This is a genomic window from Stappia sp. P2PMeth1 (genome assembly GCF_900185735.1).
Lineage (GTDB): Bacteria > Pseudomonadota > Alphaproteobacteria > Rhizobiales > Stappiaceae > Stappia.
On the sequence record NZ_FYAW01000050.1, the window covers coordinates 113,000 to 168,687 of the forward strand.

55 protein-coding genes (2 of these 55 running past the window's edge) are annotated in these 55,688 nt (G+C 68.2%); 27 read left to right on the forward strand and 28 right to left on the reverse strand.

What is annotated here, in order from left to right; genetic code table 11:
- Window positions 1-250 carry the 5' end (the start) of a glycosyltransferase family 2 protein gene (locus P2PM1_RS23200; protein WP_186387122.1) on the reverse strand. 902 nt of this gene lie to the left of the window's left edge, so the window shows 250 of its 1,152 coding nt (coding positions 1-250); its start codon is at window positions 248-250; its stop codon lies beyond the left edge, outside the window.
- Window positions 251-519: 269 nt separating this feature from the next.
- Between P2PM1_RS23200 and P2PM1_RS23205 the strand changes: the two genes are divergently transcribed.
- Genes P2PM1_RS23205 through hisG form a run of 3 tightly spaced genes read left to right on the forward strand, consistent with a single transcriptional unit; the run spans window position 520 to window position 4,339 of the window.
- Window positions 520-2,205 (forward strand): HisS family protein, encoded by a 1,686-nt coding sequence (locus P2PM1_RS23205; RefSeq protein WP_186400722.1) that lies wholly within the window; start codon window positions 520-522, stop codon window positions 2,203-2,205.
- The gene (locus P2PM1_RS23210; RefSeq protein WP_186400723.1) at window positions 2,202-3,329 is read left to right on the forward strand and encodes an ATP phosphoribosyltransferase regulatory subunit; all 1,128 of its coding nucleotides are present in this window, start codon (window positions 2,202-2,204) and stop codon (window positions 3,327-3,329) included. Before P2PM1_RS23205 ends, P2PM1_RS23210 begins: the two co-directional genes overlap by 4 nt.
- Before the next feature lie 11 nt (window positions 3,330-3,340).
- On the forward strand, window positions 3,341-4,339 hold the full coding sequence (hisG, locus tag P2PM1_RS23215) for an ATP phosphoribosyltransferase (RefSeq protein ID WP_186387010.1): 999 nt from the start codon (window positions 3,341-3,343) through the stop codon (window positions 4,337-4,339).
- Between the two features lie 26 nt (window positions 4,340-4,365).
- Here the strand turns inward: hisG and P2PM1_RS23220 are convergent, their stop codons facing one another.
- From P2PM1_RS23220 to groES, 3 genes are all read right to left on the reverse strand, one after another.
- Window positions 4,366-4,578 (reverse strand): SlyX family protein, encoded by a 213-nt coding sequence (locus P2PM1_RS23220; RefSeq protein WP_186400724.1) that lies wholly within the window; start codon window positions 4,576-4,578, stop codon window positions 4,366-4,368.
- Window positions 4,579-4,953: 375 nt separating this feature from the next.
- Window positions 4,954-6,591, reverse strand: a complete 1,638-nt coding sequence (groL, locus tag P2PM1_RS23225; protein WP_186387008.1) for a chaperonin GroEL — start codon at window positions 6,589-6,591, stop codon at window positions 4,954-4,956.
- Between the two features lie 104 nt (window positions 6,592-6,695).
- Window positions 6,696-6,983, reverse strand: a complete 288-nt coding sequence (gene groES / locus P2PM1_RS23230) for a co-chaperone GroES (RefSeq protein ID WP_186387007.1) — start codon at window positions 6,981-6,983, stop codon at window positions 6,696-6,698.
- Between the two features lie 301 nt (window positions 6,984-7,284).
- Between groES and P2PM1_RS23235 the strand changes: the two genes are divergently transcribed.
- Complete coding sequence (locus P2PM1_RS23235) at window positions 7,285-8,913, forward strand: VWA domain-containing protein (RefSeq protein WP_186400725.1); 1,629 nt, start codon at window positions 7,285-7,287, stop codon at window positions 8,911-8,913.
- A gap of 6 nt (window positions 8,914-8,919) precedes the next feature.
- Here the strand turns inward: P2PM1_RS23235 and P2PM1_RS23240 are convergent, their stop codons facing one another.
- Together P2PM1_RS23240 and P2PM1_RS23245 are read right to left on the reverse strand one after the other, a co-directional pair.
- Window positions 8,920-9,549, reverse strand: coding sequence for a hypothetical protein (locus tag P2PM1_RS23240; protein ID WP_186400726.1), 630 nt, complete (start codon window positions 9,547-9,549; stop codon window positions 8,920-8,922).
- Window positions 9,550-9,628: 79 nt separating this feature from the next.
- A complete protein-coding gene (locus tag P2PM1_RS23245; protein ID WP_208984901.1) occupies window positions 9,629-11,086 on the reverse strand; it encodes a sigma-54 dependent transcriptional regulator in 1,458 nt (485 codons plus the stop codon).
- Window positions 11,087-11,394: 308 nt separating this feature from the next.
- On the opposite strand from P2PM1_RS23245, the gene P2PM1_RS23250 reads away from it, so the two are divergent.
- The 3 genes from P2PM1_RS23250 to P2PM1_RS23260 are packed head-to-tail and all read left to right on the forward strand — an operon-like array spanning window position 11,395 to window position 14,376.
- Complete coding sequence (locus P2PM1_RS23250) at window positions 11,395-12,408, forward strand: efflux RND transporter periplasmic adaptor subunit (protein ID WP_186400727.1); 1,014 nt, start codon at window positions 11,395-11,397, stop codon at window positions 12,406-12,408.
- 4 nt (window positions 12,409-12,412) lie between these two features.
- Complete coding sequence (locus tag P2PM1_RS23255; protein WP_186400728.1) at window positions 12,413-13,651, forward strand: ABC transporter permease; 1,239 nt, start codon at window positions 12,413-12,415, stop codon at window positions 13,649-13,651.
- Window positions 13,648-14,376 carry an ABC transporter ATP-binding protein gene (locus tag P2PM1_RS23260; protein ID WP_186387001.1) on the forward strand — a complete coding sequence of 243 codons (729 nt, stop codon included), beginning with the start codon at window positions 13,648-13,650 and terminating at the stop codon, window positions 14,374-14,376. Before P2PM1_RS23255 ends, P2PM1_RS23260 begins: the two co-directional genes overlap by 4 nt.
- Before the next feature lie 24 nt (window positions 14,377-14,400).
- On the opposite strand, the gene P2PM1_RS23265 is transcribed toward P2PM1_RS23260, so the two are convergent.
- The gene (locus P2PM1_RS23265) at window positions 14,401-14,598 is read right to left on the reverse strand and encodes a heavy-metal-associated domain-containing protein (protein WP_186387000.1); all 198 of its coding nucleotides are present in this window, start codon (window positions 14,596-14,598) and stop codon (window positions 14,401-14,403) included.
- A gap of 265 nt (window positions 14,599-14,863) precedes the next feature.
- Between P2PM1_RS23265 and P2PM1_RS23270 the strand changes: the two genes are divergently transcribed.
- Window positions 14,864-16,333 carry an EAL domain-containing protein gene (locus P2PM1_RS23270; RefSeq protein ID WP_186400729.1) on the forward strand — a complete coding sequence of 490 codons (1,470 nt, stop codon included), beginning with the start codon at window positions 14,864-14,866 and terminating at the stop codon, window positions 16,331-16,333.
- Window positions 16,334-16,463: 130 nt separating this feature from the next.
- Here P2PM1_RS23270 and P2PM1_RS23275 read toward each other — a convergent pair whose 3' ends face one another.
- From P2PM1_RS23275 to P2PM1_RS23305, 7 genes are all read right to left on the reverse strand, one after another.
- Window positions 16,464-17,837 carry a pitrilysin family protein gene (locus tag P2PM1_RS23275; protein WP_244301609.1) on the reverse strand — a complete coding sequence of 458 codons (1,374 nt, stop codon included), beginning with the start codon at window positions 17,835-17,837 and terminating at the stop codon, window positions 16,464-16,466.
- A complete protein-coding gene (locus P2PM1_RS23280) occupies window positions 17,834-19,330 on the reverse strand; it encodes a pitrilysin family protein (protein WP_244301610.1) in 1,497 nt (498 codons plus the stop codon). The genes P2PM1_RS23275 and P2PM1_RS23280 overlap by 4 nt, the downstream gene beginning before the upstream one ends.
- Before the next feature lie 177 nt (window positions 19,331-19,507).
- Window positions 19,508-20,218 (reverse strand): hypothetical protein, encoded by a 711-nt coding sequence (locus P2PM1_RS23285; RefSeq protein ID WP_186386997.1) that lies wholly within the window; start codon window positions 20,216-20,218, stop codon window positions 19,508-19,510.
- A 112-nt stretch (window positions 20,219-20,330) separates the two neighbouring features.
- Window positions 20,331-20,846: a signal peptidase II gene (lspA, locus tag P2PM1_RS23290; RefSeq protein WP_186386996.1), complete on the reverse strand. Its 516-nt coding sequence runs from the start codon at window positions 20,844-20,846 to the stop codon at window positions 20,331-20,333.
- A 15-nt stretch (window positions 20,847-20,861) separates the two neighbouring features.
- Window positions 20,862-21,806: a DMT family transporter gene (locus P2PM1_RS23295; RefSeq protein WP_186386995.1), complete on the reverse strand. Its 945-nt coding sequence runs from the start codon at window positions 21,804-21,806 to the stop codon at window positions 20,862-20,864.
- A complete protein-coding gene (locus P2PM1_RS23300) occupies window positions 21,803-22,804 on the reverse strand; it encodes a bifunctional riboflavin kinase/FAD synthetase (RefSeq protein ID WP_186400778.1) in 1,002 nt (333 codons plus the stop codon). Before P2PM1_RS23300 ends, P2PM1_RS23295 begins: the two co-directional genes overlap by 4 nt.
- Window positions 22,805-22,953: 149 nt before the next feature.
- Entirely contained in the window at window positions 22,954-23,409 is a 456-nt protein-coding gene (locus tag P2PM1_RS23305) for a MaoC family dehydratase (protein WP_186386994.1), read from the reverse strand.
- A gap of 239 nt (window positions 23,410-23,648) precedes the next feature.
- Between P2PM1_RS23305 and P2PM1_RS23310 the strand changes: the two genes are divergently transcribed.
- Both P2PM1_RS23310 and P2PM1_RS23315 read left to right on the forward strand, forming a co-directional pair.
- Complete coding sequence (locus P2PM1_RS23310) at window positions 23,649-24,032, forward strand: response regulator (protein ID WP_067220588.1); 384 nt, start codon at window positions 23,649-23,651, stop codon at window positions 24,030-24,032.
- 139 nt (window positions 24,033-24,171) lie between these two features.
- Window positions 24,172-24,846, forward strand: coding sequence for a protein phosphatase CheZ (locus tag P2PM1_RS23315; RefSeq protein ID WP_186386993.1), 675 nt, complete (start codon window positions 24,172-24,174; stop codon window positions 24,844-24,846).
- A gap of 227 nt (window positions 24,847-25,073) precedes the next feature.
- Here P2PM1_RS23315 and P2PM1_RS23320 read toward each other — a convergent pair whose 3' ends face one another.
- Window positions 25,074-25,946: a TIGR01459 family HAD-type hydrolase gene (locus tag P2PM1_RS23320; RefSeq protein ID WP_186386992.1), complete on the reverse strand. Its 873-nt coding sequence runs from the start codon at window positions 25,944-25,946 to the stop codon at window positions 25,074-25,076.
- Between the two features lie 291 nt (window positions 25,947-26,237).
- Between P2PM1_RS23320 and P2PM1_RS23325 the strand changes: the two genes are divergently transcribed.
- From P2PM1_RS23325 to P2PM1_RS23335, 3 genes are all read left to right on the forward strand, one after another.
- Window positions 26,238-28,184 carry a methyl-accepting chemotaxis protein gene (locus tag P2PM1_RS23325; RefSeq protein WP_186400730.1) on the forward strand — a complete coding sequence of 649 codons (1,947 nt, stop codon included), beginning with the start codon at window positions 26,238-26,240 and terminating at the stop codon, window positions 28,182-28,184.
- A 159-nt stretch (window positions 28,185-28,343) separates the two neighbouring features.
- The gene (mutL, locus tag P2PM1_RS23330) at window positions 28,344-30,239 is read left to right on the forward strand and encodes a DNA mismatch repair endonuclease MutL (protein WP_186400731.1); all 1,896 of its coding nucleotides are present in this window, start codon (window positions 28,344-28,346) and stop codon (window positions 30,237-30,239) included.
- Between the two features lie 143 nt (window positions 30,240-30,382).
- Window positions 30,383-30,664: a hypothetical protein gene (locus P2PM1_RS23335; protein ID WP_186397219.1), complete on the forward strand. Its 282-nt coding sequence runs from the start codon at window positions 30,383-30,385 to the stop codon at window positions 30,662-30,664.
- A gap of 5 nt (window positions 30,665-30,669) precedes the next feature.
- Here the strand turns inward: P2PM1_RS23335 and rsmD are convergent, their stop codons facing one another.
- Both rsmD and P2PM1_RS23345 read right to left on the reverse strand, forming a co-directional pair.
- Window positions 30,670-31,224 carry a 16S rRNA (guanine(966)-N(2))-methyltransferase RsmD gene (rsmD, locus tag P2PM1_RS23340; RefSeq protein ID WP_186386988.1) on the reverse strand — a complete coding sequence of 185 codons (555 nt, stop codon included), beginning with the start codon at window positions 31,222-31,224 and terminating at the stop codon, window positions 30,670-30,672.
- A complete protein-coding gene (locus P2PM1_RS23345; RefSeq protein ID WP_186400732.1) occupies window positions 31,221-33,251 on the reverse strand; it encodes a pseudouridine synthase in 2,031 nt (676 codons plus the stop codon). The genes rsmD and P2PM1_RS23345 overlap by 4 nt, the downstream gene beginning before the upstream one ends.
- Before the next feature lie 138 nt (window positions 33,252-33,389).
- Between P2PM1_RS23345 and P2PM1_RS23350 the strand changes: the two genes are divergently transcribed.
- Window positions 33,390-33,860 (forward strand): nucleoside deaminase, encoded by a 471-nt coding sequence (locus P2PM1_RS23350; protein ID WP_186386986.1) that lies wholly within the window; start codon window positions 33,390-33,392, stop codon window positions 33,858-33,860.
- A 72-nt stretch (window positions 33,861-33,932) separates the two neighbouring features.
- Window positions 33,933-34,277 carry an antibiotic biosynthesis monooxygenase gene (locus P2PM1_RS23355; RefSeq protein WP_186400733.1) on the forward strand — a complete coding sequence of 115 codons (345 nt, stop codon included), beginning with the start codon at window positions 33,933-33,935 and terminating at the stop codon, window positions 34,275-34,277.
- A gap of 13 nt (window positions 34,278-34,290) precedes the next feature.
- Here P2PM1_RS23355 and P2PM1_RS23360 read toward each other — a convergent pair whose 3' ends face one another.
- Both P2PM1_RS23360 and P2PM1_RS23365 read right to left on the reverse strand, forming a co-directional pair.
- On the reverse strand, window positions 34,291-35,136 hold the full coding sequence (locus P2PM1_RS23360; RefSeq protein ID WP_208985397.1) for an MBL fold metallo-hydrolase: 846 nt from the start codon (window positions 35,134-35,136) through the stop codon (window positions 34,291-34,293).
- A 56-nt stretch (window positions 35,137-35,192) separates the two neighbouring features.
- Window positions 35,193-36,044 carry a patatin-like phospholipase family protein gene (locus P2PM1_RS23365; RefSeq protein WP_186400734.1) on the reverse strand — a complete coding sequence of 284 codons (852 nt, stop codon included), beginning with the start codon at window positions 36,042-36,044 and terminating at the stop codon, window positions 35,193-35,195.
- Window positions 36,045-36,338: 294 nt separating this feature from the next.
- Between P2PM1_RS23365 and P2PM1_RS23370 the strand changes: the two genes are divergently transcribed.
- Entirely contained in the window at window positions 36,339-36,560 is a 222-nt protein-coding gene (locus P2PM1_RS23370; protein ID WP_186386983.1) for a DUF2093 domain-containing protein, read from the forward strand.
- Here P2PM1_RS23370 and lpxK read toward each other — a convergent pair.
- Genes lpxK through P2PM1_RS23400 form a run of 6 tightly spaced genes read right to left on the reverse strand, consistent with a single transcriptional unit; the run spans window position 36,536 to window position 42,098 of the window.
- Complete coding sequence (gene lpxK, locus P2PM1_RS23375) at window positions 36,536-37,573, reverse strand: tetraacyldisaccharide 4'-kinase (RefSeq protein WP_186400735.1); 1,038 nt, start codon at window positions 37,571-37,573, stop codon at window positions 36,536-36,538. The genes P2PM1_RS23370 and lpxK overlap by 25 nt on opposite strands.
- Window positions 37,570-38,925: a 3-deoxy-D-manno-octulosonic acid transferase gene (locus P2PM1_RS23380; RefSeq protein ID WP_186400736.1), complete on the reverse strand. Its 1,356-nt coding sequence runs from the start codon at window positions 38,923-38,925 to the stop codon at window positions 37,570-37,572. The genes lpxK and P2PM1_RS23380 overlap by 4 nt, the downstream gene beginning before the upstream one ends.
- Window positions 38,922-39,611, reverse strand: coding sequence for a lysophospholipid acyltransferase family protein (locus tag P2PM1_RS23385; protein ID WP_186400737.1), 690 nt, complete (start codon window positions 39,609-39,611; stop codon window positions 38,922-38,924). Before P2PM1_RS23385 ends, P2PM1_RS23380 begins: the two co-directional genes overlap by 4 nt.
- A gap of 51 nt (window positions 39,612-39,662) precedes the next feature.
- Window positions 39,663-39,905 (reverse strand): DUF4170 domain-containing protein, encoded by a 243-nt coding sequence (locus P2PM1_RS23390; RefSeq protein WP_186386979.1) that lies wholly within the window; start codon window positions 39,903-39,905, stop codon window positions 39,663-39,665.
- A 56-nt stretch (window positions 39,906-39,961) separates the two neighbouring features.
- A complete protein-coding gene (locus P2PM1_RS23395; protein WP_244301611.1) occupies window positions 39,962-40,768 on the reverse strand; it encodes a 3'(2'),5'-bisphosphate nucleotidase CysQ in 807 nt (268 codons plus the stop codon).
- Complete coding sequence (locus P2PM1_RS23400; protein WP_186400738.1) at window positions 40,755-42,098, reverse strand: TldD/PmbA family protein; 1,344 nt, start codon at window positions 42,096-42,098, stop codon at window positions 40,755-40,757. Before P2PM1_RS23400 ends, P2PM1_RS23395 begins: the two co-directional genes overlap by 14 nt.
- 245 nt (window positions 42,099-42,343) lie before the next feature.
- Between P2PM1_RS23400 and P2PM1_RS23405 the strand changes: the two genes are divergently transcribed.
- Window positions 42,344-42,928, forward strand: a complete 585-nt coding sequence (locus P2PM1_RS23405; protein WP_208985398.1) for a DUF6101 family protein — start codon at window positions 42,344-42,346, stop codon at window positions 42,926-42,928.
- Between the two features lie 17 nt (window positions 42,929-42,945).
- On the opposite strand, the gene ubiA is transcribed toward P2PM1_RS23405, so the two are convergent.
- Window positions 42,946-43,890 carry a 4-hydroxybenzoate octaprenyltransferase gene (gene ubiA / locus P2PM1_RS23410; protein ID WP_186400739.1) on the reverse strand — a complete coding sequence of 315 codons (945 nt, stop codon included), beginning with the start codon at window positions 43,888-43,890 and terminating at the stop codon, window positions 42,946-42,948.
- Window positions 43,891-44,026: 136 nt separating this feature from the next.
- Between ubiA and purD the strand changes: the two genes are divergently transcribed.
- Window positions 44,027-45,313: a phosphoribosylamine--glycine ligase gene (purD, locus tag P2PM1_RS23415; RefSeq protein ID WP_186400740.1), complete on the forward strand. Its 1,287-nt coding sequence runs from the start codon at window positions 44,027-44,029 to the stop codon at window positions 45,311-45,313.
- Window positions 45,314-45,496: 183 nt separating this feature from the next.
- A complete protein-coding gene (locus P2PM1_RS23420) occupies window positions 45,497-46,408 on the forward strand; it encodes an alpha/beta hydrolase (protein ID WP_186400741.1) in 912 nt (303 codons plus the stop codon).
- A 447-nt stretch (window positions 46,409-46,855) separates the two neighbouring features.
- On the opposite strand, the gene tldD is transcribed toward P2PM1_RS23420, so the two are convergent.
- The gene (gene tldD, locus P2PM1_RS23425; protein ID WP_186400742.1) at window positions 46,856-48,280 is read right to left on the reverse strand and encodes a metalloprotease TldD; all 1,425 of its coding nucleotides are present in this window, start codon (window positions 48,278-48,280) and stop codon (window positions 46,856-46,858) included.
- Window positions 48,281-48,510: 230 nt separating this feature from the next.
- Between tldD and P2PM1_RS23430 the strand changes: the two genes are divergently transcribed.
- A complete protein-coding gene (locus tag P2PM1_RS23430; RefSeq protein ID WP_186400743.1) occupies window positions 48,511-48,816 on the forward strand; it encodes a hypothetical protein in 306 nt (101 codons plus the stop codon).
- Window positions 48,817-48,927: 111 nt separating this feature from the next.
- Here the strand turns inward: P2PM1_RS23430 and P2PM1_RS23435 are convergent, their stop codons facing one another.
- Window positions 48,928-49,458 carry an invasion associated locus B family protein gene (locus P2PM1_RS23435; RefSeq protein ID WP_371637042.1) on the reverse strand — a complete coding sequence of 177 codons (531 nt, stop codon included), beginning with the start codon at window positions 49,456-49,458 and terminating at the stop codon, window positions 48,928-48,930.
- Window positions 49,459-50,151: 693 nt separating this feature from the next.
- On the opposite strand from P2PM1_RS23435, the gene coxB reads away from it, so the two are divergent.
- From coxB to P2PM1_RS23470, 7 genes are all read left to right on the forward strand, one after another.
- On the forward strand, window positions 50,152-51,075 hold the full coding sequence (gene coxB, locus P2PM1_RS23440) for a cytochrome c oxidase subunit II (protein WP_371515072.1): 924 nt from the start codon (window positions 50,152-50,154) through the stop codon (window positions 51,073-51,075).
- Between the two features lie 123 nt (window positions 51,076-51,198).
- Window positions 51,199-52,797, forward strand: a complete 1,599-nt coding sequence (ctaD, locus tag P2PM1_RS23445; RefSeq protein WP_186400744.1) for a cytochrome c oxidase subunit I — start codon at window positions 51,199-51,201, stop codon at window positions 52,795-52,797.
- Window positions 52,798-52,951: 154 nt separating this feature from the next.
- On the forward strand, window positions 52,952-53,899 hold the full coding sequence (locus tag P2PM1_RS23450) for a heme o synthase (protein WP_186400745.1): 948 nt from the start codon (window positions 52,952-52,954) through the stop codon (window positions 53,897-53,899).
- A complete protein-coding gene (locus P2PM1_RS23455) occupies window positions 53,896-54,051 on the forward strand; it encodes a hypothetical protein (RefSeq protein WP_186400785.1) in 156 nt (51 codons plus the stop codon). Before P2PM1_RS23450 ends, P2PM1_RS23455 begins: the two co-directional genes overlap by 4 nt.
- Window positions 54,052-54,079: 28 nt before the next feature.
- On the forward strand, window positions 54,080-54,757 hold the full coding sequence (locus tag P2PM1_RS23460; protein ID WP_186400746.1) for a cytochrome c oxidase assembly protein: 678 nt from the start codon (window positions 54,080-54,082) through the stop codon (window positions 54,755-54,757).
- Window positions 54,758-54,808: 51 nt separating this feature from the next.
- Window positions 54,809-55,669, forward strand: coding sequence for a cytochrome c oxidase subunit 3 (locus tag P2PM1_RS23465; RefSeq protein ID WP_186400747.1), 861 nt, complete (start codon window positions 54,809-54,811; stop codon window positions 55,667-55,669).
- 15 nt (window positions 55,670-55,684) lie between these two features.
- Window positions 55,685-55,688, forward strand: partial view of a murein L,D-transpeptidase family protein gene (locus P2PM1_RS23470; protein ID WP_186400748.1) — the start only. Its footprint extends 578 nt past the window's final position; only the first 4 of its 582 coding nucleotides appear in the window; the start codon lies at window positions 55,685-55,687; its stop codon lies off the right edge, out of view.

Sequence of the window (55,688 nt, forward strand, 5' to 3'; positions counted from 1 at the left end):
GGCGGATGACGCGCACGCGCGGATCACGCGCGGCGATGGCGCGAGCGACATCCGCGGTGCCGTCGGGCGAGTTGTCGTCGACGACGATCGCCTCCCAGGCGATGCCGGCCAGCGCGGCGTCGAGCCGGTCGATCAGGACGGGCAGGTTGTCGCGCTCGTTATAGGTCGGCAGCACGACGGAAAGCCGCGCTGCGCCAAGCGGCGCCGTTTCGCTGGCCTCGCCCGTCTGCAGAATGCCGTCACCCGGCATGGGAACTCCGAACATCAAGGGGATCCAGTCTGTTTGACCGCCCGCGACCCGAGAGCCACTGCGGCGGAACCGCGCGGGACCATAGTCGGAACGCCCCCGAATGCAAGCGCCGATCCGCCGCGGCGCCCCGCGCGCGCCGGCGGCACTCTCCCCGCCATCCTTGCCCGCGCGGGCCGTTTCGTCTAGGAAACCGGCAACTGCAAGATCGCGCACTCCTTTTTGACCATGTTTGAAAAAGGCGCGCGCCCGCGATGGATTCCGATACGCCGATGGCCAAGAACACACCGTCCAAGCTGAAGGCCCGCCTGCCGCGCGGCTTCGTCGACCGCTCGGCCGCCGATATCCGTGCCACCGAGGCGATGCTGGCGAAGATCCGCGAGGTCTACGAGCGCTATGGCTTCGATCCGGTCGAGACGCCGGCCTTCGAATATACCGACTGCCTCGGCAAGTTCCTGCCCGACACCGACCGGCCGAATGCTGGCGTCTTCTCGGTGCAGGACGACGACGAGCAGTGGATGAGCCTGCGCTACGATCTCACCGCGCCGCTCGCTCGCCATGTCGCGGAAAACATCAACGAGATCCAGCTTCCGTTCCGCAGCTACCGCGCCGGCTGGGTGTTCCGCAACGAGAAGCCGGGGCCGGGCCGGTTCCGCCAGTTCATGCAGTTCGATGCCGACAGCGTCGGCGCGCCGGGCGTCCAGGCGGATGCCGAGATGTGCATGATGATGGCTGACACGATGGAGGCTCTCGGCATTCCGCGCGGGTCCTATGTCATCCGCGTCAACAACCGCAAGGTGCTCGACGGCGTGATGGAGGCCATCGGCCTGGGCGGCGAGGAGAATGCCGAGCGCCGGCTGACCGTGCTGCGTGCCATCGACAAGCTCGACAAGTTCGGCATCGAGGGCGTTCGCCTGCTGCTGGGCGAGGGCCGCAAGGACGAGAGCGGCGACTTCACCAAGGGCGCGGGGTTGAGCGAAGATCAAGTCGAGAATGTTAGTTCTCTCCTAGCGGCTGCGAGGTTTTCGCAATGGAGAAGCGGTAACTCAACTCTCCCGCTTGAGGAATTCTATGATTTTGCCCTTGAGAGCGATCAGAAAGGTAGCTGGACGAAAGGAAATTTCGTTGACTGGGTAATTAAGGATAGACCGAAAGTCGAAACTATGGTCAGTCCAGCCGAGTATTTGAGGGAGGTTTCTCATAAATATCTTGAGAAATTCGGAGAAAAATTTGGGAGTGCGATCGAGGAGCTCGTGTCGCTCGTTGAGCTATGCGAGAGGTCTGAATATTCTAACGAGCGTATTCAAGCTGATGTGACTTGTGTACGCGGGCTCGAATATTACACCGGCCCGGTCTACGAGGCCGAGTTGCTGTTCGACGTTACCAACGAGAAGGGCGAGGTCGTGCAGTTCGGCTCTGTCGGCGGCGGCGGGCGCTATGACGGCCTGGTCAAGCGCTTCACCGGGCGCGACGTGCCGGCGACCGGCTTTTCCATCGGCGTCTCGCGCCTGATGAGCGCGCTGAAGAACCTCAAGAAGCTTCAGGCCGACGAGGTCGTCGCCCCCGTGCTGGTCACGGTGATGGACGGCGACACGGAAAGCCTTGCCCGCTACCAGAAGATGACGCAGGAGCTGCGCGCTGCCGGCATCCGCGCCGAGATGTATCAGGGCAACTGGAAGAAGTTCGGCAACCAGCTCAAATATGCCGACCGCCGCGGCTGCCCGCTCGCCATCATCCAGGGCGGCGACGAACGGGCCGAGGGCACTGTCCAGATCAAGGACCTGATCGAGGGCAAGCGGCTTTCCGGCGAGATCGCCGACAACGTCACCTGGCGCGAGAGCCGCCCGGCGCAGGTCAGCATCCCCGAGGCCGACATCGTCGCCACCGTGCGGCGGATGCTGGCCGAGCAGGCCGAGGACCGCGCCCGCCAGGACGGCGATGCGGGAGTGACCAAGTGAGCCCCGCCACGAACCCCGCCGGGCCGCAGGCCGCGCGCTACGCGGCCCTGACCGCGCTGTTCGAGACCGCCGGCTTTCCCGCTGTCGAGCCGGCGATCCTGCAGCCGAGCAGCCTGTTTCTCGATCTGATCGGCGAAGACATCCGTGGCCGCATGTACCTGACCTCGGACGCGGCCGGCGAAGAGCTGTGCCTGCGCCCGGACTACACGATCCCGGTCTGCCGCGCCCATCTCGACGGGCCCGGCGCGACGACCCCGGCGCGCTATTCCTATTGCGGCCCGGTGTTCCGCCAGCGCCGCGAGGGTGCCGGCGAGTTCATGCAGGCCGGCGTCGAGTGCTTCGGCCGGCCGGACGAGGCCGAGGCCGACGCGCATGTGCTGGCGCTGGCGCTGGAGAGCCTTGCAACGCTCGGCGTCGACGATGCGACGATCCAGATCGGCGACGAGGCGCTGTTCCGCGCCGTGCTCGACGGGCTGGATCTTGCGCCCGTGTGGCGCCGCCGGCTCGGCGAGCTGTTCGGCGAACGCGACCGGCTGGACGCGGCCATCGCCGCCATGACCGGCGGCGTGCCGGAGGGCGCGATGCCGGCCCCCGCCTTGATGCGGGCGCTCGACGGCGTCGATCCCGCAACCGCGCAGCAGGCCGTTGCCGAGCTGCTGCGGCTTTCCGGCCTGCGCCCGATCGCCGGCCGCAGCGCTGCCGACATCGCCGGCCGGCTGCTGGAGCAGGCGGCGCTCGCCACCCATGACAGCGGCACCGACCGGGCGGCGGAGCTGCTCTCCGCCTTCCTGGCGATCCGTGGCCGTCCTCGCGAGGCGGTGACGGCGCTGGAGGCCTTCGCGACCCGCTCGGGGCTCGATCTGGCTGCCGCGCTTGCCGGCTTCACCGCCCGGCTGGACGCGCTGGAGGCGGCTGGCGTCGATGTGGGGAACCTCGAGTTTTCCGCCGATTTCGGCCGCCGGCTCGATTACTACACCGGCTTCGTCTTCGAAATTCACTCGGCCTCGCGCAAAGCGGCAGGCCAGATCGTCGGCGGCGGCCGCTACGACCGCCTGCTCGCCCTGCTCGGCGCCGAGACCCATATCCCGGCGACCGGCTTTTCCATCTGGCTCGACCGGATCTGAGGCGCAGTGTCATGACCCATTCGCCGGAAACCGCCGCCCAGCCGCTGATCATCGCGGTGCCCTCCAAGGGACGGCTGCAGGACAACACCCACGACTTCTTCGCCCGTGCCGGCCTGCCGGTCGGCCGTCCGGGCGGGGCGCGCAACTATCGCGGCCGGCTCGGCCGCTTTGCCGCCTCCGAGGTGGAGATCGCCTTCCTGTCGGCCTCCGAGATCGCCCGCGAGCTCAGCACCGGACAGGCGCATCTGGGCGTCACCGGCCTCGATCTCGTGCATGAGACGATCTCGCGGCCCGAGGAGCTGGTGCATGTGGTCACCCCGCTCGGCTTCGGCTTCGCCGATGTGGTTGTCGCCGCGCCCGATGCCTGGATCGACGTGTCGACCATGGCCGATCTCGTCGACGTCGCCTCGCATTTCCGCGCCCGCAACGGCGGGCGGCTGCGCGTCGCCACCAAATATGTGGCGTTGACGCGGGCCTTCTTCGCCCAGCACGGCCTGTCCGACTACCGCATCGTCGAAAGCGCCGGCGCGACCGAGGGCGCCCCGGCCGCCGGTACGGCGGAGCTCATCGTCGACATCACCACCACCGGCTCGACGCTTGCCGCCAACAATCTCAAGGTGCTGGACGACGGCGTCATCCTGAAGAGCCAGGCGCATCTCGTCGCCTCGCTGAAGGCCGAGTGGACGCCGGCGCAGCTTGCCGCCGCAAGGGTCATCCTCGACCGGATCGCGGCGGAGGAGCGGGCCCGCTCGCATCGCGAGATCCGCGCGCTGGTGCAGGCGCCGGAGCTGACCGCCCGCACGGCGGCCGAGCAGTTCGGCGCGGTCGCGCCCTTCGGCACCCAGGTCGGCCAGCCCTTGCTGCTGCACTGCCCGGCGGATCGCGCCGCCGACTGCGCCACGCTGCTGCGCGACCACGGCGCCCCGCATGTCAGCGTGACGACGCTCGACTACGTCTTCACCGCCGCCAACCCGCTGTTCGAGCGGCTCGCCGCCCAGGTGAGCGGCTGACGCGCTAGGAACGCCTGCCCGCCGGCTCAGTAGTGCGGCGGCTTGGCCACCGGCACATTGCCGGCGGCGGCGTCTTCCAACTCCTCGACATGCTCGCCCAGGGCCGCCAGGCGGCGGCTCAGCATGTCGATCTGGTCGGCCTGTCGGGTGACCACCTCGTTGAGCTCCTCGACGGTGCGCGTCTGGAAGGCGAGCTGCTCTTCCAGCCGCTCGATGCGGGCCAGCGTATCGCGGTCCATGGCACTCTTCCTCGGCTCTTCTCGTCGGGTCTTTCGGGCCGGCCTTTCCAGGCAGCCTTGCGGCCCTCGCCATACCTCTTGCGCCCGCCGCTGTCCATGTGGGCAGGGCGGGCTTCAAACGCAAATGGGCGGCCCGAGGGCCGCCCATTCGTTGTTTCTGGCTTTGGACTTCTTTTTTTTCGCATTTGCGCGACGCGAAGCTTCGCTCCGCTGGAAAATGCTTAGAAGTCCATGCCGCCACTGAAACCGCCTGTTGGCGGTTTCAGGATGCCCGATGATGGGCGGCTTGATGGACTTCTTAGAAGTCCATGCCGCCTCTGAAACCGCCTGTTGGCGGTTTCAGGATGCCCGGTGATGGGCGGCTTGATGGACTTCTTAGAAGTCCATGCCGCCCATGCCGCCGCCCGGCATCGCCGGAGCCGGCGAGTCCTTCTTCGGCAGCTCGGCGACCATCGCCTCGGTGGTGATCAGCAGACCGGCGATCGAAGCCGCGTCCTGGAGGGCCGTGCGCACGACCTTGGTCGGGTCGATGATGCCGGTTTCCACCATGTTGACGTACTTTTCGGTCTGGGCGTTGAAGCCGAACGTCTCGTCGCTGTTCTCCAGGATCTTGCCGACCACGATCGAACCCTCGACGCCCGCGTTCTGGGCGATCTGGCGGATCGGAGCCTCAAGAGCGCGCAGGACGATCTTGATGCCGGCCATGATGTCCGGATTGTCGGAGGTCAGCGCCTCGACAGCCTTCTTGGCACGCAGCAGGGCAACACCGCCGCCCGGGACGATGCCTTCCTCGACGGCCGCGCGGGTCGCGTTGAGAGCGTCGTCGACGCGGTCCTTCTTTTCCTTCACCTCGACCTCGGTCGCACCGCCGACGCGGATCACCGCGACGCCGCCAGCGAGCTTGGCCAGACGCTCCTGCAGCTTCTCGCGGTCGTAGTCCGAGGTGGTCTCCTCGATCTGCGCCTTGATCTGCGCCACGCGGCCCTCGATGTCGGCCTTGTTGCCCGACCCGTCGACGATGGTGGTGTTCTCCTTGGTGATGGAGACCTTCTCGGCGGTGCCGAGCATGTCGAGCGTGACGTTCTCGAGCTTGATGCCGAGATCCTCGGAGATCACCGTGCCGCCGGTCAGGACGGCGATGTCCTCGAGCATGGCCTTGCGGCGGTCGCCGAAGCCCGGAGCCTTGACGGCGGCGATCTTCAGGCCGCCACGCAGCTTGTTGACCACGAGCGTGGCAAGCGCCTCGCCCTCGACGTCCTCGGCAATGATCAGCAGCGGACGGCTGGACTGGACGACGGCCTCGAGGATCGGCAGCATGGCCTGCAGGTTCGAGAGCTTCTTCTCGTGCAGCAGGATATACGGCTTCTCCAGCTCGGCGACCATCTTCTCGGCGTTGGTCACGAAGTAGGGCGACAGGTAGCCGCGGTCGAACTGCATGCCCTCGACAACCTCGAGCTCGGTCTCGAGCGACTTGGCCTCCTCGACGGTGATCACGCCCTCGTTGCCGACGCGCTGCATCGCGCTGGCGATGTCCTCGCCGATCTGGGTGTCGCCGTTGGCCGAGATCGTGCCGACCTGCGCCACTTCGGCGGAGGTGGAGATCTTCTTGGAGCGGGCCTCGAGGTCCTTGACGGCGGTCTGGGCAGCGAGGTCGACGCCGCGCTTCAGGTCCATCGGGTTCATGCCGGCGGCAACGGCCTTGACGCCCTCACGGACGATGGCCTGGGCCAGGACGGTCGCGGTGGTCGTGCCGTCGCCGGCGATGTCGTTGGTCTTCGACGCGACCTCGCGCACCATCTGCGCGCCCATGTTCTCGAACTTGTCCTCAAGCTCGATTTCCTTGGCGACGGAGACGCCGTCCTTGGTGATGCGCGGGGCGCCGAAAGCCTTGTCGATGACGACGTTGCGGCCCTTCGGGCCAAGCGTCACCTTGACGGCGTTGGCGAGGATGTCGACGCCGCGCAGCATGCGGTCGCGGGCGTCGGAAGAGAACTTGACGTCTTTGGCAGCCATTTTCATGTCTCCATGTGGTTTGGATCATCGCGGTGTCGCGCCTGCGGCCTGAAGAAGGCTTGCGGCGAGCGACCGCGAAAAGGACGAAAAAAGCGCGGTGCGGCTTAGCCGACCACGCCCATGATGTCGCTTTCCTTCATGATCAGCAGGTCCTGACCGTCGATCTTGACCTCGGTGCCGGACCACTTGCCGAACAGCACGCGGTCGCCGGCCTTGACGTCCAGCGCGATCAGGTCGCCGTTCTCCTTGCGGGCGCCCGGGCCGACGGCGACGACTTCGCCTTCCTGCGGCTTCTCCTTGGCGGTGTCCGGAATGATGATGCCGCCGGCGGTCTTCTCCTCGGAGTCGACGCGGCGCACAACAACGCGATCATGCAGAGGACGGAACTTCATGTCGTGCTCTTTCCTTTTGGGGCCAGCGTGGTACTTGTCGCGCCGGCGCCCCTCCGTCGGGGTCGCCCGGATCGCCGACCACGTTGGCACTCTGTGAATGAGAGTGCTAACAGCGCGCTTGATGTAGGCGCCTCTCCTGCACCTGTCAATGGTCTCCCGCGCCGCTTTTTGCTGCGGCACCAGGCACCCGGAGATCCACCGGGACGGGCACCCGGACACGCACCTTCTGAAAACACGGTTTCCGGGGCCCTGACGGGTCTTGAAAAGGTTTTGGCAAGGCCGGCGGTGTAGGCTCCGGGCCATGATGAAGTTCCTGCGCCTCGCCAGACGTTTCGCCTCAGACAGCCGCGGCAGCATCGTGGTGCCGCTTGCCGTATGCACCGGCGTCTGTCTGCTCGTGATCGGCGCGGGTATCGATTACACCCGGGCCTACAATGTGAAGGTCAATCTGCAGGCGGCGGCAGACGCGACGGCGCTCGCTGCCAACTACAGCAGCCAGGGACTGTCCGAGGCGAAGGTCAAGGCCAATGCCGAGGCCTATTTCGCCGCGATCTACAAGGGGAGTTCCGACGGGGTCGCGCTCGACGTGTCGGTGGTGAAGGGCACGGTGACGGTGAGGGCGCAGAAGCCGGTGCAGACCATGCTCGGCAGCATCATGAGCAAGAGTCACATCGATGTGCGGGTGGTCTCCGAGGCGGTTGTCGGCAAGGCGACCTTCGATGTGGTGATGGTGCTGGACAACTCCGGATCCATGGCCGGAAGCCGCATGACGACGCTGAAGAAGGCCGCCAAGGATCTCGCCGAGACGCTGTTCAAGATCAACGAGGACGGTGACAAGAAGGACCGGGTGAAGATCGGCCTCGTGCCGTTTTCCGAGTACGTCAATATTGGCGCCGACAAGGCCACCGAGTCCTGGATGGACCGGGAGGGACTGTCGCCGGTCCACTGGAAGAATTTCGAAACCCGTGCTGATGGCACACCGGATCCGGCCCTGTTCGACAGCAGGTATTTCGTCAACGGCAAGCCGAGCCGGTTCACGTTGTTCAAACAATTTGGCAGAACCGACTGGTTGGGCTGTGTCGAGGCGCGGCCGATGCCGTATGACGTTGACGACACGCCACCGTCCAAATCCAACCCGGCGACGCTGATCGTCCCGCAATTCGCCCCCGATGAACCCTCCACTGCCAACAGGCGCCGGGGCGACAGCTACTACAACAACTATCTCGATGATGACCGGGGAGCGTGCCAGCAATCGGCGAGTCAGGCCTATCGTTCATCCGGTATGACTCAGTGGGAATATGCCCAGAAGCGCTTGTGCAAGTACCGAAACCAGACATTGTCTCTTGGGACGAATACGAATTCCGGCCCCAACTACTGGTGCAAGACCCAGCCGATCACCGACTTGACCAGCGACAAGGCGAAGGTGCTCCGCGACATTCAGTCGATGGAAGCGACGGGTGGCACCAACATCCATCAGGGTGCGATCTGGGGTTGGCGGGTGCTTTCCCCCTCGGAGCCCTTCACCGAGGGACGGGAGGTGAAGAAGGATTCGGAGGAGGAGCATGTCCGCGTGCTCATCGTCATGACCGATGGCGAGCATACCTATTTCGGGCAGAACTCGTTCAACCGGACCGACTACGCAGCCTATGGCTACGGCACGGAAGAGCGGCTGGGCAACGGGGCGGACAATTCCTCGACCATTGCCCAGCGGATGGATGAGCGGCTGAAGCTGACCTGCTCCAACGCCAAGAAGGCCGGTGTGCAGATCTACACGGTGGCCTTCCAGATCACCGATGCGACCACCATCAAGATGATGAACGAGTGCGCCACGACCCCCTCCATGGCCTTCGACGCGAAGTCGAACAGCGCCTTGGTCGAAGCGTTTGAGCGCATTGCCGAGGAGATCACCAAACTCCGGCTGCAGAAATGAGCAGTCTTACTGCGCCGCAGGCGCGGTAACGGTGAAAGGCATCTCGGCCGAGGCGGTCTTGCCGCTCACCGTGTCGGTGAGCGTCGTCACCAGTCGGTAGTCGCCCGGCCGCAGACCTTCAAAAGCGAAGCTGAGCGTCGCATGGAATTCGCGCAGCCGGTTGCGGCTGTCGGCCCGCAGGTCGGCAAAGCCGGTCTGTTCGGCCAGCACCTGCCCCGACATGTTGAGCAGTTCGAAGCCGGCGCTGAGCCGCACGCCGTAGCCCGTCTCGGTCTTTTCGTGGCCGAAGCCGACCGGCTCGGCATAGACGGTGAGCGTGTCGCCCGCACCAAAGACCGCGTCGCCGCGGGGCGTGTACTGCCCGTAGCCGGTGGCGGGAGCTTCCGCGAAGGCGAGGGCGGCGAAGGAGAGCGGCGCCTCGTCCCAGGCCGCGTCGAGCACCTGATAGGCGCTGGCGAGGTCCTGGGGAAGCATGGTCTGCTGCGCAGTCGCCGTGGCAGGAAGCAGGACGACGAGGCTGGTGGCAAGCACCAAAGCCCTGGCAACGGACGCAGAGCCCGCCTTGCGCGGCCCACCGCCGACAGCCACCGCATCCCCGACCGAAGTGCCGAAACGAACCGACTTGCCCCTGATCATCCAAGCCCCACCCTGTTGAAGCCCCGCAAGGCGTATTTTGCGGCGCAACGTATAGAATGGCGCGGGGAAAACAACAAGATTATCCGGCAAAACCGGTGAACAGGGCGCCATCGCCGCCGTCGATGCGGTCGGTCCAGGACTGGCGCTTGCGATAGATGGTCGAGGGGCTGATCTCCAGCGCCGCCGCCGCCTTGGCGATGTTGCCGTCGAAGGCGTCGAGGGCGTCCTCGATGATCCGCTTTTCCTGCGCCCAGAGCGGTTCGATCTCGCCGCCCCGGCGCCGGGCGCCGAAGGCCGGCGCGCGGGCCGGATCGTGACGGGGCGACAGGCCGCCGTCGCCGAGCAGGAAGGCCGGCAGCATCTGCGCGGTCAGCGCCTCGCCCTCGTGCAGCACCACGGCCTGGCGGATGGCGTTTTCCAACTGGCGGACATTGCCCGGCCAGTCATAGGTGAGCAGCTTCTCGCCGGCGCAAGGGGCGATGCCGGAGAAGGCGCGGCTCTCTTCCTGGGCGTAGCGGGCAAGGAAGGCGTGTGCGAGCGGCAGGATGTCCTCGCGCCGGTCGCGCAGCGCCGGCAGGCGGATCGGCAGGACATGCAGCCGATAGAACAGATCCTCGCGGAACCGTCCGGCGGCGATTTCCACATGCGGGTCGCGATTGGTGGCGCACAGGATGCGCACGTCGACGGGCCTCGGCCGGGCATCGCCGATGCGCTGCACCGTGCCGGTCTGCACGAAACGCAGCAGCTTGGACTGCAGGGCAAGATCCATCTCGCCGATCTCGTCGAGGAACAGCGTTCCTCCGTCGGCGGCCTCCGCCGCGCCGGGACGGCTCTCCGAGGCGCCGGTAAAGGCGCCGCGCACATGGCCGAAGATCTCGCTCTCCATCAGCTCGCCGGGGATCGCGGCGCAGTTGATGGCGATGAGCGGGGCCGGACCGCGCGGCGAGCGGGCATGGATCGCGGCGGCGGCCAGTTCCTTGCCGCTGCCGGATTCGCCGGTGATGAAGACCGGGGCGGAGGAAGGGGCAATGCGGCGGATCTGGTCGTAGACCTCGCGCATGCGCGCCGAACCGCCGACGAAGCTCTCGAACCGGAACGGCTCGCGTCCGGCGGTGAGGTCGCGCGCCTCGCTCGCCGCTTGCGCGGCCTGGCGGCGCTGGCCCTCGCCGCGCGGCGGGCGGGTGTTCTGGATCAGGAAGCGGTCGATGCGCTCGGCCACCGCGACCGGATCGATCGGCAGGGTGATGACATCGTGCGCGCCGGCCTCCATCGCCGCAAGGCTGCGGCTGAGGGATTCCCGGGGGCTGACCGCCATCAACATCGCCTGCGGCTGCGCGGCGGCAAGACGGGACAGGTGTCCGTCCTGGCCGAGCGTTTCGAGATCGACGATCATCACGTCGGGGCGCACCTGGGTGCTGGCGGCGTAGAACGGCTCGAAACTGTGATAGGCGACGGGCGTCCCGCAGGGATGATCCATCGCTTGCGCGATCGAACCCGCCAACTCGCGGGTCGTACCGCCGCCATCGAGAACGGCCAATCGGATTTTACCCGCAGCGCCATGCATGGATTCCATGCTGTGGCGACCCCCTTTTGCTTCCGCCGAACACGCGGCATCGATTTGATTTGCAGATGGATTCTGAGCCGACATGGTAAACAAAATGTTTCTGTTCGGGTTTCGTGAAACAGGTCGCTGCGATCACGGCCCGCAATCCACAGCCGGCGGGCCGCCGCGGGCTTTGCTGGTCCACGAATTTCTGCGGATAGGTGGGGCTCTTCGCGAATGCTAGGTTGCAGTGCGATGCGGTGGCGACACTCCGTCCGCTACACGCCCAAAGGGACGCCCGAATGAGACGTATCCTGACCCTGCTCGTGATCCTGGCAGCGGCCGCCGCCGCCTTTGCCGCCGTTCGCTGGTGGCTCGACCGGCCGGTGCCGGTTACCGTGGCCGTCCCCCAGATGGGGCGGGCCGCCGAGGTGGTCTATGCGACGGGCGTGGTTGAGCCGGTGCGCTGGGCCAAGGTGACCAGCGTGCTGCGCGAGCGCATCGTCGAGTTGTGCAGTTGCGAGGGCGAGAGCGTTGAAGGGGGGCAGGTGCTCGGCCGCCTGGACTCCACCGCCGCGCGCGCCACCCTCGCCGAACTGGAGGCGCGCGCCCGGCTGTCGGAACAGGAACTGGAGCGGGCCGCCGGCCTGCTGGAGCGGCGGGTGGCGTCGCAGCAGGCCTTCGAGCGGGCCGAGCACGACCATTCGCGCAACGTGGCGCTGGTCGCGGCGCAGGCGGCACGGCTCGGCGACTACGAGTTGCGCGCGCCGATGGATGGCAAGGTCCTGCGGCGCGACGGGGAGGTCGGCGAGGTGGCTGAACCCGGCGCGGTGCTGTTCTGGGTGGGCCAGGAGCGACCGCTGCAGATCATCGCCGATGTCAACGAGGAGGACATTCCCCTGGTCCGGGCCGGCCAAAAGGCGGTGGTGCGCGCCGACGCCTTTCCCGGCAGCAGCTTCGAGGCCAGGGTCGACCGGATCACCCCCAAGGGCGACCCGGTTCTCAAGACCTATCGGGTCTATCTCGCCTTCCCGCAGGAGACGCCGCTGATGATCGGCATGACCAGCGACGTCAACATCGTCGTCCGCGAGGTGGAGAAGGCCATGCTGATCCCGCTTGCCGCGCTGGACGGCGATCGGGTGCTGGTGCTGGGCGGCGACGGACGCCTTGCCGAGCGGCGGGTCTCGGTCGGCATCCGTGGCATCGAGCAGGTGGAGGTGCTGGACGGGCTGGAGGCGGATGCCCGCGTCGTCTCGCCCTGGGCGGAAGGGTTGGCACCCGGCATGGCGGCGGTTGCGGCCGCATCGGAGGGGTAGGCCGGTGCCGTTGATCCTCTCCATCGCGATGACCCATGTGCGCGGGCGCCTGCGCCAGAGCGTCGTTTCCGTGCTCGGCGTGATGCTCGGTGTCGGCTTCTCCATCGCCATGGCGGCCCTGATGCAGGGATCGCAGGAGGATTTCATCGCGATGCTGGTCGACGCGATGCCGCATGTGGAGGTGAGCGACGAGACCCGCGATCCGGCGCCGCCGCCCGCCGCCAGCTTCTATGGCGCGGTCAATGTGATCGGCGCGCGGCCCGACGATGACACCCGCGGCCTGCGCAATCCGACAAGGCTGCGGGCGATGCTGGAGAGCTGGCTGCCCGGCCGCATGACCATGACCCTGGCCGGCCAGGCGGTGCTGCGCTATGGCGGACGGGACGTCGCGGTGTCGCTGACGGGAGTTGATCCGGCGAGCTATCTCAAGGTCTCGACGATCGGCGGCGACATGCGCACCGGCTCCTTCATCGAACTCGCCGCCAATCTCAACGGTATCGTGGTCGGCAGCGGCGTTGCCGAGAAGCTGGGCGCCCGTCTCGGCGATACGATAGCGGCGTCCACCTCGTCCGGTGCGGTGCGGCGGCTGAAGATCGTCGGCATCTACCACACCGGCGTCACCCAGGCGGACGATGCCACCGCCTATGCGATGCTGAAGACGGCGCAGGTGCTCTTCGCCCGCCCAGACGTGGTCAACCGGATCGCGGTGAAGCTGGACGACATCAACGCGGCGCGCTCTGTCGCCGCGCGGATCGAGCGCATGACCGGCTATCGCGCCACCTCTTGGCAGGAGGCGAATGAGGCTCTGATGGAGGTGCTCGTGGTGCGCAATGTCATCATGTACACCGTGGTCGGGGCGATCCTGCTGGTTGCCGGCTTCGGCATCTTCACCATCGTCTCGACCATCGTCCACGAGAAGGCCCGCGACATCGCAATTCTCAAGTCGCTCGGCTTCGGCCAGGGCGACATCCGCCGCATCTTCCTGGTCGAGGGGCTGGTGATCGGCGCCGTCGGCGCGGTGCTCGGCTCGATCCTCGGCTACCTGATCACGGTGGGGCTCGATTCGGTCACCTTCGAGGTGCGAACCAATGTGGAGATGACCTCGCTACCGCTGACCTACAGCCCGCTCCACTACCTGATCGCCAGCGGTTTCGCCTTGCTCGCCGCCGGCATTGCCGGCTACCTGCCGGCCCGGCGCGCGGCCAAGCTCAATCCGGTCGAGATCATTCGGGGGGCGTCATGAGCCCGGCCCCGAAGGACGGCGGCACCGCCGTTGCCCCGCAGCCGGTCGCGGTGCCGCTGATCGAGGCGCGCCGGCTGACCCGGGTGCTGCCCGGCACGGTGCCGGTGACCTTGGTGCGCGACATCGACCTGACGATCCGGGCCGGCGAATTCGTGGCGATCACCGGTCCTTCCGGCTCGGGCAAGTCATCGCTGCTCTATCTGCTGGGGCTGCTTGACCTGCCGAGCCAGGGAGAGGTGCTGATCGAAGGGGAAGCGACGCATCTGCTGTCCGAACGCCGGCGCGCGGCGATCCGCCTGTCGACGCTCGGCTTCGTGTTCCAGTTCCACTTCCTGCTGCCCGAATTCTCCATCACCGACAATGTGATGATCCCCATGCGCAAGCTCGGCCGGCTGCCGGCGCGCGAGATGCGTGAGCGGGCGCAAGGGATACTTGCCGATCTCGGGCTCGGCGATCACCTGCAAAAGCGCCCGGACCAGTTGTCCGGCGGCCAGCGCCAGCGGGTGGCGGTGGCGCGGGCGCTGGCCAACGAACCTCCGGCGATCCTGGCCGACGAGCCGACCGGCAGCCTCGACAGCAAGTCGTCGGACCAGGTCTTCGAGATCCTGCGCGCCCTCGTCGACGATCACGGCAAGACCGTGATCGCGGTCACCCACGATCTCGACATGGCCGCGCGCATGGACCGTCGCCTGCATCTGGTCGACGGGATGCTGGCCGACCCGTGAGCGCGAAGGGGAAGGGAAAAAGGCTCAGCCGGCGACGACGTCGTAGCCGGCCGCCTCGATCGTCTCCACGACCCGGTCGCGAGGAAGCTGCGTCTCGATGCGCGCCGCGCCGCTGGCGAGATCGATCTCGGCCGTGGCGGCCGGGTCGGCGGCGACGAGCGCCCGCTTCACCGAGGCGATGCAGCCGTTGCAGGTGATGCCGTCGATCTTCAGTTCGATCATGGTGGTTCCGCTCTCCTTTGCGCCGCGCCCGGCGGCGATACCTGTCATCCGCCGCAACAATGGGGCTTCCAGCAAGGGGAAGGTCAAGAGGCGCGGCTGCGGCCCGATGACGCCGCTGATGATCCCCACAAGGGCGCGCCGGAAGGCTTTCCCGCCTTCCGTGGCCTTATGAGGGCTGGAGACTCGGAAGAATCGTCGTATTCAGTCAGTATTCGAGGTAGGTTTGATTCGGCTTCGGCGGAAGCACGGACTTGGCCGGACGAGCATGGCACGCGCGACAAGCATCTTCATTTTCCTCTGCATGGGGGTGATCGCGGCCTCTGTCGCTGCGATCATGATGTTCCAGTTCGCCCGCCCCGCGGGCGAGGCGCTGACGCTTGGCCTGACCCTTCTGTGCACCATGATCGTCGTGCATCTCGTCTTCGCCCGTCAGCGCGACCGCGGCGATATCGCCGAGAAGGTCGCCGCGCTCGAGGAGCGGGTGCTCGAGGTCGACGAGGATGTCAGCAACATCGAGGGCCGGCTCAGCGGCATGGAGACCAACCTGCCGCGCCGTACCCGCGAAGAGATCGACCCGCTCTTCGCCGAAGTCGAGGTGCTGGGCAGCCTGATCAAGCAGATGGCCGAGGCGATGGCCGGCATGGAGGAGCGGATCGACGAGCAGGAGACGCGCCAGATCGCGCCGCCGCCGCCCGAGCGCTTCGCCGCCTATGAGGAGCCGCGCGCCCTGGGCTACAGCCAGCCGCCGGCGGGCCAGCACCATGCCCCTGCGGCGGGGTTTGGCGGTCAGCCGCCCTTGCGGGGGTATCCGGGCGAGGCTCCCGCGGTGCGGGGACCCGCTCCCGGCGACAGGCCGCTCTCCGCCCGTGCCGGGGAGCGCGCCGAGGACCCGGCCGGTCCGACAGGCGCGCACGCCATGGCGCGGGCTCGCGAGGAGGCGAGACCCGACCCGGAACTGCGCCGGGTGATCCAGGAGGCGCTCGACAACAACCGCGTCGACCTGTTCCTGCAGCCGATCGTCACCCTGCCGCAGCGCCAGGTCCGCGACTACGAGGCGCTGACCCGCATCCGCGATGCGCAGAACAATTATCTGGAACCGGTCGACTTCATCGCGGAGGCAACGCGGGCGCGGATGATGCCGGCGATCGACAACCTCATGCTGTTCCGCGCCATCCAGGTGCTGCGGCGGCTGTCGAGCCGCAACCGCCGGTCCGGCCTCTTCGTCAACCTGTCGACCCAGACACTGGTGGATGAGCGCTTCTTTCCTGGTTTCCTCGATTTCCTGCGCGCCAACGAGGGCTTCGCCGGTCAGTTGACCTTCGAGTTCACCCAGGACGACGTCAACGAGATGGGCGCGCTGGAACTGGAGAGCCTCGCGGCGCTGCACGAACTTGGCTACCGCTTCTCGATCGATCGGGTCCGCGACCTGAAGATGGACTTCAAGGCGCTGTCGGACCGAGGCTTCCGATACATCAAGTTGCATGCCGGCCGCCTGATCGGCACGGAGCACATGCCGGCGAGCCATATCCATCCGGCCGACCTCGGTGACCTGCTGCGCCGTTACGCAATGGAACTGATCGTCGACCATGTCGAGACCGAGGCGCAGGTGCTGGAGGTGCTCGACTACGACGCCCGCATCGGCCAGGGCTATCTGTTCTCGCCGCCGCGGCCGGTGCGCCCGGAGGTCCTGCAGGCGCGTCCGCCGCAACGCAACATGCGCCGCGCCGCCGAGTAGCCCACCGAAAGGCCTTACCGAACGAATGAAAAGCCCCGCCGGAGGGTCCTCCGGCGGGGCTGTGTTATTGTCGCAAAGGGGGGGCTGGCGGGGCGTGCTCCGGCGGGAGAGGGGCCTCAGGTCGTCGGCGTCATCCCTTTTCCGGACCGACGGTCACCACCAGCGGATCGACGCCCTTTAACAGGCGGGTGGCCACGGCGCGGACCTCATCCAGCGTCACCGCGTCGATGAGGTCGTTGCGGATGTCGATATAGTCGCGGCCGAGCCCTTCCACCTGGATGCCGAGCAACTGGTCGGCGATTTTGTCGGAGGTGTCGAAGCGCAGCGCATAGGAGCCGGTGAGATAGGCCTTGGCCTTGGCCAGCTCCTCCTCGCTCGGTCCCTTGTCGGCCATCCGCGCCATCTGCGCCCGGATCACCTCCACCGACTCGTCGGCGCGGTCGGCGCGGGTTCCGGTCACCGCCAGCCAGGCCCCGGTGTGCTGATAGGGCAGCAGGTAGGAGCCGACGGAATAAGCCAGGCCCCGCTTCTCGCGCACCTCTTCGAACAGCCAAGACGAGAATGTGCCCCCGCCCAGGATGTGGTTCATGACGAAGGCCGGGATGAAGTCCGGATCATCGCGCTTGAGGCCGGGCAGACCGATGCGGATCGAGGTCTGCGGCACGTCGAACGCCATATGTTCCATCGTGCCCCTGGCCATGGCGATGTCGGCGACCTCGGTCAACTCGCCAGTCTCCGGCAGCGCGCCGAAGACGCTGTCGAGCAGCGGCGCCAGCCGTTCGGCAGTGATGGCCCCGACAACCGTGATCTTCAGCCCCTGGCGGGTGAAGAGGCGGCCATGCAGGTCCTTCAGGTCCTGCGGCGACAGCGCGGCGACGCTCTCCTCGGTGCCGCGCGACGGCCGGCTGTAGGCGTGGCCCGGATAGGCGAGTTCAGCCCAGCGGCGTCCGGCGATGGCGTCCGGATCCTTCGCCTCGCGGCGCAACCCGGCGATGATCTGGCGTTTCATCCGCTCGGCCGGCTCTGCATCGAAGCGCGGAGCGGTGACCGCAAGGCGCAGCATCTCGAAGGCGTCGTCGATATTCGGCGTCAGCGTGCGCATCGCGCCGTAGAAATTGTCGCGCCCGGCATCGAAGCCGATCCGCACCGACAGGTCCTCCAGCCGCGTCTGGAAGGCCTGGGAGTCCAGATCCCCGGCCCCCTCGTCGAGCATTGCCGACAGGAGATTGGTCAATCCCTCGCCCCCTTCCGGATCCTGCGACGCGCCGCCCGCGAAGGCGAACTTGATGGCAACGATCGGAACCGTGTCGTCCTCGACCAGCCAGGCGCTGAGCCCACCCGGCGTGGTGATCTCCTGGATCTCCATGGCCGAGAGCGGGCGCGGGAGGGCGGCAAGGGTGGCGAGGAGAACGGCGAAGGCAACGAGCCCGCGGCCGAGCGCGGAGACGAGGCTCATGGGCGATGTCCTGTGCGGGGTGGCGAGGCGGATGGCGGAGCGGCTCATTGCTGGACCTCCTGCGCGGCGGCCGGATCCTGCGGTGCCGTCTGCGGCAGCGCGGCTGCCGCCTCTTCGCTTCCGCGCAGATAGGCGGTGACGGGGGACGCCGAAAACTGCGTTGCGGCAGCCGCCTTCACATCGTCGGAGGTGATGGCGGTGACGATGGCGGGCCAGTTGCGGATCTGCTCGATGGTGCCGCCGGTGGTCAGCGCCGCACCGAAGATGCGGGCAAGCGCCGACTGGCTATCCTGGGCGTAGAGCGCGGAGGACAGCAGGCTCTTCTTGGCGCGCTCCAGTTCCTCGGTGGTGACCCCCTCGGCGGCGATCTGCCTCAGCACGTCATGGGCCGCCTCGCCGAGGTCCTTCAGCTCCGTTCCATCGGCCGGCACCGCGTAGATCATGAAGACGCTGTCGTCGAGGGCGCCCGAGCGATACCAACTGCCGGCGGAGGCGGCGATACCGCGCTCGACGACCAACTGACGGTAGAGGCGGCTGGTACTGCCGCCGCCCAGGATCTCCGACAGGATCTCCAGCGCAGGGGCCTGGTTGTCCTCGGCGGTGTTGTAGCTCGGCACGACCCAGGCCTTGCGCATGTTCGGCTGGTTGACGCGGGCATCGGAATAGGTGACCTCGCGCGCCCCCGGCAGGACCTGGACCTTGGCGCGCTGCCGCTCGCCGGGCTCGGCCCGGCGCGCCACCTTGCCATAGGTCGCCTCGGCGAGGTCGCGCACCTCGTCGACGGTCACGTCGCCGGCAATGATCACAACCGCATTGTTGGGCGTGTAGAAGCGGTTGTAGAAGTCGATCGCGTTCTGGCGGTTGAGGACGAGGATCTCATCCTCCCAACCGATCACCGGTGTGCCGTAGGGATGGTTGACGAAGAGCATGCTGTCGAGCGTCTCGCTGAGGATCGAGCCGGGATCGCTGTCGACACGCTGGCGGCGCTCTTCCAGCACCACGTCGCGCTCCGGCAGCACCACCTCATCGCTGAGCACGAGATTGTGCATGCGATCGGCCTCCATCTCCATCATCTCGCGCAGATGCTCGCGGGCAACGCGCTGGAAATAGGCGGTGTAATCCTGCGCGGTGAAGGCGTTCTCCTGGCCGCCGATCTCGGCGATGCGACGGGAGAAGGTGTTGCCCGGATTGTCCTTCGTGCCCTTGAACATCAGATGTTCGAGGAAATGGGCGATGCCGGACATGCCCTCGGGCTCGTCGGCGGCTCCCACCTTGTACCAGATCATATGGGTGACGACCGGCGCACGCCGATCGGGAATGACGACGACATCAAGCCCGTTGTCGAGGGTGAAGGCACTCATGTCGCCGCCGATCCGGATGTCGGCGAAAGCGGCGGCATCGGCGGCCTGGGGCGCTTCGGCGCGCGCGGCGATGGCAGGTGCGATGGCCAGCAGCGCGGCAAGGGCGAGGCGGGTGAGCAGGCTGCGAGCCGTCGGAACGCGGCGCGGCGGCTGGAAAAAAGGTCCTGAGAGAGGCGACAAGGTACGATCTCCGGAAAGGGGTCCCTGCCGACGAGATATAGGCGGGCGGGCGGCAAAGGACCCGTGAACTTTTCGTAAGGTCCGCAGCGGCGCGGCTTGCGCGCGCGTCCACGGCAACAAAAAGGCCGGGGCAAGGCCCCGGCCGGACAGGCTCCTGGCTCTGGCGGTGCCCGCGCGTCAGCGCAGGGTGCGGGCCGACTGGCCGTCCATCACCCGCTCGATGTCGGACACCCTGGGCTGTTCGGCCACCCGGCCGACCTTGGGCATCGGCGCGTTGCCGGCAGGTGTCGAATAGGCAACCGGCGGGTCTATCAGGTAGCGCCGCACCGGCGCGCCGTTCTCGTCGAGCACGGCCGTGTCCCGGCGCACCACCCCGACCCGCTGGTTCAGCTCGTTCGGTTTCATGCGGGCGCTCTCCAGCCGGTTCTCCGTCCGGATTTCCTGCTGGATGTCGCGGTTGGCGCCGCCGGTGGCAAGCTCCTTGATGCCGCGCGACTGCTGGGCCGTGCTGCGGCCCTGCCGGTCGAGGTCGCTGGTGTCGCGATACGCCTGCTGGATGCGCTGGAGATCGGTCTCGCCCTGCTCGGGCCAGTTGGCGATCTCCTTCTTCTCTTCCGGCTGCGGCAGGTCGCCCATCTTTGTCGGCATGGCGAGCGGCGCGCGCGGCGAATAGTCGATCTTCTGTTCGGTGCGGGCATCGACCGCTCCGAGGCCTTCCATCAACTGGCGCATCATCGCGACATCGGGCGCTTCGTCGCTGGTCCGGCCGTCGTTGAAACCGTCGGCTCCGTGCTGGCAGCCGGCGAGCACGAGCGCCGCGGCCGTGGCAAGGAGCAGGCTCCGGGCGGACTTGCGAAGGGGGGTTCCGGTCCAGTTTCGACGCGACACGTCAGCTATCCTTCAAGGCTCTTGCGGGGGAAACCCGCGTCCCGGCGACGCTACGGCCACCAGGAAGGTCGGCTCCGGCTGGTCCGCACAAGCCGCATACAGGGCACTGCGACTACTCAGACGGGTTTTTTGCGGCATCATTAGGGCCACCAGCGAAACTGTCATACAGCAGAGCCGCCACCCCGGCAACGATCCAGACATCGGCAAGGTTGAAGACGTACCAGGAGAAGTCTCCGGCATGGAGGTGGAAGAAGTCGGCGACTGCGCCGTGCACCACCCTGTCGATGCCGTTGCCAAGCGCGCCGGCGATGACCAGCGCGAAGCCGGCGGCCTGCAGGCGGCGCGGCGCCTGGGCACCCCAGATCCAGAACAGAAGGGTGATCACCGCGGTGGCGGCGACCAGCAGCCAGCGGCCAAGGTCCTCCTCCTGCTGCAGCAGCCCGTAGGAGATGCCGTAGTTCCAGACCATCACGAGATCGAGAAACGGCGTGACGGCAACGCGGCCGCGCGCGGCGATGTCGAAGCCGTAGAGCATCCACAGCTTGAAGGCCTGGTCGACCACCATGCCGAGGACGGCAAGGGTCAGGATCAGGGCGCTGGAGGGGCCCCAGAGGCGGAGCTTGGTCATCCGTTGTCGTCTCGCTCAGTCCGGCGGGCCGGTGCGGTTGATGCGCGCGGCCAGCTCCTCCTGGCTGCGGCGGTTCTCGCGATGGGCGATATAGATGCCACTGCCGACGATCAGGGCAATGCCGACCCAGGTGGGACCGTCGGGGAAGTCGCCGAAGATCAGATAGCCGAACAGGGTGGCGCTGACGATTTCCAGGTAGTTGAACGGCGCCAGCACCGAGGCGGGAGCGGCTGCGAAGGCCTGGACGATCAGTCCGTGGGCGAAGAAGGAGATGGCGCCGACCAGCGCGAGCAGTCCCCAGCCCGGCAGATCCGGCATCACGGCGGCGGCTGGCTGGTAGCCGGCCACATTGGCGGCCAGGAACAGGGTTCCGAGCAGCATCACGCCGCCGAGGCCGGCGGTGAACTGGACGCAGAGCATGCCGCCTTCGCCCGAGAGCTTGCGGGTGATGACCAGGTAGAGGGCGAACAGCAGGGCGGCGGCGAGCGGCAGCAGCGCCGTGGCGCCGAAGGTCGCGAAACCCGGACGAATGATGATCGCCGCGCCGGCGAGCCCGACGATCACCGCGGCCCAGCGGCGGGGGCCGACCTGCTCCTTGAGGACCAAGGCCGAAAGCACCGTCAGGATCATCGGCTCGACGAAGAAGATGGCGATGGCATCGGCCACGGGCATGGTCGCGACCGCGGTGAAGAAGCAAACCGTCGCACCGGACAGGAAGAAGCCGCGCAACAGGTGCGGCCACAGGCGCGGCGCCTTCAGCACGGCAAGGCCCGGGCCGATGGCCGCCGTCAGCACCGCGAAGACCATCTGGAAGGCGAAGCGGCCGAGCGCGATCTGCAGCGGTGGCTGGGTGGCGGTCAGGTACTTGGCCGTCACATCCATCATCGGCACCAGCAGCATGGCAACGCTCATCAGGGCGATGCCGCGCATGACCCCGGTTGCCGGAGCGCCGCCGCTCATCTTGCGGGACCGTTCAGGGCAAGGTCGACGGCACCGAGCGGGGCAAGGCTGGCCAGCGCCGCCCGCGCCTCGGCGCTGTCGCGGTCCATCTGCACGATAAGCGCCTCGATGCTCTCGAACCGTTCCTCGTCCCGCAGTCTGGCGGCGAAAAGGACCTGCATCCGCTTGCCGTAAAGGTCGCCGGAAAAGTCGAAGAGATGGACCTCCAGCAGCGGCGCGCCATTGTCGAAGGTGGGGCGGCGGCCGAAGCTTGCGACGCCGTCGCGCCAGGCGCCGCCATCGATGCGGGCGCGCACCGCATAGATGCCGTGGGCGAGTTCCGTTTCGGCCGGCAGCGCCAGATTGGCGGTCGGATAGCCGAGGTCGCGGCCACGCTTCTCGCCATGGCGCACGTCTGCCTCCACCGACCAGCGATAGCCGAGCAGCGCGTTGGCGACCACCACATCGCCCTCGGCCAGCGCCGCGCGGATGCGGCTGGAGGAGACCGCCTCGCCGGCCTCGTCGGTCTCCGCCGTGACGATGGTGACGCCGAAGCCGTCGGACTGCCCGGCGGCCCGCAGGAAGTCCGGCGTGCCGCGGCGGGCGCGGCCGAAATGAAAGTCGTAGCCGGTCACCGCGTGGCGTATATGCAGCTTGTCGCGCAGGATCTCGTGGACGAAGGCTTCCGCCTCGATGCCGGCGAAGGCGCGGGTGAAGGGCAGGCTGACCATGCCGTCGAGCCCGGTGGCGGCCATGACGCGGGCCTTCATCGGCTCCGGCGTCAGGCGGAAGACCGGCTTGTCCGGATTGAACACCGTGCGCGGATGCGGCTCGAAGGTCAGCGCGAAGGCCGGCACCGACTGGGCCCTGGCAATCTCCAGCGCGGCGCCGAGCACCGCCTGGTGGCCGCGATGCACACCGTCGAAATTGCCGATCGCCACGACCCCGTCGGCAAGGGCGGCGGGAAACGCCGCAAGATCGGTGACGAGGGGAAAGGCGGTGGAGACGAGATCGGTCATCGGCGTCGAGGGCTTGCCGGACACGCGCGGGACAGCGGGCGGCCGGAGGCTGAATGGGCACGCCGCCCGAGGCGGCGCGAAACTGCCGGCGGACCCTGCCCATTCGCCCTCAAAAGGTCAAGCGCCGCAAATGCGGCTGCGTTACCGCGTCAGCCGCGCGGATCGCCCGCCTCCAGTTCGGCCCGGGTCGGCACCTTGACGATGGCCTCGCCCTCCAGCACCACCGTATCGCCGACGGCGCAGCGGCAGTCGAGCCGCGCCCGGTTTCCCTTCTCCATCAACTCGCTGACCGTCACCGTGACTGTCACCTCGTCGCCGATTCGCACCGGCGCGCGGAAATTCAGCGTCTGCGACAGATAGATCGCACCAGGGCCCGGCAGCCGCGTGCCGAGCACCGCCGAGATCAGGCTGGCGGTGTAGAGCCCATGGGCGATGCGGGTGCGGAAGGGGGTCCGGGCAGCGAAGTGTTCCGACAGGTGGATCGGGTTGCGGTCGCCGGAAACCTCCGCGAAGCCAATCACATCCGAAGAACTGACGGTCTTCGTCAGGGTTTCGCTCAGTCCGGGCGAGAGATCTTCGAAATACAGTGTCTGCAATGCCAGCATGGTCGCCTCAGTCCTTCCTCCGTCGTCGGCAAGGGACGCTAGTCGCTCACGACCGCGGAAGCAATTAAGCTTTGGTGTCAGATCGCGGGGCCGCATTAACGGAGTTTTCAGGGGAGCAGGCTAGTGTGGCAAGGCGTGGGGAGGCGGAGACACGGGATCGTGTCGTCCTCCTGAAGAGTTGAAGAAGCATCAGACGCCCGCTCAAGCGGGTCGGGCAGATTTACAGTATGGAGTAGACAATGGCCCTGGATGTTCAGATGCCGGTCCTCGTGGTGGACGACTACAAGACCATGATCCGCATCATCCGAAACCTGCTCAAGCAGCTCGGCTTCGAAGACATCGACGACGCTGCCGACGGCACCGAAGCGCTCGAGAAGATGAAGCAGCGCCGCTACGGACTGGTGATCTCCGACTGGAACATGGAGCCGATGACCGGCTACGAACTGCTGAAGCAGGTCCGCGCCGATGCCGGCCTCTGCAAGACGCCGTTCATCATGGTGACGGCCGAGTCCAAGACCGAGAACGTCATCGCCGCCAAGAAGGCCGGCGTGAACAACTACATCGTCAAGCCGTTCAACGCACAGACGCTGAAGGGCAAGATCGAGGCCGTGTTCTCCGACTGAGCCGGATATCGGCCGGGGATTGAGGCTCTGCAGGGAGCCGGCGGCAGCGCCGCCGGGGAGCAGGCAAGCTGCGTCCGGTCGCCGGGCGCAGGCGGATGATGCGCGGCCGTCGGATGCCGTGGCAAGAAGGACAGGATCCATGGGCTCTTTGAAGAAGCAGGATCTCTCGCAACTGATTTCTTTCCTGGAGCACAACCGGGAGCGCCAGGGCGATGTGACGCTGAACGATGTGATCGATCTCGCCGAGGTGATGACCGGCTCGATGCGCGAGTTTCTCGCTGCCGTCCAGCCGACGATCACCGCGGAACTGACGGCCATCGCCGACGAGATTTCGCGGCTGAAGGTCGAGATCATCAACCTGCGCCCCAACGACATGAAGAACAACCAGATCCCGGAAGCGGGCCGGGAACTGGATGCCATCGTCGAGTCGACCGAGTCCGCCACGCACACGATCATGGAGGCGGCCGAAACGATCATGGCCGCCGATGCTGCGGACCACGAAGCCTACCAGGCGCTGGTCAACGACAAGATGATCGAGATTTTCGAGGCCTGCGCCTTTCAGGACATCACCGGCCAGCGCATCTCCAAGGTGGTCAGCGCGCTGAACGCCATTGACGCCCGCGTCTCGGCCTTTGTCGAGCGGCTGCGCATCGCCGAGGGCGACGACGCGCCGCGCGAGGAGACCGACGAGGAACGGCGCCGCCGCGACCTGATCCTGCACGGCCCCCAGCATGCGGGCGAAGGCGTGTCCCAGGCCGATGTCGACAGCATGCTGTCGGATGCCCAGGACGAAATCGACCGCCTGTTCGGCTGATCCAGGGCCGGCCAACCGAGATCGGCCCGCAGGGGCCTACCGTCTGCTGCGCGTCCACCAAGAGACGCGAGTTGCCTGGCCGGCGCCCCCCGCGAGCGGCCGGAAACTGAAAAAAGGCCGGGTCCGATGGGATCCGGCCTTTTTTCGTCTGCCAAGATGTTCGTGTGCCCAAGATGTTCGTGTGCGATGGTGCAGGGACGTTGCGTGCGGGTCCCGCTTGCGTGCTGCTACCAGCAAAGATGCGGCACGGCGGCCTGCGCGCTCAGCCCCTCCTCGGCGAGGCGGCGGCGCACCAGCGCCTCGTCCGGGGCCTCGACAGGGCCGAAATCGGCGCCATGGATGCCGCCGGTGATGAACAGCACGTCGATCTCGTTGGCGACCGCACCGCGGATGTCCGTCGGCAGCCCGTCGCCGACGGCAAGGATCTGCTCGCGCGCCACCTTCTCGCCGGCGATCCTGGCGACCCGCGCCACCGCCTCCTCGTAGATCGGCGCATGCGGCTTGCCGAGGATGGTGACGGTGCCGCCGATGTCCTCATAGAGCCGGGCGAGCGCGCCGGCGCACCACACCAGGCGGGTGCCCCGCTCCACCACGATGTCCGGATTGGCGCACAGGAACGGCAGGCCGCGCGCCGCCAGCCGCTCCATCTGGTCGCGGTAGTCTTCCGGCGTCTCGTTCTCGTCGTCGTGAAACCCGGTGCAGACCACCTGCCCGGCCTCGTCCTCGTCGACCAGACGGATGTCGAGGCCCTCGAACAGGGTCAGGTCGCGCGCCGGACCGATATGGAAGACGGGCCGGTCGCGCGTCGCCGCCAGCAGGTGACGGGTGACATCGCCGGAGGTCACCACGTCGTCGAACACGTCGAGCGGCACGCCGAGCGCTTCCAACTGCGTCAGCACGGAACCGGTCGGTCGCGGCGCATTGGTGATCAGCACGACGATCCCGCCGGTCTCGCTGCGGAAACGGGCCAGCGCTTCGCAGGCGGCCGGAAACGCCGCAACGCCGTTGTGGAGAACGCCCCACACGTCGCACAGGACGGCGCGGTAGGACGGTGCGAGGGCGGAAAGCCCGGAAACGAGAAGCGGCGCGGGCTGGGTCATCGAGGCCTCTTTCGGCGGGCGGACTGGGAGCGCGAGGGCGCGCGGGCGGACCATAGATGATCCCCGACGACAAGGACAAGACGCCAGCAGCACGGGCGGGCGCTGACGGCGCCGCGCCGCGGCGCCGGAGGACGGATTGCCGCAGTCTCCGGCGCGTGCGCTTAAGACATTGTTCAACATGTTCTGGTCACTCTCGAGTAGAGACTTGGTCACATCTGAATATTGAAATTAGAGAAAGTATCTGTCTCCCGCTCCCGCTTCGCGTCGACCGGTCTCGTCGAGAGGTCAAGGATGAAGACGATAAGAGCACGCATGATGCTGGTGACGATTGCGCTGGCATTGCTTGGCGCGGTGTCCGCTGTCGCCATCTCGCAATGGGTGGCCGGGAGCTTGACGGACACGGCCTTGCAGCGGGAGGTGGCGGGCGCCAAGCGGCAGCTACTGGCGCAGATCGAGGCGGAAAGCCGCCAGGCCCTGCTGCTGGCCAAGGTGGTTGCGGGGCAGGCCTCGGTACAGCAGCGCTTCGCCGCCGGCGACCGCGAGGGGCTGGCGAACGAGTTTGTCCCGGCCTTCGAGGAGTTGAAGGCGCAGTTCGGCATTCGCCAGTTCCAGTTCCACCTGCCGCCCGCGACCTCCTTCCTGCGGGTTCACAAGCCGGAGGAGTTCGGCGACGATCTCGCGTCCTTCCGTGCCACGGTGGTGGAGACCAATGCCCAAGTCAGGGACATTTCCGGCCTGGAGCAGGGCGTTGCCGGCATCGGCAACCGCGGCGTCGTGCCCATCCGCGTCGATGGCCAGCACAAGGGCTCGGTCGAATTCGGTCTCGAATTGCATGAGATGTTCGTCGCCGATTTCACGGCGAAGACCGGCTATCCGCTGGCGGTCCTGCGGCTCGGCGCCAGGGGCGGCGACACGCTGGAAGTGATCGGCAATCGTCTGCCGGCCGACATGGATCCGCTGGCTCTTGCCGCGCAGGCCGCGGGCGGCGGCCTCGTCTCGGCTTCCGGCGATTTCTATGTCGACAAGATCGATGTCGCCGACTTTTCGGGGTATCCCGTTGCCGTCGCGGTGATCGCGGTGGACCGCACCGCCTATGCGACGATTGCCGGACGGGCGCGGGCGGCCGGCATCGGCGTCGGTCTGCTGCTGCTGGCAATTGCCGCCGGTGCAGTCGTTTACGCCGTGCGTTCGATCTGCAATCCGCTGCGCACGGTCGCCGACCAGATCATGGAACTGGCCGCCGGTAAGACCGGCTTCGAGGCCGTTGGGCGCGAGCGCTCGGACGAGATCGGCGACATCGCCCGCGCCATTGAGGTGTGCCGGGACAACCGCATCGAGCAGGATCGGCTGGAGCGCGCCCAGCATGGCGACCGGGAGGCGCGCGATGCGCGTCAGCGGCAGGTCGACGCGCTGATCAGCGGGTTCCAGGCCACCGCCCGGGACGTGCTGGCGGCCGTCGATCACGCCAATGCGAGCCTGGAGGCGACCGCGCGCACGCTGGAGGCGGTGGCCGCCTCCAGCGCCGAGCAGGCGGAAGGCGCAGCCTCGGCCTCGAGCGAGGCCTCCGGCAATGTGCAGTCCGTTGCGGGCGCGGCCGAGGAACTTTCCTCCTCGATCCACGAGATCTCGGAACAGGTGGAGCGGACCACGACGGTGGTCACCCGCGCGACCGACAGAACGCGGGCAACCAACGAGAAGGTCTCCGGCCTTGCAGCCTCCGCCGCCAAGATCGGCGAGGTAGTGACCTTGATCCAGGCGATCGCCGAGCAGACCAACCTGCTGGCGCTCAACGCCACGATCGAGGCCGCGCGCGCCGGCGAGGCGGGCAAGGGCTTTGCCGTCGTCGCGGGGGAGGTGAAGCAACTCGCCGACCAGACCTCGCGTGCCACCGGCGAGATCTCGGCCCAGATCGCGGCCATCCAGGCGGCGACCTCCGAAACGGCGAAGGCCATCGCCGAGATCGCCAACACCATGGACGACGTCAACGATCACACCAGCGCCATCGCCGCGGCGGTGGTTGAGCAGGGGGCGGCGACGAGCGAGATCAGTTCCAACATCCAGTTGGCTGCCACCCGCACCCGCTCCGTGGTCGACAGCATCGGCGAACTCGACACGGCGGTGGAGGAGACCAACCGCTCGGCGCAGCAGGTGCTGGGGGCGACCGGCGAGGCGGCGCGTCATACGGCGCGCTTCCGCGAGGAGATCGAGCGGTTCCTCAAGAGCGTTGCCGCCGCCTGAACGCTGCGCTGCCTCACCTTACGGCTGACATCGAGAGGAGCGCCCCGGGGCGCTCCTTTCCCGTTTCGCGGCAGGGTTGCCGGGGTGGCTGGTCCCGCGAGGCTAAACGGGCGATGCTGGCGCCGGGAGACGGGGCGATTCGCAGGTGAAGGTCCGGGAATGACGATCCGGCAATTGAGCGACCACGCGATCAACCAGATCGCGGCGGGCGAAGTGATCGAGCGGCCGGCCAGCGTGGTCAAGGAACTGGTCGAGAACGCGCTGGATGCGGGCGCCGCGCGCATCTGCGTGGCGACGGCGACCGGCGGCAAGACCTTGATCCGCGTCGATGACGACGGCTGCGGCATTCCCGCGGACCAGTTGGCGCTGGCGGTCGAGCGGCATTGCACCTCCAAGCTCTCCGAGGACGACCTGTTCGACATCCGCAGCCTGGGCTTTCGCGGCGAGGCGCTGCCCTCCATCGGCGCGATCGCGCGCCTTGCCATGACCTCGCGTCATGCGTCGGACGCCCATGCCTGGGCCATCCGGGTCGAGGGCGGGCGTAAGGACGGTCCGTCCCCGGCCAGCCATGCGGGGGGGACCCAGGTGGAGGTACGCGACCTGTTCTTCGCCACCCCCGCGCGACTCAAGTTCCTGAAGTCGGACCGGGCGGAAGGCGCGGCGGTCACCGACGTGGTCCGCCGGCTGGCGCTCGCCAACCCGTCGGTGCGCTTCGAACTGTCGGGAAGCGACCGGCAGGCGACGACCTTTGCCGCGGCCAGCGGCGAGCGGGCGCTGGAAGCCCGCATCGCCCAGGTGATGGGCACCGATTTCGTGGAGAATGCCCGGCCGGTGGATGCGGTGCGCGAGGGCGTGCGGCTGCACGGGCTTGCCGGCCTGCCGACCTTCCACAAGGCCAATTCGCTGTCCCAGTTCTTTTTCGTCAACGGCCGGCCGGTGCGCGACAAGCTGCTGATGGCGGCGCTGCGCGGCGCTTATGCCGATGTGCTCGCCCGCGACCGGCATCCGGTCACCGTGCTGTTCCTCGAACTCGACCCGCGCCAGGTCGACGTCAACGTTCACCCCGCCAAGGCCGACGTGCGCTTCCGCGACGCGCAACTGGTGCGCGGACTGATCGTCGGCGCCCTGCGCCAGGTCTTTGCGGAGGCCGGCCATCTCGCCTCCTCGCACACCGCAAGGTCAGCGATGGCGTCCTTCTCGACAGGCTTTGCGGCCGGCCCGTCCGCCGGCCTACGCCCCGCCTCGGGCGGCACGTATGGCTACCAGCGCTCAGCAACGTCGCCGGCGCCAGCCTCAACCGACTGGCGCGCCTCGCCCTTTCGCCCGCTCGACGATGGGGAGGCAGACGATGGCGGGGCGCCGGTCATATCCGGCTTCGGCGAGGCGACGCAGGCGGGCTTCGAGACGCTGGACATGCCGTCCGCCGATGCCCGCGCCCATGCCCATGCCAGCGAAGCGACGGAGGAGCGCCAGTCCCGCCCGCTCGGTGCGGCGCGGGCGCAAGTCCATGCCACCTACATCATCTCCCAGACCGAGGACGGTCTCGTCATCGTCGACCAGCACGCCGCGCATGAGCGGCTGGTCTACGAGCGGCTGAAGGCAGCGCTTGCCGAGCGCGGCGTCGCCCGGCAGGGGTTGCTGATCCCGGAGATCGTCGAATTGCCGCAGGAGGATGTGGCGCGGCTGGCGGAGCGGGCCGAGGAGCTGGAAGCCGTCGGCCTGGTGCTGGAGCCGTTCGGACCCGGCGCGATTGCGGTGCGCGAGACGCCGGCCATGCTCGGCCAGATCGATATTCGCGGCCTGGTCACGGACCTTGCCGACGATCTCGCCGAATGGGACAGCTCCACCCGCCTGCGCGAACGGCTCGACCATGTCGCTGCGACCATGGCCTGCCACGGGTCGGTGCGCGCCGGGCGGCGCCTGCGGCCGGAGGAAATGGACGCCCTCTTGCGCGAGATGGAGGCAACGCCCAATTCCGGCCAGTGCAACCATGGTCGCCCGACCTGGATCTCGCTGAAGCTCTCCGACATCGAGCGGCTGTTCGGCCGCAAATAGCGCAGGGAAGAGGGCGCGGCGCGGCGTTTTCTCAGCCGCTCGCGCGCCTGTAATGCGCCCGTCATACGCCCGTCATGCGCCCGTGCCATTTGCGTGCAAGGGAGCGCCCGTGCGGGCTCCATCCGTCCTGGAGCCGATCGCGCATGAAACTGTTCGTCTGGGCGGCGGCCGTGGTGATGATCCTGCTCGGTCTTGCGACCGTCTGGACACCGATCCCCACCGGCGTGCCGCTCATCGCCGGCGGGCTGATCCTGATCCTTGGCAGCAGCCGCCAGGCGACGCGCTGGCTGCGCACCCGCCGTCGCCGGCTGCTGCGGCTCGATGAGGCCTTCATCCGGCTGGAGGAAAAGGCGCCGAAGGGCCTGACGGCGGCACTGCGCCGCACCCGCCCGCGCCGCAAGGAGCCGTCCCAACCCGGGTCTTGACGGCGCTACACCCGGCGGAAGAGGACGAACTGGCTGTCGCCGACGGTGCGGCGGTCCAGCTCTTCCAGCCCGTCGATGGGGGTGATCTCGGTCTTGGCGTCTTCTTCCAGCACCACCAGCGCGCCCGGCGCCAGCCAGCCGCCGGCAAGGCAGGCGGCGAGCGCCTGCTCGCCCAGCCCCTTGCGATAGGGCGGGTCGGCGAAGACGAGGTCGAAGGGCGCGATGGTGCCGACCGGGCCGATGCGCGTTGCGTCGCGGCGAAAGATCTTGGTTGCCCCGGTCAGGCCGAGCGCCTCGACATTGGCGCGGATCGCCGCACGCGCGGCGCTCGCCTCCTCGACGAAGAGGCAGTGGCGGGCGCCGCGGCTCAGCGCCTCCAGCCCCAGCGCACCGCTGCCGGCGAACAGGTCCAGCACGCGCGTCTCCTGCAGCGCCTCGCCATGGCCATGGGCCAGCACGTTGAACAGGGTCTCGCGCAGCCGGTCGCTGGTCGGGCGCGTCGCGTCACCGCGCGGTGCCTCGATCGGCGAGCCCCGGAAGCGTCCGGCGACAATCCTCACGGGCGCTTGCCCCCACCAGGACCCTTACCGCCGGGACCCCTGCCTCCAGGCCCCCTGCCTCCAGGACCCTTGCCGCCGGGGCCTTTGCCCGCCGGACGGCTGCTGCCCGGGCGGCCTCCGCCGGGACGGTCTCCCCGTGGCCGGTCTTCGCGCGACCGGTCTTCGCGCGACCGGTCTCCGCCGGGCTTGCCGCCGAAGGGACGGTCGCCTCTCGGGCGATCGTCGCGCGGCCTGTCAGTTCCGGGTCTGTCAGTTCTGGGCCTGTCAGTTCTAGGCCTGTCGCCGAAGGGTCGCTCGCCCCTTGGGCGATCCTCGCGGGGCCGATCGTCCCTCGGCCTGTCCTCGCGCGACCTGTCCTCGCGCGGGCCGGAACGGCGCGGGCGGTCGTCGCCTGAACGGGCCGCGAAGGGCTTGCGCTCGGCCCTGTCCCCGAAGGGTTTCCTGTCTCCGAAGGACTTGCCGCCGCCAGCCTTGCCGCCAAATGCCTTTCCGCCGCCCGGCTTGCCGCGGCCCGCGCCGCGCGGCGCGTCGTCGGACACGGGGGCGGTGTCGACCACCAGCGAGCCGTCCTCGTCCCAGATCCGCCGGCGGGCGCCGCTCGCCTGGCTGTCGCCCTTGGGCGCGCGGGGCATCGTCTCCGGCGTGAAGCGGAAGCGCGAGCGCGGCGAGATATAGGCCGAAGATTCTGCCTCGTCCCGCGACGGCTTTGCCCGGCTCTCGTCCTTGCGCCGGCTGCGCGACGGCTTCTCGCGCGCCTCGCGGCCCTCGCGGGCACTGAGGTAACGGTCCTCGGTTCTAGCGGCTCCGGGCTTGCCAGAGATGGGCTTGCCGGCCGCGGGCTTGCCGCGCTGCGGGCCGGCACCGGGAGCGGACTTGCGGGCCGGCTTGGCATCGTCGCCGTCGGCCTCGCCGCCCGGCGTCAGCAGCGGGGCCTCGAAGTCGGTATTGGCCTCGGCGGCCAGCCGTTCGCCGAGCTGGTCGCGCAGCACCCGCCCACGGATTTCGCGCACCTCGCCCTCGGGCAGTTCGGCAAGCTGGAACGGGCCGAAGGAGATGCGGATCAGCCGGTTCACGGCAAGGCCGAGATGCTCCAGCACCTTCTTGATTTCGCGGTTCTTGCCCTCGCGCAGGGCGATCGTCATCCAGACGTTATCGCCCTGCTCCTTGTCGATTTGCGCCTCGATGGCGCCATAGAGCACGCCGTCGATCTCGATACCGTCGGCCAGCTTGTCGAGCCGGTCCTGGGTGATCTGGCCATAGGCGCGCACGCGGTAGCGGCGCAGCCAGCCGGTGGCCGGCAGTTCCAGCACCCGCGACAGGCCGCCGTCATTGGTCAGCAACAGCAGGCCTTCGGTGTTGATGTCGAGACGCCCGACGGTCAGCACCCGCGGCAGGGTCTTGGGCAATCGCTCGAACACGGTCGGCCGGCCTTCCGGATCGGAATTGGTCGTCACTAGGCCGCGCGGCTTGTGGTAGAGCCAGAGGCGGGTGCGCTCGCGCTCCGGCAGCGGCTCGCCGTCCACGGTGATGCGATCGGCGTCGGTCACGGTGACGGCCGGCGAGGTCAGCACCGTGCCGTTGACGGCAACGCGCCCGGCGACCACCCAGCTCTCGGCCGTGCGGCGCGAGCACAGGCCGGCACGGGCGATCACCTTGGCGACGCGCTCGGCATCCTCGGTGCGCGCGGCCAGCGGAGCGGCGCCCGGCGGCGGGGTCTTGTCGCGCTTCGGCGCGCCCTTGCGATCAGCGAAGCTCTTCTTGCTACCGAAGCTCTTCTTGCCGCCAGAGCTCTTCTTGTCTGAGAAGGGCTTGCCACTGCTCCGCTTGTCCGCACCCGGCCGGTCGCCGGCGGGCTTTGCGCCGAAGCTCTTGCGCGGAGCGCGTGCCTCGGCACCGTCCGTTGAACGATGTGCGCCGTCAGTGCCGCGCGCTGCGCGGGGCTTGCCGTTGCCGGGGCGTCCGCTGCCGGATTTCCCCGGCGCGGGGGCGCGGCGCGGGGGCCGCGAGGGTCGATTGTCTTCGGTCATGGTGCCGCGTCATACCAGAGCGGCAGGGCTGCGGGAAGCGCGCTTTTTCAGCGCCGCTCCCTGCGTTTTGCGCAAGGGGCAGGAGGAGGGCCGAGTTGGCGATTCCAAACGGTGCTCCGGGGCTGTAGGGTCGCGGCCATGACAGGGAACGACAGGCCTGCCGCGGGTGGCAGCTTCATGGATCTGGCGCTGGCCGAGGCACGGGCGGCGGCGGCGCGGGGCGAGGTGCCGGTCGGCGCCGTGCTGGTGCGCGGCGGCGAGGTTCTGGCCGCCGACGGCAACCGCACGCTGGAGCTGAGCGACCCCACCGCCCATGCGGAAATCCTGGTGATGCGGCGTGCCGCCGCCGCGCTCGGCAGCCAGCGGCTGCCCGACTGCGATCTCTACGTCACGCTCGAACCCTGCCCGATGTGCGCGGCGGCGATTTCCTTCGCCCGCATCCGCCGGCTCTATTTCGGCGCACAGGACCCCAAGGGCGGCGCGGTGGAGAACGGCGTGCGCTTCTATTCCCAGGCCACCTGCCACCATGCGCCGGAGGTCTATTCCGGGCTTGCCGAGCGCGACGCGGCGGAGCTTTTGCGCAGCTTTTTCAAGGCACGGCGCGACTGAAAGACACCGGCGGGCGGCAGGCACGAGGGGCCGCGTCGCCGGACAGCGTCACCAAACACGGAGGGAGAGAACATGATTGCGGTGATCTTCGAGCTTTGGCCGAAGGAGGGCCACACGGGCGCCTATCTCGACATCGCGGCGGGGTTGAAGCCGCTGCTCGCCGAAGAGGACGGGTTCATTTCGGTGGAGCGGTTCGAGAGCCTGACCGAGCCCGGCAAGCTGCTCTCCCTCTCGTTCTGGCGCGATGAGGAGGCCCTGTCGAAATGGCGGCACGAGGCGCGCCACCGCATGGCGCAGGCGGCCGGCCGCAAGATCCATTTCGCCGATTATCGCCTGCGCGTGGCCGCCGTCATCCGCGACTACGGCATGAGCGCGCGTGACGAGGCGCCGGAAGACAGCATCGCCCTGCACGGGTGAGGCGGCGCCCCCCTCAGCGCTCCGGCAATACCAGAACGGTCTGCTCCGCTGGGAGCGCCGCGCGGCTGGCCACATAGAGCGGGCTCTCAGACATCTCGACGCGGAAGCCTTCGCTCGCCATGCGGGCGACGAAGGTTTCCTGCGAGCCGTAGGTATAGGCATGCATCGGGATAACGATGCGCGGCGAAACGGCGCCGATCACCTCCACCAGGCTGTCGAGCCTGAGCGTCGAGGCGTTGTCGACCGGGGCGAAGACGATGTCGATCGTGCCGAGCCGGGCAAGGTCCTCGGGTGTCAGCCGGTGGTGCAGATGGCCGAGATGGGCGATGCACAGGTCCGCCACCTCGAAGACGAAGATCGAGTTGCCGAGCAGGCGCGTCTGGCCGTCCCAGCCGCGGATATTGGTCTGCAGGTTGCGGATGCGCACGTCCTCGACGGTGAGGTCGTGGTCCATCGGCCCGCCGTCCGGGTTCCAGCCGAGCAGCACATGCTCGATCGCCGGATCCGGATTGAGGGTGAAATGGGTGGAATGGGCACCGTTCATGGTGACGACGCGCGGCAGCCGCGCGGGCCGGTGCACGTTGTTGTAGTCGGTGGCGATGCGCACGCCCTTCGGCGTCTCGATCTCGAACGTGGCGTGTCCGACAAAGGTGATGCCGACCTGGTCCATCGCCAGTGCTGCCTGCCGCACCAGAGGTGGGGGAGCGGTGATCCAGCCGTCGGCGAGCAACTGGCAGGAGGCGGCGGCCTGTCCGCCGGCAAGGGCGAAGGTGCCGACAAGCCCGGCAAGCCCGGCAAGCGCAGATCGCGCCATCGTCCGCAGCGGGCGGAGGGGGGCGGAGAAGGTCGTCAGGTCCATCGCAAGGCTCCCTGCTGGCGTGCCGCAAGGTTAGGATAGCGCCCTGGCCGCTCGCTTCAAGGTATCGCGCGCCCGGCCTCGAAGGCCTCGATGGCGGCGGCCACCTGCCGCTTGACCGTTTCCCGCATCGGCTCGGCCGCCTCCAGGATGGTGCCGGTCTTCATGAAGTCGAGCACGCGGAAGCCGGAAATGTCCGGCTTCACCAGCACGTCCGGCTGGCGGTTCTTCAGCTTTTCCTGAACGATCGACTGCATCAGGATCTGCGTCGCGCCGAACACCGCATCGCCCGCCCCCGGCAGGTTGCGGCCCTTGCGCGGGATCGGCGAGCCGACCACGTCGCTGGCGACGACGATGTCCATGTCGGGCGGCAGCGCATCGAAGGGCAGGGGGTTGACGAGACCGCCGTCGACCATGATGCGCCCTTCGACCGTGACCGGCTTGAACAGCGCCGGGATGGCAATGGAGGCGGCAACGGCATGGTGCAGCGAGCCCTGCTGCAGCCGCACCTCCCGGCACAGGTAGAAGTCGGTGGCGATCAGGGTGAGCGGCGTCTGCAACTCTTCGAAGCTTGCCGGAATGTGCTGGCCGACGAACTGTTCCAGCACCTTGAGCGCGTTGAACTGCATGATGCCGGGATTGCCGAACAGGTCGCCGAGCCGGCGCGGGCGCAGCTTCCACAACCGGGCGAGTACGGCATTGCGGTCGGCGAAGGTCGCCTGCGAGATCTCGCGCAGCGCCGCGCCGTCGAAGCCGGCGGCGAAGGCCGCTCCGAAGATCGCGCCGATGGAGGTGCCGGCGATCGCCGCGGGGCGAATGCCGAGGTCGTCGAAGGCCTCCATCACCGGGACATGAGCCATGCCGCGCGCCCCGCCGCCGCCGAGTGCCAGTCCGATCCGTACCGTGGTCATGACGTCTCCTGTGTGGGGCATTCCCCGTCCCGATGGTTTCGCGCCCGCCGGCGCGGGTCAAGCCGGCGAAGGCGCACAGGCTGCCGCCCGCATCCGTTCGGTTTCGCTTAACGGAGGAATCGGGCAACTTGCGGATGACACCTGTCGCCGATCCGCGAGGGCGGCGGCAAGGGGTCTTCCAAGAGGTAGGGCGGCATGAGACGCGGCGGCACGGCAAGGGGTGGCCAAGGAGCCGGCAGGCCTGTATTCAGGACCCAAAGGCGGCCGCGACGGGCCGCGAAAGGCACCACACGCATGAACCGATACGAGACCCCGCGCGTGCCGGGCGAGGCGCGCATCCGCTATCTGGACGCCGATTTCCAGATCCTGTCGCCGGGCACCTTCGTGCGCTGCGCCGTCACCGGCCAGACGCTCCCGCTCGATGAGCTGAAATACTGGAGCGTGTCGCGCCAGGAGGCCTATGCCGATGCGCAGGCTGCCCTGTCCCGCTATCAGGAATGCGGCAACACGCCCTGATCAAGGCGGGCGCCAAGAAACGCGACAAGGGCTTCGGGATCTTCGGGCCGCATCTCGACCTTGAGCACCTGCGCTTGCCTTGCCAGCCGGGCAAGCGCGGTGTCGCCTTCGCCCGTGCCGAACCGCATCCGGTCCTTTGCCGTGGTGGCGAGGGTCAGTCCTGACCGCGCGGCGCGGTCGAGCAGGTCCTGCGCCTCGCTGTCGGTGAAGGCGTGATGATCGCCGAAGAACCGCGCCTCGACAATCTCGGCCCCGGCACTGCGCAGGCTGTCCACGAACCGCTCCGGCCGGCCGATCCCGGCAAAGGCGAGCACCCGGGTCCCCGTCAGCCAATCCGCCTCGCGAGCAGCCAGACTTGCGCGAAAGACCGGCAGGCCGCGACGCCGGGCGGCGGCCTCGACCGGTTTTGCCGCCTCGCCGTCGCCGATCACCACCAGCGCATCGACATGGGCAAGCTGCCGCTCCACCGGCGCGCGCAAGGGGCCGGCCGGCAGGCAGAAGCCGTTGCCTATGCCGGATGCGGCATCGACCAGCGCCAGCGACACGGTCTTGGCCAGTGCCGGGTTCTGCAATCCGTCGTCCATCAGGATCACGCTGCCGAGCTGCTCGGCCAGCCTTGCACCGGCCGGCCGGTCGGCAGAGATCACCACCGGGCCGCTGGCAGCAAGCAGCAAGGGCTCGTCGCCGGCTTCCGCGGGGCCGTGGCGCACTGGGTCGAGCTGCACCGGCGGGCCGCCGGAAAGCTGTCCGCCATAGCCGCGGGTGAGGAAGACCGGACGCTCGCCGCGCGCCTTGAGCAGTTCGGCAAGGGCCAGGGCAAAGGGCGTCTTGCCGGTGCCGCCGACGGTGAAGTTGCCGACGCAGATCACCGGCACGGCGGCGGTGTAGGCAGGCTTGCGCCCCATGCGGATTGCTGTGATCGCGCCATAGATCCAGCCGAACGGGGCGAGCGCGACGGCGGCAGGGCCGGGCGGCCGCCACCAGAAGGACGGGGCTTCAAGTCCGCCGCTCACGGCGCCGGATCCCGTGCCGGTGGCAGCAGGGGGCGAAGCGCGGCAAGGCTTGCGTCGAGCGCGCCGCTTCCAGCCCGGCCGACATTGGCGGCGATGGCCGCCCGTTGGCTGGCAAGCCGCCTGTCGCCCAGCAGGGCGCGCACGGCGTCGGCCAGTTCGCGCGCATCCCGGACGATCTCCGCCCCCTTCGCCGTAAACAGCGGTGTGTAGATGTCGAGCAGGTTGAACACATGCGGGCCGGTGACGATAGCCGCGCCGAGGCGGGCGGCCTCCAGCGGGTTCTGCCCGCCCTCCGGCACCAGCGACTTGCCGATGAAGGCGACCGGCGCGATGCGATAGTAGAGGCCCATCTCGCCGATGGTGTCGCCGAGATAGATGTCGCAGTCCGGGTCCGGCAGCAGACCTTGCGAGCGCCGGGCGAGCCGCAGCCCCTGCGCCGCGAGGGTGTCTGCGATGGCGGCTCCCCGCTCCGGATGGCGCGGCACGATGACCGTGAGCAGGCCCGGCAGTTCGCCGCGCAGCGCCTCGTGAACCTCGGCGACCAGCGTTTCCTCGCCCTCATGGGTGCTGGCTGCGAGCCACACGGGCCGTCCGGCGAGCGCCTGCGTCAGCGCGTCCAGCGCCTGCGCGTCGACCGGCAGGTCGCCGCCGTCGAACTTCAGGTTGCCGCAGACCTCCACCCGGGGGGCGCCGAACTCGCTGAGCCGCTCCCCGTCCTCCGGCGTCTGGGCGAGGCAGAGCGGAATGCGCGAGAAGATGGCGCGGGCGAAGGGCCGCATCCGCCGCCAGCCCTTGGCCGAGCGCGGCGACATGGTGGCGCTGGCAATGGCGAGCGGAATGCCGCGCCGGGCCAGCGACGAGATGGTCGTCGGCCAGATTTCCGATTCCGCCGTGATGGCAAGATCGGGCCGCCAATGGTTGAGAAAGCGGCCGATGCCCGGCGGCGTGTCATAGGGCACGAACTGGTGGATGACGCCGGGATCCACCTCGGCGGCGGCGATCCGGGCGGAGGTGACGGTGCCGGTGGTCAGCAGCACGACGAGCCCGCGCTGGCGCAGGGCGCGCACCAGGGGGCGTGAGGCGTTCATCTCGCCGACGCTGGCCGCATGCAGCCAGACCAGCGGTCCGTCGGGGCGCGGCCGCGAGGCGCGGCCGAAGCGTTCGCCGCGCCGGCCGGCATCCTCCTTGCCGCGCCGCGCCCGGCGGGCGAAGAGCAGCGGCAGCAGCGGCGCCACCGCATGGCCGAAGCCGCGATAGAGCAGGAGCAGGATCTCCCCGATCAGTCGCGACGGCACTCCGGCGCGGGCGAGGCCGGCCGGCACAGCGGTCCTGTCCGGGCCGTCGGTCGTCATCTGGACTTTGCCAGGGCGTAGGCGCGGGCGGTGGTCTCGTTCATCGAGGCCTCCACCGCCTGGCGCGCCTCCTCCAGCGCGGCGTCGTCGGCATCCGGGGCGATGCGGATCATGTCGCCGGCTGCCACCACCATCCGGCTGAACGGCAGGTTGATCGTTGCCCGGTCCCAGCTCGACAGGTCGACATGGCGGCTGGTGGCGACCGCTATCGGGAGGATCGGCCGGCCGGAATGGCGGGCGAGTTGGACGATGCCGAGCCCGGCGACGCGCGACACCTTCGGCACATCCGCCGTCATCGCCACGCTGGCGCCTTCCTTCAGGCAGCGCATCGCCTCGATAAAACCGCGCAGGCCCCCGCGCTTGCTCACCTGGTGGGCGTGATGGGCACCGGACGCGCGGATCAGCCCAAGGCCGAGCTTGCGCGCGGCAATCGCGTTGATCTCGCCGTCGGCGGAGCGCGAGATCATCACCCGGACGTCATAACTCGGCGGGCGCGCGAAGGGCACGGCGAAATGCTGGCCGTGCCACATGGCGACGATGGCCGGCAGGTCGTCTTCGATCCGCTCGTAGAGGTCGGGCGGGTCGATCCTGAACGAGCTGGTCTTGCGCACGGCGAGCAGGTAGCCGGCCAGCGCGTTGCCGACCAGCCGCTGCAGCAGGGGGCTGCGTCCGGCGCGCTTCAGCATGATCCGCCCGGCCGTGCGGCCGGCCTCCGGGAAAGACGTCGTACCAAGGGTTTACTGGCCCTCGGTCTCGGGGTCGAGCAGGCGGTGCATATGGACGATGAAGTAGCGCATGTGGGCGTTGTCGACCGACTGCTGCGCCTTCTGCTTCCACACCACATAGGCCGCGGCATAGTTGGGGTAGATGCCGACGATGTCGAGCTTCTCGAGATCGCGGAAGGTCAGGCCGTCGACACGTTCGAGCTCGCCGCCGAAGACGAGATGGAGAAGCTGCTTGCCGGGTTCGGTGGTCGTCATGAACGTCACTCCGGGAACGGGGTTCGCAAGGATCTGGCCGGACTGTCCGGCCGGCATCACGGGTTCGTCAAGAGCTGCGCGAGGATCGGCCGGAGCGGCACGGCGAGGGCCGGCGGCCCTGCGACCAGCGCCGGGTGCCGGACGCTCGCCCGGTTGTAGGCAAGCGGCCGCCCCTCGAGATCCTCAAGCCGGCCGCCCGCTTCCTGCACCAAAAGGTCGGCCGCCGCAAGGTCCCAGTCGCAGGCATTTTCCCGGACCACGGCGGCGTCGATCAGGCCTTGCGCGACCAGCGCCAGGCGCAGGGCCAGCGAGGGAATGTAGCCGGCATGGGAAATGCCGGTGCGCATCATCGGCCCCTGGCCGGTGATCGACTTGGGACCGGCAACGCTGGCGCCCGACAGCACCGGCTGGCCGGAAACGGCAACCTCGCGCCCGTTGAGCCTTGCGCCCTGGCCGAGGGTCGCGGTGTAGAGGTCGTTGCCGACCGGCCGGTAGAGCGCCGCCGCGACGGGCCTGCCGTCCTCGACCACCGCGATCGCCACGGTCCACTCGCCGGAACCGGCGAGAAAACCGCGCGTCCCGTCGATCGGGTCGACGACGAAGCTGCGCCGGGCCGCCAGCCGCGAGCGGTCGTCCGCGGTCTCTTCCGACAGCCAGCCATAGTCGGGACGCGCCGCCTTCAACGCCTGGGCAAGGTGCCGGTCGACGGCAAGGTCGGCCTCGGAGACGGGAGAGTCGTTCTCCTTGGTCCAGCGACGCGGGTCCTTGCGGAAATAGGACAGGGCGATCTCGCCTCCCTCGCGGGCCGCGCGGGCGATCAGATCCATGTCGTCGAGATTGGCGGTCGTGTCACGCGCCGGCAATGGTGAGGCCCCTCAGCAGCAGGCTCGGCACCTGATAGACCGAGCGCGTGTCGAGGTCGCTGCCCGCCTCCAGCGAGGCGAACATCGGGATCAGGTTGCCGGCGATGGTGATCTCCGAGACCGGATAGGCAATGGCGCCGTCCTCGATCCAGAAGCCCGAGGCGCCGCGCGAGTAATCCCCGGTGACGCCATTGACGCCGTGGCCGATGAGGTCGGTGACCAGGAGGCCGGTGCCGATCTCGGCCAGCATCTCGGCTTGCGAGCGGGCGCCGGGCGACAGGGTGACATTGGTGGTCGACGGGCTGGTGCCGGCCCCGCCGCGTACCGCCCGGCCGTTGGGGGCAAGGCCGAGCTCACGCGCTGCCGGCGTGTCGAGCAGCCAGGTCTTGAGGATGCCGTCCTCCACCAGCACCAGCGGGGCGACGGGCCGGCCCTCGCCGTCGAACGGGCGGCTCGCCGGGCCGCGCGGCCGGGTCGGGTCGTCGGTGATGTCAATCCCCGCAGCGAAGATCCTCTCGCCCATCTTCTCCTTCAGGAAGCTGGTGCCCCGGGCGATCGCCGCGCCGTTGATGGCGCCGGCGAAATGCCCGAGCAGCGAGCGCGCCGCGCGCGGCTCATAGACGATGTCGGCGGTGCGGGTCGAGAGCTTGCGCGGGTTGAGCCGTGCCACCGCCCGCTCGCCGGCGCGCCGGCCAATCTCGCGCGGGTCGGCAAGATCGGACAGAAATCCTCGGCTGTCGAAGTCGTAGTCCCGCTCCATTCCCGTGCCCTCGCCGGCGACCGCCGTCGCCGAGACGCCGTGGCGCGAGACCAGATATCCCCCGCAGAAGCCTTCGCTGGTCGCCAGCACGATGCCGCTGAGGCGGAAGGAGGCGCTGGCCCCGCCCGAACGGCTGACGCCCTTGACGGCAAGGGCCGCGGCCTCCGCCTCGCGGGCGCGCTCGGCAAGCGCCTCGGCGCCCACCTCTACCCCGTCGAGCAGTTCGAGATCGGGAAACGCGCTGGCGAGTTCGCCCGCCGGCACGAGCCCTGCGAACGGGTCTTCCGGCGCGGCGCGGGCCATGGCGACGGCGCGTTCGGCAAGGGTCGCGCCCTCGCGGAAATCGTTGGAGGAGACGCTGGCGACCCGGTGGCCGCAGAACACGCGCAAGGTGACGTCGTCGGCCTCCGAGCGTTCGCTTTCCTCCAGCTTGCCCTCGCGCATCTCGACGGAAAGCGAGACGCCGGTGGCGGCGACGACATCGGCCGCGTCGGCGCCTGCCTTGAGGGCGGCCTCGACAAGCGCGCGGGCCTCGTCCATCAGCCGGGTCTGGTCAATCGGGTGCTGCATCTCGTGATCCTTGCGGGGGAGGCGGTCCGCTGAACGGTCGGTGGCGACCGTAGTGCCGGGGCCGCGCTTCGGCAAGCCGGTCGCGGCGGCGGTTCAGGTTTTGTTTGCCGTATTCGGTGACCAATCCCTAACCCTGGTTGCAATGGAAAATCGTTAACCGTGCTTGTTAAGCGGTTTGGGACGCCTGCCTGCTAGTGTGAACCCATCAGAGGCCAGACAAAAACAGTGGCCCGATGGAGAGCGAATTGAGCCGTCAAACAGCACATCAGGACGCCACTGCAACGGGATCGGGCCGCACCGCGCGGCTCGATCCCTCGCAGATGCCGCATCGCTTCGCGGCGCGCGGCACGGCCTGCGAGCCGACGCAACTCGACGTCTATATCGACCGCCAGCAGGTCATCGTCAAACGCCGGCTCGCCGGCCTGCCGCTGACCCTTGCCCAGCCGGTCGCCGTCTTCCTCGGCGTCTTCGCCGAGGTCACGCCCGGCGAGGCGCCGGGCTCGCTGAAGGCCCGCATCGGCCTGATGCACCGCGATCCGGCCATGTCCATCGAACTGGCCAGCGACGACCGTCTCGAAGGGCTCGCCGAAGACTGGTGCGCCTGGGGCGAGGCCCTCGGCCTGCCGCTGCTCCTGGTCGAGCCGGACGGCAGCGTCAGCCGCATCGACGGCCCCGGCCATTCGGGGCGCTCGCCGATGGCGCCGGCCCGCCGCCGCGTCGCCGCGCTGACCGCGCGCCGGCCGCGCTTCCTGCTGCGCCGCAAGCCGGGCAGCCGCTCGCAGGCCCCCGCCGTCCATCGCGGCGAGCGCGAGATGATCGCCCGCAACTGACTGAAAACAATCCGCTTTTACAGCAGTGCCTGGACCATCGCGTCCAGCACCAGGCCGGCGAACAGGATCCAGCCATAGGTCGTGTTGGAGCGGAACAGCTTCAGGCACTGGTCCGGGTCGTCGATGTCGAGCCGGACGATCTGCCAGACCAGATGGGCAAGGCCGATGGCAAGGCCGAGGAACGCGGCCGGCCCCGCATCCACCCCGGCCAGCGCCAGCGCGAACAGCAGCGTCGCCCCGCCGTAAAGGGCGGCGAGCGCCGGTTTTGTCCACGCCCCGAACAGGCGCGCGGTGGAGCGCACGCCGACCAGCGCGTCGTCCTCCTTGTCCTGATGCGCGTAGATCGTGTCGTAGCCGATCGTCCACAGGATGCCGCCGCAATAAAGCGCCACCGCCGGCCAGTCGAGACGGCCGAACGCGGCCGCCCAGCCCATCAGCGCGCCCCAGGAAAAGGCAAGGCCGAGAAAGAGCTGCGGCCAGTTGGTCACCCGTTTCATGAACGGATAGACGGCGACCACCGCCAGCGAGGCGATGCCGAGCAGGATGGCAAAGCCATTGAACTGCACCAGAACCGCAAGCCCGACCAGCGCCTGCAGCAGCAGGAAGGTCTTGGCCTGCATCCGCGTCACCTGGCCGGAGGGAAGCGGCCGCGAGCGGGTGCGCGCGACCTTGTCGTCGATGTCCTGGTCGACCAGGTCGTTATAGGTGCAGCCGGCGCCGCGCATGGCGATGGCGCCGATCAGGAACAGCGCCAGATGCCAGGGGTCGGGAAAGGCCCGGCCGCCGGCTATCCCCGCAAGCGCGGCCGACCACCAGCACGGCCACAGCAGCAGCCACCAGCCGATCGGCCGCTCCCAGCGCGCCAGTCTCGCATAGGGCCGCAGCCATTCCGGCGCCCGCGTGTCGACCCAATGTCCCCGTACGGCATCCGCCACCCGGCCCGCGATCGTGTCGTTTTGCATCGCCTCACCTGTCGGCTATCCAGCGCGACGTGATACCGCCTTTGCGGCGCCGTTGAAAGAGCGGGGCTTGTTTCGGGTGTCGGCGCAGGCTAGGAGGCGGCAAGTCCTCCATACATCGCGACGGGGTGAGCGACAGATGAATATCCTCCTGATCGGATCCGGCGGCCGCGAACACGCCCTTGCCTGGGCCATCGCCAACTCGCCGCTGACCGGCCGTCTCCATGTCGCCCCCGGCAATGCCGGCATCGCTGAGGAGGCGACCTGTGTCGCGCTCGACACGTCGGACCCCTCGGCCGTCATCGCCTATTGCCGCGACCACGAGATCGGCCTCGTCGTCGTCGGGCCGGAAGGACCGCTGGTCGCCGGCCTTGTCGACGAGCTGATGGACGCCGGCATCAAGACCTTCGGCCCGCGCAAGGCACCGGCGAGCCTGGAAGGCTCGAAGGGCTTCACCAAGGACCTTTGTACCCGCGCCGCGATCCCCACCGCCGCCTATGGCCGCTTCACCGATGCGGCCGCTGCCAAGGCCTATGTCGCCCGCGTCGGCGCCCCCATCGTCGTCAAGGCGGACGGGCTCGCCGCCGGCAAGGGCGTTGTCGTGGCGATGACCGAGGCCGAGGCGCTTGCCGCGATAGATGCCTGTTTCGACGGAGAATTCGGCGCTGCCGGCGCCGAGGTCGTGGTCGAGGAATTCCTGGAAGGCGAGGAGGCGAGCCTCTTCGTGCTGTCCGACGGCCGCAACGTGCTGCCGCTCGCCAGCGCCCAGGACCACAAGCGCGTGGGCGAGGGCGACACCGGGCCGAACACCGGCGGCATGGGCGCCTATTCCCCCGCGCCGGTGATGACGCAGGAACTCACCGCGCGCGCCATGCGCGAGATCGTCGAGCCGACCGTGGCGACGCTTGCCAGCGAGGGAACGCCGTTTGTCGGCGTGCTCTATGCCGGGTTGATGATCACCAAGGACGGCCCGAAGCTGATCGAATACAACGTCCGTTTCGGCGATCCGGAGTGCCAGGTGCTGCTGATGCGGCTCAAGGACGACATCGTCACCCTGATGCTCGCCTGCATCGACGGGACGCTCGACACGGTCGGCGCGCGCTGGCGCGACGAGGTGGCGCTGACCGTGGTGCTGGCCGCGAACGGCTATCCCGGCATCTACGACAAGGGCACGGTTATCCACGGTCTGGAGGGTCTCGAAGGCGACCCTGCGCTCAAGGTCTTCCATGCCGGAACGCGGCGCGACGACGACGGCCGGCTGCTCGCCAATGGCGGGCGCGTGCTCAACGTCACGGCGCTCGGCCGCACCGTCGCGGAAGCCCGCGAGCGCGCCTATGCCGCCATCGAACGCATTGATTGGCCTGAAGGTTTTTGCCGCCGCGACATCGGCTGGCGGGCGGTCGCGCGCGAGGACGGCACGGCCTGAGGGCGGTTTTCGGCGGTCGCAGAATTTCGAGACGAATTTTGCGAAATTCCGTCTCGAAATCCGCAAATTTTGAGAATCGTGTCTCGAAATCGCCGATTGCGCCGGACGGCCGCAGGCGCTTCAATCGCGCCCGAGCAGGTTCCGCGAGGAGGGCCTGTCGACCGGATGGCGCGGGAGGCTTCGATGCAGGGCGGCGACGATCTCTTTCCAGGCTTCGCGACGGGGATATCCCGCGGCGAGGGCGTGGACATCTTCTATCGCATCGGTGGCGGCGAGGGTCCCCCGCTGCTGCTGCTGCACGGTTATCCCCAGACCCACGCGATGTGGCACACTGTTGCCGGCGATCTTGCGCGCCATTTCACCGTCGTCGTCGCGGATCTGCGCGGCTATGGCCGCTCCAGCGCGCCGGAGGGCGATGCGGACCATCACCTTTACTCCAAGCGCGCGATGGCGGCCGACATGGTCGCGGTCATGGCCGGGCTCGGCCACGACAGCTTCATGGTCGCCGGCCACGACCGCGGCGGGCGCGTCGGCTACCGGATGGCGCTCGATCACCCGGAGAAGGTGCGGCGGCTCGCCGTGCTCGACATCCTGCCGACCTACGACTACTGGCAGAACATGGACTGGCGCTACGGCATGGCCATCTATCACTGGCTGTTCCTGGCCCAGCCGAAGCCGCTGCCCGAACGGCTGATCAGTGGTGCCCCCGACTTCTATCTCGACCACACGCTGGCGAGTTGGACGGCGCGCAAGGACCTGTCGGCCTTCGATCCCAGGGCGCTCGCCGACTACCGGGCCTCCTTCGCCCAGCCGGCCCGCCAGCATGCGGCTTGCGAAGACTACCGGGCCGGCGCGACCATCGACATGGCGCTCGACAGTGCCGACCGCGAGGCGGGCCGCAAGATCGCCTGCCCGCTGCTGACGCTCTATGGCAATGGGGGCCTCGCGCAAAAGACCGCGACCCCGGTCGAGACCTGGTCGCGCTGGGCGAACGACGTGCGCGGGCACGGCGTCGATGCCGGCCACTTCCTGCCTGAGGAGGCCCCGGCGGCCACGCTTGCCGCGCTGCTGCCGTTCCTTTTGGAAGAGGCGTGATCGCGTTCTTTTGACGAGGTGGCGCCCGAAAGATGCCACGACCGCCGCGGCTCGCCGATCCCGGCTCGGCGCTGGCGCGCCGTCCGGGAAGACGCCGGAGGGGGAGGAGCGGGGCTGGGGTGGCTGCGAGAGGGTCTTCCGTCACATGCCGGCCGGGGTTGCCAATGGTTCCCGGTTCTGCGCTGCGCTGGACCGGGATGACGTCTGAGAGGGAGGCAGCGCCTTGCATCCTCTCTGTCGTCATGCTGCACGCAAGCCCCTCCTTCGTCATCCCGCACGCAGCGCAGCGGAGATGCGGGATCGGAGAGCCGGGGGCGTATGAGGTGCGCTCTTAAAAAAATGCCACGACCGTCGTGGCTCGCCGATCCCGGCTCGGCGCTCGTGCGCCGTCCGGGAAGACGCCGGAGAGGGTGGAGCCAGGTGCCAGAGCAGCGCCGCGCCCCCGCCTCAGACGGCGGTGCCGCCGATGGTCATCTTGTTGATGCGCAGGGTCGGCTGACCGACGCCGACCGGCACGCCCTGGCCCTGCTTGCCGCAGGTGCCGATGCCGGGATCGAGCGCAAGGTCGTTGCCGATGGCCTCGACCCGCGTCAGCGCGTCCGGCCCGTTGCCGATCAGCATGGCGCCCTTGATCGGCGCGCCGATGCGCCCGTTCTCGATGCGGTAGGCCTCGGTGCAGGAGAAGACGAACTTGCCGCTGGTGATGTCGACCTGGCCGCCGCCGAAGGAGACGGCAAAGATGCCGTCCTTGACGCCTTCCAGGATCTCGGCCGGGTCGCGGTCGCCGGCCAGCATCACCGTGTTGGTCATCCGCGGCATCGGAATATGGGCGAAGGACTGGCGCCGGCCGTTGCCGGTCGGGGCGACGCCCATCAGCCGGGCGTTCTGCCGGTCCTGCATGTAGCCGGTGAGAATGCCGTCCTCAATCAGCACGGTGCGCCCGCTCGGCGTGCCCTCGTCATCGACGGTGAGCGAGCCGCGCCGCCCGCCGATGGTGCCGTCGTCGACGATGGTGACGCCCTTGGAGGCGACGCGCTGGCCCATCAGGCCGGCAAAGGCGGAGGTCTTCTTGCGGTTGAAGTCGCCCTCCAGCCCGTGGCCGACCGCCTCGTGCAGCAGGATGCCGGGCCAGCCGGGGCCCAGCACCACGTCGAAGCTGCCGGCCGGAGCGGGCACGGCTTCGAGATTGACCAGCGCCTGGCGCAGCGCCTCGTCGACGGCATGCTTCCAGCTCTCCTCGGTCAGGAAGGCCTCGACCATGTCGCGCCCGCCGAAGCCGTGCGAGCCGCTTTCCTGCCGGCTGCCGTCGCCGGCGACCACCGAGACGCCGAAGCGCACCAGGGGGCGCACGTCGCGCACCCTATGCCCGTCGGCGCGCAGGATCTCCACCACCTGCCAGGAACTGGCGAGCGAGACGCTGACCTGCCGCACCCTGGGATCGCGCGCCCGGGCAAAGGCATCGATCCGCTGCAGCAGCGCGACCTTGTCGGCGAAGACCGGCGAGGCGATCGGGTTGCCGTCGCCGTAGAGCTTGGCGTTGGTGCGGGGCGGGGCCTCCGCATAGGTGCCCGAATGGCCGGAGGCGACGGCCGAGACCGCATCGGCGGCGCGCTCCAGCGCGGCGACCGAGATCTCGCCGGAATGAGCGTAGCCGGCCGCCTCGCCGGCCACGGCGCGCAGGCCGAAGCCGCGGCTGGTGTCGTAATTGGCGCTCCTGAGCCGGCCATTGTCGAAGACGAGGCTCTCCGACTGCCGGTATTCGAGAAAGAGCTCGCCGTCGTCGGCGCCCTTGAGAGCGCGGGCGAGCACGCTGCGCGCCTGCTCCTCGCTCAGGCCGGCACCGGCAATCAGGTCGGTCGTCGCATCGCTCATCGGTCGTATCCCGCGAAAGAGAGTGTGTGAGGAGAAACTAGGGGTTCGGGCGGCGCTTGCACAGTCCCGGCGGCGTGTGGCAGCGCGCCGGCCGCCGGTCACGCCGGTCGCCGCAAGCGCCCTTCCTGTGATGTTCAGCACGTGCGCGCGCCGGAACAGGGCCTATCTGTTTCCATGCAGGCAGATGAAAACCTCTGCCGGAAAATGGAAAGAGATAGAAAGGAAATAACATGAAGAAAATGACCATGGCGATGACGCTCGCGCTGGCGATGGGTATTGCCGCGCCCATGGTTTCGACGCAGGCGATGGCCGGCAATGCCGGAAAGTCGCTCGGCGATTGCTACAATCACGTGATCTCGGCCTGCAACAAGAAGAAGAACACCGACGCCGCCCATGCCTGCGCCAATTCCGGCATGAATGCCTGCGACAAGCAGCATCGCGCCTCGATGAGCCAGATTCCGGGCGCGACCCTGCAGGCGATGCGCAGCGCGACCCTGCGCCAGGTGGCGCCGACGCGGACGATCACGACGCGCTGAGGGCGCGCCGGACCGAAAGAGCGGCCGACCGGGACGCCGGCGGCCGCTTTTCGATGTCTGTTGGCCGATATGTATACGGCCGATGTCAGCTCTGGCGGGGCGCGCGCCCGCTCACGGCAGGGCGGCGAAGCCTTCCGAGAAGCCGGTCAGCGAGATCGGGATGCCGATGCCTTCCTCCGGCGTCTGGAAGATGACGAAAGTGGCGGCACTGCCGGTCTGCATCTTCTCGATCAGGTCGTCCTGCATCACCACCTCGACGATGCAGCCGTTCGGCAGGCAGCGCACGAAGCCGGCGCGCCCGACATCGGCATCGTCGACGCGCAGGCCGAGGCCCATCGGCAGCAGCACGCCGAGCGGCGCCAGCACCCGCAAAAGGCGCGACTGCTTGTCGGCGGTCTTCAGCACGATGACGGAGAGGCCGACATTCTCGCGGTCGTCGGCGGTGACGTTCTGGATCAGCGCGCATTGCTCTTCCTGCGCGCCGGCCGGCGTGTCGCAGCGCATCTGCCAGTCGCCATGCACGGAGCGGACCGCGCCCTGGGCATGGGCGAGCGGGGCGGCCACGACATTGGCCAGAACGGTGGCCAGAAGGGCGAGAACGGCCGCGAGGCGGAACGTGATCGGCTTGGACAAGACAGGCACGGGCGAGACTCCGTAGGTTCGCAGCGGTACAATTCCCTGACCGGTTTCCCGGTTGTTCGGTTTCCCGGTCTTTCGGTTCCCGGTCTTCGCGTGATCCGGTCTTCGCGTGATCCGGGCGGCGCCTGTCCCGCGGGACGCTGGCAGCGGCCACGATCAGGGCTCGGCGATCCTCGCCTGATTCGCGCAAAACAGCGCACGAACCGCTTTGTCGGCCCTGGAAAGGTCGATTTCAAGGCGAAACCGCCCGGCAGTCCCCGCTTTCGCGAAAGTCGTCAGTCGAAGCGGCCCGAACGGCACCGCCGGAAGGGTGGCGAGGAATTGGCCGGAATTTGGGCATTCACGAAACTACTGGATTGCGCAACGCGCCAGCTTATGGTTTTTCAGGCCGACTTTGACATCGATCAAACCGGGGTCAATTCGCCCTTGCGGCGTTTTGACGCCCCTTCCGGCCACGCCGACATGCGATAGGCTAGCGGCGGCAGGCGCCGGAGAGGATGCCCCGGAAAGAGGATGGACCCGGAAACGGATCAGCAGGCCGGCCCGCGAGGCAGGCCTGCCGGGACCGGATCGGCGGGACCGGAGTGACGGGACCGACAGGACGGGGCGCCGGGGCACGGCGCGGCGTCGTTTGAGACAGGACATGGATTCCGCTAAGGCGAAGTCGGCCGGCGGGATCAGGAAGGGAGCACGGACGTGACAGGACTGGTCAAGCGTCTGACGAAGATTGCGGCGGCGGCGCTCGCCCCGCTCGCCTTTGCCGGTGCGGCGTCGGCCGCCCAGCCGACACCCTGGCAGATGGGCTTCCAGCCCGCCGCCACGGAGGTGATGGAGGACATCACCTGGTTCAGCGATTTCACGCTGGTGATCATCACGATCATCACCCTCTTCGTGCTGGCCCTGCTGGTGTGGTGCATCCTGCGCTTCAACTCCAAGGCCAACCCGACGCCGTCGCGGACCTCCCACAACACCCTGATCGAGGTGGTGTGGACGCTGGTCCCGATCCTGGTGCTGGTGATGATCGCCATTCCCTCGTTCCGCCTGCTCTACAAGCAGATCGAGATTCCCGAATACGACATGACCATCAAGGTGACCGGCTACCAGTGGTACTGGGGCTACGAATACACCGACGAGGGCATGGAGAACGTCGTCTTCGAATCGATCATGCTGCGCGAGGACGCCGAGCGCGCCGAGCGCGCCGCCGAGTTCGGCCGGCCGATCGAGGAGTATCCGCGCCTGCTCGCCGTCGACAACGAGGTGATCGTGCCGGTCGGCAAGACCGTCCGCCTGCAGATCACCGCCGCCGACGTGATGCATTCCTTCGCCATGCCGGCCTTCGGCGTGAAGATGGACGCGATCCCCGGCCGCCTGAACGAGACCTGGTTCAACGCCAAGCAGACCGGCATCTTCTACGGCCAGTGCTCCGAGCTTTGCGGCAAGGACCACGCCTTCATGCCGATCGCCATCCGGGTGGTCGAGGAGGCGCAGTACGAGGCCTGGGCGGAAGCCGCCAAGGAGAACGTCGAGGAGGCGACCCGCCAGTTGATGGCGACGCTGGAAAAGCCGGCCGGCACCGCCGCCGCTCCGGTCTCCGGTTCGCTGGCCGTCGCCGCGCGCTGATCATGCAAGGCGTGCGAGGGCTTCTCCCCGCACGCCGCCGGATTCGGATCGGATCGGGATTGCGCCGGGCTTGTCCCCGGTCGCCCGGGCCGAGGTAAAATTCTCTAACGAGGGAGCTGGAAGATGGCCACTGCGGCGCATGCCCACGGCGATCAGGACCGTCCTACGGGATGGACGCGCTGGGTCTATTCGACCAACCACAAGGATATCGGTGTCCTCTATCTGATCTTCGCGATCATGGCGGGCATCATCGGCGGCGCGCTCAGCGTCGGCATCCGCCTGGAGCTGCAAGAGCCGGGCATGCAGTATTTCACCGATCCGCACACGTTCAACGTGTTCACCACCGCGCATGGCCTGATCATGATCTTCTTCATGGTGATGCCGGCGCTGATCGGCGGCTTTGCCAACTATTTCGTGCCGATCATGATCGGGGCGCCGGACATGGCGTTCCCGCGGATGAACAACATCTCGTTCTGGCTGCTGCCGCCGGCTTTCCTGCTGCTGCTGCTGTCGCTGTTCGTCGAAGGCCCTCCGGGCGCCTATGGCGTGGGCGGCGGCTGGACGATCTATCCGCCGCTGTCGACCTCCGGCCAGCCCGGACCGGCGATGGACCTGGCGATCCTGGCGCTGCACGTGGCCGGCGCCTCGTCGATCCTCGGCGCGATCAACTTCATCACCACCATCTTCAACATGCGCGCCCCGGGCATGACGCTGCACAAGATGCCGCTGTTCGCCTGGTCGGTGCTGGTGACCGCCTTCCTGCTGGTGCTGTCGCTGCCGGTCCTGGCCGGCGCCATCACCATGCTGCTGACGGACCGCAACTTCGGCACGACCTTCTTCGACCCGGCCGGCGGCGGTGACCCGATCCTGTTCCAGCACCTGTTCTGGTTCTTCGGCCATCCGGAGGTGTACATCCTGATCCTGCCGGCCTTCGGCATCGTCAGCCACATCATCTCCACCTTCGCCCGCAAGCCGATCTTCGGCTATCTCGGCATGGCCTATGCCATGGTCGCGATCGGCGTCGTCGGCTTCATCGTGTGGGCGCACCACATGTACACCGTCGGCCTCGACGTCGACACGCAGGCCTATTTCGTCGCGGCGACCATGGTCATCGCGGTGCCGACCGGCGTGAAGATCTTCTCGTGGATCGCCACCATGTGGCAGGGCTCGATCTCCTTCCGCACGCCGATGCTGTGGGCGGTGGGCTTCATCTTCCTGTTCACCGTCGGCGGCGTGACCGGCGTGCAGCTCGCCAATGCCGGTCTCGACCGGGCGATGCACGACACCTATTACGTGGTCGCGCATTTCCACTACGTGCTGTCGCTGGGGGCCGTGTTCGGCATCTTCGGAGCCTGGTACTACTGGTTCCCCAAGATGTTCGGCTACATGTACAACGAGACCATCGGCAAGGCCCATTTCTGGATCACCTTCATCGGCGTGAACCTCGTGTTCTTCCCGCAGCACTTCCTGGGCATGGCCGGCATGCCGCGCCGCTATGTCGACTATCCGGACGCGATGGCCGGCTGGAACGCGGTGTCGTCCTACGGCTCCTACATCTCGGCCTTCGCCGTTCTGGTGTTCCTCTACGGCATCTTCGAGGCCTTCGCCAAGAAGCGCCAGGCCGCCGACAACCCGTGGGGCGAGGGCGCGACGACGCTGGAATGGACCCTGTCCTCGCCGCCGCCGTACCACCAGTTCGAGACGCTGCCGCGCATCCGCTGATCGCGCCAGCTCGAGCAAGACAGGCCGCGCCGGACAGTCCGGCGCGGCCGCCCGAACAGACGCCCAGGCAGACAGGCCGAACGGGCGCGCCAAACAGTCGCTTGAGAGACCGCTCCGCGAGGGCGGGACGCACGAGACAGAACCGGGAAGACACATGTCGCTCGCAGATTACCAGGACCGCAGGCTCGAGACCGCCGCCCATGGCGGACAGGGCGATGTCGGCGACTACCTGGCGCTGCTGAAGCCGCGGGTGATGTCGCTCGTCATCTTCACCGCGCTGGTCGGGCTCTTGATCGCCCCCGGCGGCATCCATCCGGTGCTCGGCGCCGTCGCGATCCTGTGCATCGCCGTCGGGGCCGGCGCCTCGGGCGCGCTGAACATGTGGTACGACGCCGATATCGACGCGATCATGTCGCGCACCGCCCGCCGCCCGATCCCGGCCGGCCGCGTCACCCGCGAGGAGGCGCTGGCCTTCGGCCTGACGCTCGCCGCCTTCTCGGTGCTGGTGCTCGGCCTTGCCGTCAACTGGCTGGCCGCCGGCCTCTTGGCCTTCACCATCTTCTTCTATGCCGTCGTCTACACGATGTGGCTGAAGCGCTCGACGCCGCAGAACATCGTCATCGGCGGCGCCGCCGGCGCCTTCCCCCCGATGATCGGCTGGGCCGCCGTCACCGGCACCGTGTCGGTGGAAAGCATCGTCCTGTTCCTGATCATCTTCATGTGGACGCCGCCGCATTTCTGGGCGCTGTCGCTGTTCAAGCGCGGCGACTACGAGGCCGCCCGCGTGCCGATGCTGCCCGTCGTCGCCGGCGAGGATGCGACGCGTACGCAGATCCTGATCTATTCCGTGCTGCTGGCGCCGATCGGCGTCGCCCCGGCGCTGCTGGGCTTTGCTTCGCTCGCCTATGGCGTTGCCGCCGCCGCCCTCGGGATCGCCTTCGTCTGGTATGCGGTCCGCGTCCATGCCAGGCGCGAGGGCGATGCCGCGCGCAAGGCGGCGGTGCGGCTGTTCGCCTTCTCGCTGGTCTACCTGTTCCTGATCTTCGCGCTGCTGCTCGCCGACAGCCTGGCCGCGCGGCTCGTCGCGGGAGGCTGGCTGTGAGCGAGGACGGCATCCGCCCGACGGAAGAGCAGAAGCGGCGCCAGCGCAAGCGCTCGATCGCCATCGGCCTGACCATCGCCGGGCTGATCCTGCTGTTCTACGTGATCACGCTGGTCAAGATGGGACCGGCCGTGCTCAATCGTCCCTTGTGACGGATCCAGGAGAGGAAAGGACGCCCGCATGACGCGAGAGACCGACATCTCCGGCACCGATACCGCCGGTATCGAGACGTCCGACGCCGCGCGGGCGCGCGCGGCCAATCTTGCGGCGGGGGATCTCGCCCGCAAGAACCGGCGGATCGCGGTGGCGGTGCTCGGCGCCGTGGCGATGATGACCGGCGCCTCCTATGCCGCCGTGCCCCTGTATGAGCTGTTCTGCCAGGTCACCGGCTATGGCGGCACCACCCAGCGCGCCGACGCGCCGACCGGCACGATCATCGACCGCACGATCACCGTGCGCTTCGACGGCAACGTCAATTCGGCCCTGCCCTGGTCGTTCGGCCCGCAGCAGCGCTCGATCACCCTGCGCATGGGCGAGAGCCGGCAGACCGCCTATGTGGCGACCAACCGCTCCGCCGCGCCGACCGTCGGCACCTCGGTGTTCAACGTGACGCCGTTCGAGGCCGGCATCTATTTCAACAAGCTGGAATGCTTCTGCTTCACCGAGCAGCCGCTCGCCGCCGGCGAGTCCGTCGAGATGCCGGTGGTGTTCTTCGTCGATCCGGCGATGGACGACGACAAGAGCCTGAAGCATGTCAGGGAGATCACGCTCTCCTACACCTTCTACCCTGCAAAGGGACCTGAAACGCCGGTGGCAGCGGCCCCTGCCGTGACGCCGGATCCAAGCAACCGCATGTGAGTGCGCAGGCCCGCCCGACGGCGGCATGACTATAATCGGGGGAGTGTACCCATGGCGCATGCCAAGAACCACGACTACCACATCGTCGATCCGAGCCCCTGGCCGTTCCTCGGCGGCGTCGGCGCCTTCATCATGGCGCTCGGCGCGGTCGGCCTGTTCCGCTACACCCAGGGCAACGATTTCCTGCTGTTCGGCATGGACCTTTCCGGCTGGGGCATCTTCGCCGTCGGCACGCTGATCGTGCTCTATGTGATGTTCGGCTGGTGGCGCGACACCATCCGCGAATCGCTGGCCGGCGACCACACCCCGGTGGTGCAGCTTCACCTGCGCTACGGCATGCTGCTGTTCATCGCCTCGGAGGTGATGTTCTTCGTCGCCTGGTTCTGGGCCTTCTTCGACGCCTCGCTGTTCACCGGCGAAGCGGCGCAGTACGCCCGTGTCGAGGCGACCGGCGGCGTCTGGCCGCCCGTGGGCATCGAGACCTTCGATCCCTGGCACCTGCCGCTGCTCAACACGTTGATCCTGCTGACCTCCGGCACCACGGTGACCTGGGCGCACCACGCCCTGCTGCACAACGACCGCGAGGGGCTGAAGTGGGGCCTGACGCTGACGGTGCTGCTCGGCGTGCTGTTCTCGATCGTCCAGGCCTATGAGTACAGCCATGCGGCCTTCGGCTTCTCCGGCTCGATCTATGGCGCGACCTTCTACATGGCGACCGGCTTCCACGGCTTCCATGTCATCGTCGGCACCATCTTCCTGGTGGTCTGCCTGATCCGCGCCTCGATCGGCCAGTTCACCCCGCAGAAGCATTTCGGCTTCGAGGCGGCGGCCTGGTACTGGCACTTCGTCGACGTGGTCTGGCTGTTCCTGTTCGTCTCGATCTATGTCTGGGCGGCCGGTCCGGGCCACTGACGGAAGGCTGACGTCATGC

Coding starts and splice junctions, on each gene's coding strand:
- P2PM1_RS23205 (WP_186400722.1), top strand. CDS start 520: ATGGCCAAGAACACACCGTCCAAGCTGAAGGCCCGCCTGCCGCGCGGC.
- hisG (WP_186387010.1), top strand. CDS start 3,341: ATGACCCATTCGCCGGAAACCGCCGCCCAGCCGCTGATCATCGCGGTG.
- P2PM1_RS23220 (WP_186400724.1), bottom strand. CDS start 4,578: ATGGACCGCGATACGCTGGCCCGCATCGAGCGGCTGGAAGAGCAGCTC.
- groL (WP_186387008.1), bottom strand. CDS start 6,591: ATGGCTGCCAAAGACGTCAAGTTCTCTTCCGACGCCCGCGACCGCATG.
- groES (WP_186387007.1), bottom strand. CDS start 6,983: ATGAAGTTCCGTCCTCTGCATGATCGCGTTGTTGTGCGCCGCGTCGAC.
- P2PM1_RS23235 (WP_186400725.1), top strand. CDS start 7,285: ATGATGAAGTTCCTGCGCCTCGCCAGACGTTTCGCCTCAGACAGCCGC.
- P2PM1_RS23240 (WP_186400726.1), bottom strand. CDS start 9,549: ATGATCAGGGGCAAGTCGGTTCGTTTCGGCACTTCGGTCGGGGATGCG.
- P2PM1_RS23250 (WP_186400727.1), top strand. CDS start 11,395: ATGAGACGTATCCTGACCCTGCTCGTGATCCTGGCAGCGGCCGCCGCC.
- P2PM1_RS23260 (WP_186387001.1), top strand. CDS start 13,648: ATGAGCCCGGCCCCGAAGGACGGCGGCACCGCCGTTGCCCCGCAGCCG.
- P2PM1_RS23265 (WP_186387000.1), bottom strand. CDS start 14,598: ATGATCGAACTGAAGATCGACGGCATCACCTGCAACGGCTGCATCGCC.
- P2PM1_RS23270 (WP_186400729.1), top strand. CDS start 14,864: ATGGCACGCGCGACAAGCATCTTCATTTTCCTCTGCATGGGGGTGATC.
- P2PM1_RS23275 (WP_244301609.1), bottom strand. CDS start 17,837: ATGAGCCGCTCCGCCATCCGCCTCGCCACCCCGCACAGGACATCGCCC.
- lspA (WP_186386996.1), bottom strand. CDS start 20,846: ATGACCAAGCTCCGCCTCTGGGGCCCCTCCAGCGCCCTGATCCTGACC.
- P2PM1_RS23295 (WP_186386995.1), bottom strand. CDS start 21,806: ATGAGCGGCGGCGCTCCGGCAACCGGGGTCATGCGCGGCATCGCCCTG.
- P2PM1_RS23300 (WP_186400778.1), bottom strand. CDS start 22,804: ATGACCGATCTCGTCTCCACCGCCTTTCCCCTCGTCACCGATCTTGCG.
- P2PM1_RS23305 (WP_186386994.1), bottom strand. CDS start 23,409: ATGCTGGCATTGCAGACACTGTATTTCGAAGATCTCTCGCCCGGACTG.
- P2PM1_RS23310 (WP_067220588.1), top strand. CDS start 23,649: ATGGCCCTGGATGTTCAGATGCCGGTCCTCGTGGTGGACGACTACAAG.
- P2PM1_RS23315 (WP_186386993.1), top strand. CDS start 24,172: ATGGGCTCTTTGAAGAAGCAGGATCTCTCGCAACTGATTTCTTTCCTG.
- P2PM1_RS23320 (WP_186386992.1), bottom strand. CDS start 25,946: ATGACCCAGCCCGCGCCGCTTCTCGTTTCCGGGCTTTCCGCCCTCGCA.
- P2PM1_RS23325 (WP_186400730.1), top strand. CDS start 26,238: ATGAAGACGATAAGAGCACGCATGATGCTGGTGACGATTGCGCTGGCA.
- mutL (WP_186400731.1), top strand. CDS start 28,344: ATGACGATCCGGCAATTGAGCGACCACGCGATCAACCAGATCGCGGCG.
- P2PM1_RS23335 (WP_186397219.1), top strand. CDS start 30,383: ATGAAACTGTTCGTCTGGGCGGCGGCCGTGGTGATGATCCTGCTCGGT.
- P2PM1_RS23345 (WP_186400732.1), bottom strand. CDS start 33,251: ATGACCGAAGACAATCGACCCTCGCGGCCCCCGCGCCGCGCCCCCGCG.
- P2PM1_RS23350 (WP_186386986.1), top strand. CDS start 33,390: ATGACAGGGAACGACAGGCCTGCCGCGGGTGGCAGCTTCATGGATCTG.
- P2PM1_RS23355 (WP_186400733.1), top strand. CDS start 33,933: ATGATTGCGGTGATCTTCGAGCTTTGGCCGAAGGAGGGCCACACGGGC.
- P2PM1_RS23360 (WP_208985397.1), bottom strand. CDS start 35,136: ATGGACCTGACGACCTTCTCCGCCCCCCTCCGCCCGCTGCGGACGATG.
- P2PM1_RS23365 (WP_186400734.1), bottom strand. CDS start 36,044: ATGACCACGGTACGGATCGGACTGGCACTCGGCGGCGGCGGGGCGCGC.
- P2PM1_RS23370 (WP_186386983.1), top strand. CDS start 36,339: ATGAACCGATACGAGACCCCGCGCGTGCCGGGCGAGGCGCGCATCCGC.
- P2PM1_RS23380 (WP_186400736.1), bottom strand. CDS start 38,925: ATGACGACCGACGGCCCGGACAGGACCGCTGTGCCGGCCGGCCTCGCC.
- P2PM1_RS23385 (WP_186400737.1), bottom strand. CDS start 39,611: ATGCTGAAGCGCGCCGGACGCAGCCCCCTGCTGCAGCGGCTGGTCGGC.
- P2PM1_RS23390 (WP_186386979.1), bottom strand. CDS start 39,905: ATGACGACCACCGAACCCGGCAAGCAGCTTCTCCATCTCGTCTTCGGC.
- P2PM1_RS23400 (WP_186400738.1), bottom strand. CDS start 42,098: ATGCAGCACCCGATTGACCAGACCCGGCTGATGGACGAGGCCCGCGCG.
- ubiA (WP_186400739.1), bottom strand. CDS start 43,890: ATGCAAAACGACACGATCGCGGGCCGGGTGGCGGATGCCGTACGGGGA.
- purD (WP_186400740.1), top strand. CDS start 44,027: ATGAATATCCTCCTGATCGGATCCGGCGGCCGCGAACACGCCCTTGCC.
- P2PM1_RS23420 (WP_186400741.1), top strand. CDS start 45,497: ATGCAGGGCGGCGACGATCTCTTTCCAGGCTTCGCGACGGGGATATCC.
- tldD (WP_186400742.1), bottom strand. CDS start 48,280: ATGAGCGATGCGACGACCGACCTGATTGCCGGTGCCGGCCTGAGCGAG.
- P2PM1_RS23430 (WP_186400743.1), top strand. CDS start 48,511: ATGAAGAAAATGACCATGGCGATGACGCTCGCGCTGGCGATGGGTATT.
- ctaD (WP_186400744.1), top strand. CDS start 51,199: ATGGCCACTGCGGCGCATGCCCACGGCGATCAGGACCGTCCTACGGGA.
- P2PM1_RS23450 (WP_186400745.1), top strand. CDS start 52,952: ATGTCGCTCGCAGATTACCAGGACCGCAGGCTCGAGACCGCCGCCCAT.
- P2PM1_RS23460 (WP_186400746.1), top strand. CDS start 54,080: ATGACGCGAGAGACCGACATCTCCGGCACCGATACCGCCGGTATCGAG.
- P2PM1_RS23465 (WP_186400747.1), top strand. CDS start 54,809: ATGGCGCATGCCAAGAACCACGACTACCACATCGTCGATCCGAGCCCC.